The organism is Flavobacterium sp. UM26 (assembly GCF_057922445.1).
Genome location: NZ_JBVHCY010000013.1, coordinates 1 through 57,671, shown reverse-complemented (window position 1 = coordinate 57,671; position 57,671 = coordinate 1). Strand labels below are relative to the sequence as shown.

At 36.7% G+C, this 57,671-nt stretch carries 47 protein-coding genes (1 of these 47 running past the window's edge); 31 read left to right on the top strand and 16 right to left on the bottom strand.

Annotation, left to right across the window (positions count from 1 at the left end; translation table 11 throughout):
* Positions 1 to 631: the 5' portion of a cystathionine gamma-synthase gene (locus ACZ1AQ_RS14100; protein WP_489633504.1), read on the bottom strand. It extends 515 nt beyond the left edge of the window; the window shows 631 of its 1,146 coding nt (coding positions 1-631); it begins with the start codon at positions 629 to 631; its stop codon lies beyond the left edge, outside the window.
* A gap of 110 nt (positions 632 to 741) precedes the next feature.
* Between ACZ1AQ_RS14100 and ACZ1AQ_RS14095 the strand changes: the two genes are divergently transcribed.
* Entirely contained in the window at positions 742 to 1,485 is a 744-nt protein-coding gene (locus ACZ1AQ_RS14095; RefSeq protein ID WP_489633503.1) for a DUF3298 and DUF4163 domain-containing protein, read from the top strand.
* A 59-nt stretch (positions 1,486 to 1,544) separates the two neighbouring features.
* Here the strand turns inward: ACZ1AQ_RS14095 and ACZ1AQ_RS14090 are convergent, their stop codons facing one another.
* On the bottom strand, positions 1,545 to 2,000 hold the full coding sequence (locus ACZ1AQ_RS14090) for a DinB family protein (protein WP_489633502.1): 456 nt from the start codon (positions 1,998 to 2,000) through the stop codon (positions 1,545 to 1,547).
* 76 nt (positions 2,001 to 2,076) lie between these two features.
* Here ACZ1AQ_RS14090 and ACZ1AQ_RS14085 point away from each other — a divergent pair, with 76 nt between their 5' ends.
* The 5 genes from ACZ1AQ_RS14085 to nadD all read left to right on the top strand — a co-directional run bounded on the left by ACZ1AQ_RS14085 (position 2,077) and on the right by nadD (position 5,546).
* Positions 2,077 to 2,433 (top strand): arsenate reductase family protein, encoded by a 357-nt coding sequence (locus tag ACZ1AQ_RS14085; protein ID WP_489633501.1) that lies wholly within the window; start codon positions 2,077 to 2,079, stop codon positions 2,431 to 2,433.
* Positions 2,426 to 3,325 carry a DMT family transporter gene (locus ACZ1AQ_RS14080; protein ID WP_489633500.1) on the top strand — a complete coding sequence of 300 codons (900 nt, stop codon included), beginning with the start codon at positions 2,426 to 2,428 and terminating at the stop codon, positions 3,323 to 3,325. The genes ACZ1AQ_RS14085 and ACZ1AQ_RS14080 overlap by 8 nt, the downstream gene beginning before the upstream one ends.
* 70 nt (positions 3,326 to 3,395) lie before the next feature.
* The gene (locus tag ACZ1AQ_RS14075; protein ID WP_489633499.1) at positions 3,396 to 4,256 is read left to right on the top strand and encodes a YicC/YloC family endoribonuclease; all 861 of its coding nucleotides are present in this window, start codon (positions 3,396 to 3,398) and stop codon (positions 4,254 to 4,256) included.
* 25 nt (positions 4,257 to 4,281) lie between these two features.
* Complete coding sequence (gmk, locus tag ACZ1AQ_RS14070; protein ID WP_438062681.1) at positions 4,282 to 4,851, top strand: guanylate kinase; 570 nt, start codon at positions 4,282 to 4,284, stop codon at positions 4,849 to 4,851.
* Between the two features lie 83 nt (positions 4,852 to 4,934).
* Entirely contained in the window at positions 4,935 to 5,546 is a 612-nt protein-coding gene (nadD, locus tag ACZ1AQ_RS14065) for a nicotinate (nicotinamide) nucleotide adenylyltransferase (protein WP_489633498.1), read from the top strand.
* Here the strand turns inward: nadD and ACZ1AQ_RS14060 are convergent, their stop codons facing one another.
* Positions 5,547 to 6,443, bottom strand: a complete 897-nt coding sequence (locus tag ACZ1AQ_RS14060) for a LysR family transcriptional regulator (protein ID WP_489633497.1) — start codon at positions 6,441 to 6,443, stop codon at positions 5,547 to 5,549.
* A 92-nt stretch (positions 6,444 to 6,535) separates the two neighbouring features.
* Here ACZ1AQ_RS14060 and ACZ1AQ_RS14055 point away from each other — a divergent pair, with 92 nt between their 5' ends.
* The 3 genes from ACZ1AQ_RS14055 (at position 6,536) to ACZ1AQ_RS14045 (ending at position 9,856) form a co-directional block, all read left to right on the top strand.
* Complete coding sequence (locus ACZ1AQ_RS14055; protein ID WP_489633496.1) at positions 6,536 to 7,303, top strand: type 1 glutamine amidotransferase domain-containing protein; 768 nt, start codon at positions 6,536 to 6,538, stop codon at positions 7,301 to 7,303.
* Positions 7,304 to 7,402: 99 nt separating this feature from the next.
* On the top strand, positions 7,403 to 8,566 hold the full coding sequence (locus tag ACZ1AQ_RS14050; protein ID WP_489633495.1) for an iron-containing alcohol dehydrogenase: 1,164 nt from the start codon (positions 7,403 to 7,405) through the stop codon (positions 8,564 to 8,566).
* Positions 8,567 to 8,860: 294 nt separating this feature from the next.
* On the top strand, positions 8,861 to 9,856 hold the full coding sequence (locus ACZ1AQ_RS14045; RefSeq protein ID WP_489633494.1) for an NAD(P)H-dependent glycerol-3-phosphate dehydrogenase: 996 nt from the start codon (positions 8,861 to 8,863) through the stop codon (positions 9,854 to 9,856).
* 302 nt (positions 9,857 to 10,158) lie between these two features.
* Here the strand turns inward: ACZ1AQ_RS14045 and ACZ1AQ_RS14040 are convergent, their stop codons facing one another.
* The 3 genes from ACZ1AQ_RS14040 to ACZ1AQ_RS14030 form a co-directional block, all read right to left on the bottom strand.
* Positions 10,159 to 10,566 (bottom strand): hypothetical protein, encoded by a 408-nt coding sequence (locus tag ACZ1AQ_RS14040; RefSeq protein ID WP_489633493.1) that lies wholly within the window; start codon positions 10,564 to 10,566, stop codon positions 10,159 to 10,161.
* A gap of 46 nt (positions 10,567 to 10,612) precedes the next feature.
* A complete protein-coding gene (gene pheS / locus ACZ1AQ_RS14035) occupies positions 10,613 to 11,632 on the bottom strand; it encodes a phenylalanine--tRNA ligase subunit alpha (RefSeq protein ID WP_489633537.1) in 1,020 nt (339 codons plus the stop codon).
* Between the two features lie 220 nt (positions 11,633 to 11,852).
* Positions 11,853 to 12,209 carry a hypothetical protein gene (locus ACZ1AQ_RS14030; RefSeq protein WP_489633492.1) on the bottom strand — a complete coding sequence of 119 codons (357 nt, stop codon included), beginning with the start codon at positions 12,207 to 12,209 and terminating at the stop codon, positions 11,853 to 11,855.
* A 159-nt stretch (positions 12,210 to 12,368) separates the two neighbouring features.
* On the opposite strand from ACZ1AQ_RS14030, the gene ACZ1AQ_RS14025 reads away from it, so the two are divergent.
* Positions 12,369 to 12,869 carry a CvpA family protein gene (locus ACZ1AQ_RS14025; protein ID WP_489633491.1) on the top strand — a complete coding sequence of 167 codons (501 nt, stop codon included), beginning with the start codon at positions 12,369 to 12,371 and terminating at the stop codon, positions 12,867 to 12,869.
* 76 nt (positions 12,870 to 12,945) lie between these two features.
* Here the strand turns inward: ACZ1AQ_RS14025 and ACZ1AQ_RS14020 are convergent, their stop codons facing one another.
* From ACZ1AQ_RS14020 to ACZ1AQ_RS13985, 8 genes are all read right to left on the bottom strand, one after another.
* Positions 12,946 to 13,692: a tetratricopeptide repeat protein gene (locus ACZ1AQ_RS14020; RefSeq protein ID WP_489633490.1), complete on the bottom strand. Its 747-nt coding sequence runs from the start codon at positions 13,690 to 13,692 to the stop codon at positions 12,946 to 12,948.
* 5 nt (positions 13,693 to 13,697) lie between these two features.
* On the bottom strand, positions 13,698 to 15,452 hold the full coding sequence (locus ACZ1AQ_RS14015; protein ID WP_489633489.1) for a BatD family protein: 1,755 nt from the start codon (positions 15,450 to 15,452) through the stop codon (positions 13,698 to 13,700).
* Between the two features lie 20 nt (positions 15,453 to 15,472).
* Entirely contained in the window at positions 15,473 to 16,234 is a 762-nt protein-coding gene (locus ACZ1AQ_RS14010) for a tetratricopeptide repeat protein (RefSeq protein WP_489633488.1), read from the bottom strand.
* A gap of 65 nt (positions 16,235 to 16,299) precedes the next feature.
* On the bottom strand, positions 16,300 to 17,331 hold the full coding sequence (locus ACZ1AQ_RS14005; RefSeq protein ID WP_489633487.1) for a vWA domain-containing protein: 1,032 nt from the start codon (positions 17,329 to 17,331) through the stop codon (positions 16,300 to 16,302).
* A 142-nt stretch (positions 17,332 to 17,473) separates the two neighbouring features.
* Entirely contained in the window at positions 17,474 to 18,475 is a 1,002-nt protein-coding gene (locus ACZ1AQ_RS14000) for a vWA domain-containing protein (RefSeq protein ID WP_489633486.1), read from the bottom strand.
* A complete protein-coding gene (locus tag ACZ1AQ_RS13995) occupies positions 18,475 to 20,103 on the bottom strand; it encodes a hypothetical protein (RefSeq protein WP_489633485.1) in 1,629 nt (542 codons plus the stop codon). Before ACZ1AQ_RS13995 ends, ACZ1AQ_RS14000 begins: the two co-directional genes overlap by 1 nt.
* 49 nt (positions 20,104 to 20,152) lie before the next feature.
* Positions 20,153 to 21,016, bottom strand: a complete 864-nt coding sequence (locus ACZ1AQ_RS13990; RefSeq protein WP_342692159.1) for a DUF58 domain-containing protein — start codon at positions 21,014 to 21,016, stop codon at positions 20,153 to 20,155.
* Between the two features lie 74 nt (positions 21,017 to 21,090).
* The gene (locus ACZ1AQ_RS13985; protein ID WP_159688622.1) at positions 21,091 to 22,095 is read right to left on the bottom strand and encodes an AAA family ATPase; all 1,005 of its coding nucleotides are present in this window, start codon (positions 22,093 to 22,095) and stop codon (positions 21,091 to 21,093) included.
* 211 nt (positions 22,096 to 22,306) lie between these two features.
* Here ACZ1AQ_RS13985 and ACZ1AQ_RS13980 point away from each other — a divergent pair, with 211 nt between their 5' ends.
* The 21 genes from ACZ1AQ_RS13980 (at position 22,307) to ACZ1AQ_RS13880 (ending at position 54,355) form a co-directional block, all read left to right on the top strand.
* Complete coding sequence (locus ACZ1AQ_RS13980) at positions 22,307 to 23,179, top strand: aldo/keto reductase (protein WP_489633484.1); 873 nt, start codon at positions 22,307 to 22,309, stop codon at positions 23,177 to 23,179.
* 206 nt (positions 23,180 to 23,385) lie between these two features.
* The gene (locus ACZ1AQ_RS13975) at positions 23,386 to 24,138 is read left to right on the top strand and encodes an SDR family NAD(P)-dependent oxidoreductase (protein WP_489633483.1); all 753 of its coding nucleotides are present in this window, start codon (positions 23,386 to 23,388) and stop codon (positions 24,136 to 24,138) included.
* Between the two features lie 131 nt (positions 24,139 to 24,269).
* Complete coding sequence (locus tag ACZ1AQ_RS13970) at positions 24,270 to 25,418, top strand: ATP-binding protein (protein ID WP_489633482.1); 1,149 nt, start codon at positions 24,270 to 24,272, stop codon at positions 25,416 to 25,418.
* A gap of 276 nt (positions 25,419 to 25,694) precedes the next feature.
* Positions 25,695 to 26,300 carry a sigma-70 family RNA polymerase sigma factor gene (locus tag ACZ1AQ_RS13965; RefSeq protein ID WP_489633481.1) on the top strand — a complete coding sequence of 202 codons (606 nt, stop codon included), beginning with the start codon at positions 25,695 to 25,697 and terminating at the stop codon, positions 26,298 to 26,300.
* A 120-nt stretch (positions 26,301 to 26,420) separates the two neighbouring features.
* A complete protein-coding gene (locus ACZ1AQ_RS13960; RefSeq protein WP_489633480.1) occupies positions 26,421 to 27,599 on the top strand; it encodes a FecR family protein in 1,179 nt (392 codons plus the stop codon).
* Between the two features lie 146 nt (positions 27,600 to 27,745).
* On the top strand, positions 27,746 to 31,390 hold the full coding sequence (locus tag ACZ1AQ_RS13955; RefSeq protein WP_489633479.1) for a TonB-dependent receptor: 3,645 nt from the start codon (positions 27,746 to 27,748) through the stop codon (positions 31,388 to 31,390).
* Positions 31,391 to 31,406: 16 nt separating this feature from the next.
* Positions 31,407 to 32,858, top strand: coding sequence for a RagB/SusD family nutrient uptake outer membrane protein (locus ACZ1AQ_RS13950; protein WP_489633478.1), 1,452 nt, complete (start codon positions 31,407 to 31,409; stop codon positions 32,856 to 32,858).
* A gap of 97 nt (positions 32,859 to 32,955) precedes the next feature.
* Positions 32,956 to 33,876 (top strand): dihydrodipicolinate synthase family protein, encoded by a 921-nt coding sequence (locus ACZ1AQ_RS13945; protein WP_489633477.1) that lies wholly within the window; start codon positions 32,956 to 32,958, stop codon positions 33,874 to 33,876.
* Between the two features lie 15 nt (positions 33,877 to 33,891).
* Complete coding sequence (locus tag ACZ1AQ_RS13940; protein ID WP_489633476.1) at positions 33,892 to 35,079, top strand: galactose oxidase; 1,188 nt, start codon at positions 33,892 to 33,894, stop codon at positions 35,077 to 35,079.
* 155 nt (positions 35,080 to 35,234) lie between these two features.
* Positions 35,235 to 36,479: an MFS transporter gene (locus ACZ1AQ_RS13935; RefSeq protein WP_489633475.1), complete on the top strand. Its 1,245-nt coding sequence runs from the start codon at positions 35,235 to 35,237 to the stop codon at positions 36,477 to 36,479.
* Between the two features lie 111 nt (positions 36,480 to 36,590).
* Positions 36,591 to 38,660, top strand: coding sequence for a GDSL-type esterase/lipase family protein (locus ACZ1AQ_RS13930; protein WP_489633474.1), 2,070 nt, complete (start codon positions 36,591 to 36,593; stop codon positions 38,658 to 38,660).
* A gap of 64 nt (positions 38,661 to 38,724) precedes the next feature.
* On the top strand, positions 38,725 to 39,909 hold the full coding sequence (locus tag ACZ1AQ_RS13925; RefSeq protein ID WP_489633473.1) for an AGE family epimerase/isomerase: 1,185 nt from the start codon (positions 38,725 to 38,727) through the stop codon (positions 39,907 to 39,909).
* A gap of 98 nt (positions 39,910 to 40,007) precedes the next feature.
* On the top strand, positions 40,008 to 43,229 hold the full coding sequence (locus ACZ1AQ_RS13920; RefSeq protein WP_489633472.1) for a LamG-like jellyroll fold domain-containing protein: 3,222 nt from the start codon (positions 40,008 to 40,010) through the stop codon (positions 43,227 to 43,229).
* A gap of 75 nt (positions 43,230 to 43,304) precedes the next feature.
* The gene (gene nagA / locus ACZ1AQ_RS13915; protein ID WP_489633471.1) at positions 43,305 to 44,420 is read left to right on the top strand and encodes an N-acetylglucosamine-6-phosphate deacetylase; all 1,116 of its coding nucleotides are present in this window, start codon (positions 43,305 to 43,307) and stop codon (positions 44,418 to 44,420) included.
* A gap of 71 nt (positions 44,421 to 44,491) precedes the next feature.
* The gene (gene nagB, locus ACZ1AQ_RS13910) at positions 44,492 to 46,429 is read left to right on the top strand and encodes a glucosamine-6-phosphate deaminase (protein ID WP_489633470.1); all 1,938 of its coding nucleotides are present in this window, start codon (positions 44,492 to 44,494) and stop codon (positions 46,427 to 46,429) included.
* 385 nt (positions 46,430 to 46,814) lie between these two features.
* Positions 46,815 to 48,179 (top strand): C4-dicarboxylate transporter DcuC, encoded by a 1,365-nt coding sequence (dcuC, locus tag ACZ1AQ_RS13905; protein ID WP_489633469.1) that lies wholly within the window; start codon positions 46,815 to 46,817, stop codon positions 48,177 to 48,179.
* Positions 48,180 to 48,181: 2 nt separating this feature from the next.
* Complete coding sequence (gene iadA / locus ACZ1AQ_RS13900) at positions 48,182 to 49,336, top strand: beta-aspartyl-peptidase (RefSeq protein ID WP_489633468.1); 1,155 nt, start codon at positions 48,182 to 48,184, stop codon at positions 49,334 to 49,336.
* 10 nt (positions 49,337 to 49,346) lie between these two features.
* The gene (locus tag ACZ1AQ_RS13895; RefSeq protein WP_489633467.1) at positions 49,347 to 50,678 is read left to right on the top strand and encodes a porin; all 1,332 of its coding nucleotides are present in this window, start codon (positions 49,347 to 49,349) and stop codon (positions 50,676 to 50,678) included.
* A 97-nt stretch (positions 50,679 to 50,775) separates the two neighbouring features.
* The gene (locus ACZ1AQ_RS13890; protein WP_489633466.1) at positions 50,776 to 52,296 is read left to right on the top strand and encodes a M14 family zinc carboxypeptidase; all 1,521 of its coding nucleotides are present in this window, start codon (positions 50,776 to 50,778) and stop codon (positions 52,294 to 52,296) included.
* A 6-nt stretch (positions 52,297 to 52,302) separates the two neighbouring features.
* Positions 52,303 to 53,586 (top strand): hypothetical protein, encoded by a 1,284-nt coding sequence (locus ACZ1AQ_RS13885; protein ID WP_489633465.1) that lies wholly within the window; start codon positions 52,303 to 52,305, stop codon positions 53,584 to 53,586.
* 10 nt (positions 53,587 to 53,596) lie between these two features.
* Positions 53,597 to 54,355, top strand: a complete 759-nt coding sequence (locus ACZ1AQ_RS13880) for a lamin tail domain-containing protein (RefSeq protein WP_489633464.1) — start codon at positions 53,597 to 53,599, stop codon at positions 54,353 to 54,355.
* Between the two features lie 70 nt (positions 54,356 to 54,425).
* On the opposite strand, the gene ACZ1AQ_RS13875 is transcribed toward ACZ1AQ_RS13880, so the two are convergent.
* Complete coding sequence (locus ACZ1AQ_RS13875) at positions 54,426 to 55,133, bottom strand: heterodisulfide reductase-related iron-sulfur binding cluster (protein WP_489633463.1); 708 nt, start codon at positions 55,131 to 55,133, stop codon at positions 54,426 to 54,428.
* 152 nt (positions 55,134 to 55,285) lie between these two features.
* Complete coding sequence (locus ACZ1AQ_RS13870; protein ID WP_489633462.1) at positions 55,286 to 57,385, bottom strand: FAD-binding and (Fe-S)-binding domain-containing protein; 2,100 nt, start codon at positions 57,383 to 57,385, stop codon at positions 55,286 to 55,288.
* Positions 57,386 to 57,671: the final 286 nt, after the last annotated feature.

Below are 57,671 nucleotides of genomic sequence, written 5' to 3'. Positions count from 1 at the left end.
TTAAAGCCCCAGCAATAACATCAGAGTGTCCTCCTAAATACTTGGTTGCCGAATGCATTACAATATCGGCTCCTAAATCTAAAGGTTTTTGTAAATAAGGCGTGGCAAAAGTATTATCAACCGCAAAAAGAATATTGTTTGCTTTTGTTATTTGAGCAATAGCAGCAATATCAGCTAGTTTCATTAATGGATTCGTAGGTGTTTCAACCCAAACCAACTTTGTATTTTCGTTGATTAAAGATTGGAATTTCTCTAAATCATTCATGTCAACAAAATGAAACTTAATTCCTGAATCTTTGTAGATTCTGGTAAACATGCGATAAGTTCCGCCATACAAATCATCCATAGCAATGATTTCGTCGCCCGCTTTGAATGATCTTAAAATACAATCTGTAGCTGCTAACCCCGATGAAAAAGCCAAACCTCTGGTTCCGTTTTCGATACTTGCTAATGCATTTTCTAATGCTGTTCTGGTAGGATTTGCCGCTCGGCTGTATTCATAATCAGGATGTAAAGGTTTTCCAGGACTCGTTTGCACAAATGTAGATGTTTGATAAACAGGTGGCATTACCGCTCCTGTACTTGCATCATGATGCTGTCCTCCATGAATTACTTTTGTATTGAATTTCATTGGTTTAAATTTTAAAATGACTGTTGCTTACAAATGCAAATTTACCGTTAAATATTGACAAAGCAACTGCACTCTAAGTTACCTTTGTATACAATTAACATATTCGAGTTATGAAACAATACATACAAAGCCTACTATTACTCGTGGTATTAAGTAGTTGTTCGAATGAAATACGCTTTGATAATAAAGAGTTCATCCAAAAAAGCACATTACTGTGTAAAGAAAATTGTCCCGAAATAAAAATAACAATTCCGTACGCCAAGAACAACAGTATTGCAGCTGATAGCCTTAACAAAAAAGTGTTTTCGGTTATAAAAGATTTGGTTTACATCGAAGAAGAACCACTAAAAAATGAAACCTACGAGACATTGATTTCCTCGTTTATCCAATCGTATGAGACCACCAAACAAGAAGCACCAGACGCTACTTTTGGTTGGGAAGCCAACATCGAGGGAACCATAAAATATCAATCTGAACAACTTATCAATATCGAAATTGACCACTATACTTTTACGGGTGGCGCTCACGGATATGAAGGCCTACAATCTTTGCTCTTTGATCCAAAAACTGGAAAAACAATTCCTAATGTCGCTTTGTTCCAGAATCTTTCAGAACTAAAAAATATGGTTGAAAAGAAATTTCGAACCAAATATCAAATACCACTAAAGGGCAGCATCAATCAAACAGGCTATTTATTTGAAGACGATACCTTTCAATTGCCTAAAAATATTTTTTTTACCAATGACGGTCTTTTGTTTCACTACAATCAATATGAAGCCGCAGCTTATGCAGAAGGACCTAAAACCCTTTTTATTCCCTATTCTTCGCTAAAAAACTATCTTGTTTTGAAATAAAAAAGTGCTTCAAAATCAAATCAGATTTCGAAGCACTTTTTCTATTTGTGTCGTGTTCTTTACACGAACTTACGAAGACTCATTAAAATTCCGATATGTAAACCTTCATGAAAAGCATTGAATTGGATTGCTTCTTCAACAGTATGCAAAGTAAAACCTGTAGAAGTAGGGTATTCAGTAAAATTTTGAAAACCCTTGTTATCGTAGTCGCTTCTCATTTGTTCTACGGTTGAAAAAAGTAAACTCTTAATCAAGTCAACTTCTTCTTGAGTAGCATCTTGTTCTGGCTTGGAGCCTTTACGGTATTTCTCTACCAAATCATCTGAAACCAGCATTGGCAAACCTGATAATTTGTATACTAATAGCTGTTGTGTCACCACGATATGAGCAATGTTCCAAAATATAGTATTAGAAAAACCTTCAGGAATTGTATTCAATTGTTCTAGAGTATATTTTTCAAGATAAGGAGCAGCCATTTTTCGGCTTGTTGCTGTGAGTTCAAATATTGCGTTCATTATTTTTATTTTTTGGATAAAAATACTCATTTTCCGTCTAAATGAATTTTCTTTGCAGCACAAAAAAGCAATCCAAATGAACAAAATATATTACTTAGCTTCTTGCGATACCTGCAGAAAAATCATAAAAGGATTACCAGCCAACCATAATTTGGCTTTTCATGATATTAAGCAAAACCCAATAACTCCAGAAGAGTTAGAAGAAATGTACCGTTTATCAGGAAGTTACGAAGCTTTGTTTAGCAAAAAAGCCCAATTGTACAAATCGATGGATTTAAAAAATCAATCCCTTACAGAAGCCGATTTTAAAAAATACATTTTGGAACATTACACCTTTTTGAGCCGACCGGTTTTTATCATTAATGACAAAATATATATCGGTAATAGCCAACAAAACATTCATCAAGTTCATTTAGCATTGGCCCATGTCTAAAAGAAAGCTTGCCTTAATTGGTGCAACCATCGTTTCGATTATTTACGGAGTAACTTTTACCATTGCCAAAGACGTCATGCCTGCTTATATAGATGCCTTTGGGTTTATCTTGCTTCGAGTAGGCGGTTCAGTGCTGCTTTTTTGGCTAACGTGGCTTTTTATGCCCAAAGAAAAAATTGCCTTGGGAGATTTTCCTAGAATTATTGCTGCTGCTTTCTTCGGAGTAGCATTCAATATGCTCACTTTTTTTAAAGGATTAAGCCTAACTTCACCTATTTCTGCTGCAGTAATTATGGTTTCAACACCAATGATTGTACTGGTTTTATCAGCAATAATAATGAAAGAGCGCCTAAAAAAAAGAAAGGTTTTTGGAATTGTCCTAGGCCTGTTCGGTACTGCTTTATTGATTCTTTACGGCAAATCGATTGGTAGTGCTAGCAATGCTGGATTGGGTAATTTCTTAGTATTGGTCAATGCAATTTCTTATGGTTTTTATCTCATCATTGTAAAAAAATTAATGCATACCTATAATGCCTTTACCTTTGTAAAGTGGATTTATCTTTTTGGTTTCTTGATGGTTCTACCATTTGGATGGAGTGAGTTTAATGCTGTCAATTGGTCTTTAGTGCCTACTTCAATCTACTGGAAAATAAGTTTTGTTGTAGTTGTTTCGACTTTCTTAACTTATTTATTAAATTTACTTTCAATGAAAGAATTAAAACCTACTACGGTGGCGGTTTTTATTTATTTACAACCTCTTTTTGCGACGATTTTTGCTATTAGTTTAGGAAAAGACGAACTGAATTGGGTCAAAATAGGAGCGGCTATTTTAATTTTTTCGGGCGTTTATTTGGTAACACAAAAGCCCCCTAACCCTCAAAGGGGGAATTGAGAAGCCATTATTTCCTAACTTTGAGCTTAGGCTTCTTTTTACTTATCTTTACAGCTTTTTATACAAACATATGATACAATCCATGACCGGTTTTGGTAAAGCAACACTTCAATTGCCAACCAAAAAAATAACAATAGAAGTAAAATCCCTAAACAGTAAGGGATTAGATTTGAATGTAAGAATGCCCTCTTTATACCGCGAAATGGAATTGGGATTGCGCAATCTAATTGCTTCAAAATTGGAAAGAGGAAAAATTGATTTCTCTATTTACATTGAAAGTACCGCTGAGCAAACCTCTACTCGAGTGAATGTTCCAATTGTAAAAGCTTATATCAATCAATTACGGGAAGTTTATGCAGATGCTGATGAAACCGAATTGATGAAGATGGCCGTTCGTATGCCGGATACTATGAAAGTCGAACGCGAAGAAATTGACGAAAGTGAATGGGCTACTATACAAACTGTAATCGAAGAAGCACTTCAAAACATTTTGAATTTCCGCAAAGACGAAGGCGAGTCTCTCGAAAAAGAATTCCAATTGCGCATCGGAAATATTCGTCAATTCATGAACGAAGCTTTGGCTTTAGACCCAGAGCGCGTTCAAGCTATCAAAGAACGCTTACAAACCGCTATTGCTGAATTGCAAGTAAATGTTGACGAAAATCGTTTTGAACAAGAGCTCATTTACTATTTGGAAAAACTAGATATCACGGAAGAAAAAGTACGTTTAACCAACCATTTGGATTATTTCCTAGACACCATCAAAGGAACGGAAGCTAATGGTAGAAAACTAGGTTTTATCACTCAAGAAATGGGTAGAGAAATCAACACTATGGGTTCTAAATCCAATCATGCTCAAATGCAAAAGTTAGTCGTTCAAATGAAAGATGAATTGGAGAAAATCAAAGAGCAAGTGTTGAATGTATTGTAGCTCCTAGGAAAATTATAGTATAAAAATGAAAAAAGGAAAATTAATAGTTTTTTCAGCTCCATCTGGTTCGGGAAAAACAACAATCGTTAGACATTTATTAGGAAAAGAAGATTTGAATTTAGAATTTTCTATTTCGGCAGCTACCCGTTTGCCTCGTGGTGAAGAAGTAGATGGTAAAGACTATTACTTTATGTCTTTAGAACAATTCAAAAAACACATCAAAGCAGAAGAGTTTGTTGAATGGGAAGAAGTGTATCGCGATAATTTCTATGGCACTCTAAAAAGCGAAGTGGAACGCATTTGGGCCATGGGCAAAAATGTGATTTTTGATATTGATGTGGCCGGCGGATTGCGAATTAAACATAAATTCCCAGAAGAAACCTTGGCTGTTTTTGTGAAACCTCCTAGTGTTGATGAATTGAAAAGAAGACTCAAAGAACGCTCAACCGAAAGCGAGGATAAAATCAACATGCGCATTGCCAAAGCCTCAGTAGAATTGGCTACCGCTCCACAATTTGATGTGATTATTAAAAATTACGATTTGCCTGTTGCACTTGAAGAAGCGTATCAATTGGTGAAGGATTTTGTAAAATAAGTAATTAGACAAAGGTTCACAAAGAAAAATTAGAGAAGTAAAAAAACTAATGCTTCTTAGTGAACATTTGCATAACTAGAAAAATGAAAATCGGACTATATTTCGGCACTTTTAACCCCATTCATGTGGGCCATTTGATTATTGCCAATCATATGGCAGAACATACTGATTTGGACCAAATCTGGATGGTAGTAACGCCACACAATCCGTTAAAAAAGAAAAGTACGCTGCTTGACGATTATCATCGGTTACATATGGTGCATTTGGCTACAGATACCTATACAAAAATAAAGCCTTCGGATATCGAATTTAAATTACCGCAACCCAATTATACGATTACTACACTGGTACATTTACAAGAGAAATATCCAGAAAACGAGTTTGCTTTAATCATGGGCGAAGACAACTTAAAATCCTTGCACAAATGGAAAAACTATGAAGCCATTTTAGAGCATTATTCCATTTATGTCTACCCTAGAATCGAAGCCATAGAAAACAACCAAAAAGCAATTGATACTGGAGCCGAAAACCCCTCTTTTGCCAACCATCCCAAAATCAAAATCATAGATGCCCCAGTAGTTGAAATTTCGGCTACTTTCATTCGCAATTGCATCAAAAAAGGCAAAAACATTCGCCCTTTATTATCGCATAACGTTTGGGAATATCTAGATCATAATAATTTTTACAAAAAATAATTACTCTAAAACCTCTTTTACAACAATAGCTATTTCTTGAGCAATAGCATTTAAATTATCATTCTTTCCTGATAATAAAAATAACGGTGTAGTAGGCATTTTTGGACTATCCCATACCAATTGTAACTCTTTGTCCCGAATCTTAGATGCAACATTACAATTCCAAACCACACTTACCCCCGTGTTTTGAGTAAGAATTGCAATCATTTCACTTTCTGACGGAATGATATAATTGGCTATAATCGCTGGCCTTTTTTTATTAAAAACATGCAACCAAAACAACTTAATGTGCGGTATACCCGAATCATGACTGTACCAACGCTGATCGTTCATCCAGTGTTCTATAGCCACTAAATCATTGGTAGTAATGTTTTCTTTTACGATTTGAATATCAATATCTGGAGTAGCCACAACGACTTGTTTTATTTCTCCAATTCGCTGCTGTAGGGTATCAAAAGTATCATATTGTTTGGTTACTATCGCAAAATCTATTTTCTTGGAATTTACTAAATCAAATAACTCCTCGTTGTTCCCAAAAGTGAAGTCAATAAAATCAAATTTTGATACTAATGAACTACCAAAACAGCCCAACAAATGCTTAGAAATTCCAATAGACAATAACCGATTAGTATTGAAGGCCTTAGCCCTAAAACCGTTTTCTACATTTTCTAAGCGATCCAAAGCATCAATGATTAAGTTATTGAGTAACTTTGCATATTCCGTTGGCACCACCCCTTTTGATTTACGGTTGAATAATGTATATCCTACATGGGCTTCAAGCATAGCAATTTGCTGACTGACTGCAGGCTGACTAATGAACAACTCCTTAGCGGCTAACGAAAAATTTCCGTTTTTGTATACTGATTTGAACGTGCGATACCATTCTAAATTTACCATTGCTATAAATATATTTATCACAAACATAATTTAAATTATTTTTACTAATACCATATTCGCTATAAATTTGCAGTCTCAAATTAAAACAAGCGATGAAAAAAAGCACCTTATTATCGATTCTAGTAGTAACCTTGAGTTGCTTTGTAGCAACTGCACAAAAACAAAATAAAAAGATGAAAAAAGTATTATTTGTAGTTACCAGCCACGATCAATTAGGTAACACAGGAGAAAAAACAGGATTTTGGACAGAAGAATTTGCTGCTCCCTATTATGCATTGGCCGACAAAGGTGTTCAAATTGATATTGCTTCACCTCTTGGAGGACAACCACCAATTGATCCAAAAAGTGCTGATCCAGCATCAGCGACTGAGGATACTAAACGATTTGATGCAGATGCAGTAGTTTTAGAAAAACTAAAAAACACCAAAAAACTAGCCACTATTAATCCTGCAGATTATGATGCTGTTTTTTACCCTGGAGGTCACGGTCCATTATGGGATTTGGCCGAGGATACAACTTCTTCAGACTTAATTGCTACTTTTTACACACAAAATAAACCAGTAGCATTTGTATGTCATGCACCTGCTGCCTTAAAAAACGTAAAAGTAAATGGCCATTTCTTGGTTAAAGGTAAAAAAGTGACTGGTTTTACGAACTCCGAAGAAGCAGCTATTGGATTGACCAATATCGTACCTTTTTTAGTGGAAGATATGTTGCAAAAAAATGGTGGTTCTTTCAGTAAAGCTGGCGATTGGCAAGCATACGCCATAGAAGATGGTTTATTGATTACAGGACAAAATCCTGCTTCATCAAAATTAGTTGCCGAAAAATTATTGGCTCAATTGCATTCAAAAAAATAGGAGAGAATCTCTAAGAAGGTAACTTACTAAAGTTTATATGTTTTTTTTTAAACTCATAATCTTAGTAACTTAGTAACTCTTTAAAATAAAAAAAACATCATGTTAAACTTCGAATTATACAATCCTACGAATTTAATTTTCGGAAAAGGACAAATAGAAAAAATAGGAACTTTGATTCCTGCTGAAGCTAAAATCTTATTGGCTTACGGAGGTGGAAGCATCTTCAAAAACGGTATTTATGACCAAGTAAAAGCAGCACTTCCTGATAGAAATATTGTTGAATTTGGTGGTATTGAACCCAATCCTCATTACGAAACATTGATGAAAGCGGTAGCGGTAATAAAAGAACAAAATATCGATTTTATTTTGGCAGTAGGTGGCGGTAGCGTCATTGATGGCGTGAAATTCATATCGGCAGCTGTACATTTTGAAGGCAACCCGATGGATATTTTACAGAAACGCTTACTCATCAAAGACCTTAGCAAAGTAGTTCCTTTCGGTACGGTTCTAACAATTCCTGCTACAGGATCAGAAATGAATTCAGGCGCTGTAGTAACCATTGAAGCTACTCAAGAAAAATTGGCTTTTGGCGGAAGTGCTTTGTTTCCTAAATTTTCCATTTGTGACCCAACAGTAATTGTTTCATTACCAAAGCGTCAACTACAAAACGGCGTTGTAGATGCCTACACTCACGTATTAGAGCAATACCTGACCTATCCACATGAAGGTTATTTACAAGACCGTATTTCCGAAAGTATTTTGCAAACTCTAATCGAAATCGGACCAAAAGTAGTAGAGAATCCTACAGATTATGCTTTGGCCTCAAACTTTATGTGGAGTTGTACTATGGCGCTCAACGGACTAATCCAAAAAGGAGTTCCTAGCGACTGGGCTACACATATGATTGGACACGAATTAACGGCTTTGTATGGAATTGATCACGCCAGAACATTAGCGATAATTGGTCCTAACTTATACAAGGTAATGTTTGAAACGAAAAAAGCCAAACTGGCCCAATATGGTCAACGCATTTTTAATCTTACTGGAAGTGAAGACGAAATTGCTAAAGAAGCTATCAACAAAACTGTTGCCTTCTTTCATACAATGGGAATGCAAACCCAACTGTCTGATTACACCAAAGATTTCGAAAAAACAGCCGATTTTATAGCAAAAAGATTTGAAGAAAGAGGTTGGAAGGGCTTGGGAGAAAAACAAAACATTACTCCTGAGAAAGTTAGAGAAATAGTTGCTGCTAGTTATTAATTCAAAAAATAGCATTCATAAAAAAAGGCGTTTTATCAAAAATAAAGCGCCTTTTTCAATTACTAAAAAACAAAACTAACTAAACCAAACATAATTTTAAATCAATAAAAATCTAATTATTAATAACTTACAACGTACAGCTCAACTATTTATTGTGCAAAAAATATTTTTTTTTTAATAATTTAAAAATACCTTTAAAATCAATAGTTGAGTCAGTTTTACTACCTCGGCTATTGAAATTAATTTGTGTAATTACTAGTATTTTGAGTACTTTTGATGAAATTTAATAAAAAAATGGCCGATAAATTAAAATTTGCAGTAATTGGTGGAGGAAGCTGGGCAACTGCTATTGCTAAAATGTTATGTGTGAACCAAAAAGAAATTTGCTGGTACATGCGCAACGAAGTCGCTATCGATCACATTACAACCTACAAACACAATCCCAATTACTTAAGTTCAGTTGAATTTGACACAAACAAGCTCATCCTAACTTCGGATATCAATGAAGCGGTCGCATATGCTGATTACCTAATTTTTGCCATTCCATCGGCTTTTTTAGAGGGAGAATTGTCCAAAATAACTGTTCCCCTAAAAGACAAAATCATCTTTTCAGCCATCAAAGGTATTGTTCCAGAAACCAGCTTGATTGTTGGAGAACATTTTCATATTCAATACGATATCCCTTACTATAACATAGGCGTAATTACAGGTCCTTGCCACGCCGAAGAAGTAGCCTTAGAACGACTTTCCTATCTTACAATTGCCTGTGGTGACCCAGATAAAGCAAAAAAAGTAGCCGAAAATTTATCAGGAAACTATATCAAAGCCAAAATATCAGATGATATTATTGGTACAGAATATGCGGCTATGCTTAAGAACATTTACTCAATAGCAGCAGGTATTGCTCACGGTCTGGGTTATGGTGATAATTTTCAATCGGTGATTATGAGTAATGCGATTCGTGAGATGAAAAAATTCATCAAAAAAGTTCACAAAATGAAACGTAACATCAATGATTCTGCCTATTTAGGCGATTTATTGGTAACAGGATACTCCGTTTTTTCTAGAAATAGAATGTTTGGTAACATGATTGGAAAAGGTTATACTGTAAAATCAGCTATGATGGAAATGAGTATGGTGGCCGAAGGATATTATGCCGTAAAAAGTGCTTACAAACTCAATCAAGGTTATGGGGCAAAAACTCCAATTATAGATGCTGTGTATCAAATTCTATATGAAGGAAAAGAAGCCAAAGCCGTCTTTAAAAAACTAACCGAAGAATTGGACTAACCTTTCACTAAAATATTTGACTGAAAAAATAAAAAATGGCAACTGTAACATCAACAGTTGCCATTTTCACAAAAAACACATAACTAACTAACCTAAATAACAACCACAAACTTTTTCGGAGAATCATTCCTATTTACTTAAAAGCAATTGGCATGCCTAAGTAAAAAACTCTTTATTTTCAAGGGTTTGACTATATTTAGGGTAGTAAAACTGTCCATTTAATGGAATTTTTTTTGAATTTTGGACAAAAAATACCATTGGGAGTTCCAATGGTATTTTTTTTACTATAAATCATCAATAGATTATCTTACAATTACGCCATCAACGAAAAGGATAGGCACTTCTTCCATTTCGGCCTCATTAATGCTATTGGCTTTGAAAATGAATTTTTTATCGTACAAAGTGCCATCAATAAAATAAGTCACCATAAACTCGTTATTGAGTGTAAGTAAACTTTTCTCAATCATTTCTATTTTAACAACAGAAACAGCCGGTATTTCAACAAAAGCGTGACGTAAAAGCGACGTTTTCTTCATTTCCCCATCAATCGTTCCAAACGCTTTAGAAACGACCATAACGCCTTCTAAATTAAAATCACTATCGTTTACCAAGTAGGCGTACCACACTTTTTCCATAAAGTCGTCGCTCCATTCTTGAACGGCAGCTATAAATACATTTTCTACAATCGGTATGATGATGTCTTTTTTCATTTTTAACAGAACCCTTTCAGAGTTTAAAACTCTGAAAGGGTTATTTTTAAATTATAGATTTAAATTGCTCTAAGAAACGTACGTCGTTTTCATAAAACATACGGATATCACCAATTTGATACAACAACATTGCGATACGCTCTACCCCCATTCCGAAAGCAAAACCGTTGTACTCATCTGGATTGATACCACAATTGGTTAAAACATTAGGGTCTACCATTCCACAACCACCAATTTCTAACCAACCTGTACCTTTGGTAATACGATAATCGGTTTCGGTTTTTAAACCCCAGTAAATATCTATTTCGGCACTTGGTTCTGTAAACGGAAAATAAGAAGGTCTGAGACGGATTTTTGACTTTCCGAACATTTCCTTCGTAAAATACAAAAGTGTTTGTTTTAAGTCGGCAAAAGACACGTCCTTGTCAATATACAGCCCTTCTACCTGATGAAAAATACAGTGCGAACGTGATGAAACCGCTTCGTTACGAAATACACGTCCTGGAGAAATCGTACGAATAGGTGGTTTGTTGTTTTCCATATAACGCACTTGAACAGATGACGTATGCGTACGCAACAACACATCAGGATTGGTTTGAATGAAAAAAGTATCTTGCATATCACGAGCCGGATGGTATTCAGGCAAGTTCAAGGCAGTAAAATTATGCCAATCATCCTCGATTTCTGGACCCTCAGAAACATTGAATCCTATGGTCGAGAAAATATCAATAATTTGATTTTTTACTAAGGATATCGGGTGACGTGAACCTATAGTGATAGGCTCTCCAGTACGAGTCAAATCACCATAAATACCTTTGCTTTCTTGCTGATTTTCTAGACCTTCCTGAATCGATTTTACTTTATCTTCAGCAGTAGTTTTCAATAAATTGATAACTTGACCAAATTCTTTTTTCTGCTCATTGGGAACATTTTTGAACTCGGCAAACAACTCTTTCAAAAGTCCTTTACTGCCTAAAAATTTAATTCTGAAAGCTTCCAATTCAGCACCATTTTGAGTAGAAAATGCTTGTGCTTCTGCAATGTATTCTTTTATCTTGTCTATCATTTTCATTCCATAATTGAGGTGCAAATTTAAGCAAAAGTTAGAAGTAGGAAGTTAGAAGTGGGAAGTTTTTTTGAGATTCCTATAACTAGGAGCTGAAACATTGGGTTTTTTAGTGAGCATAATTCCTGCTGTACGCTATATCTGTAGCGCTGAACCCCAGCGCTACAGGATGCCGCTTCCATCAGGGCTATAGAGCAGCCAATTGCTTTTTTGGGTACATTTATTCAATCACCTCGCGTTCTACGAAATAATTCACAATGGCTTCTTTCATCAAAACGGTTTGTTCACCGGCTTTCAAAGGTGGTAATTCTTCTTTTATTTTATAATGTGGCCAACCTTCATCATCAAAAAAATCAAACTCATAAAACCCATAAGGTTCCAGCAATCTGCAAATAGCAATATGCATCAGGTTTACCTTTTCATCTTTCTTAAAATCGCGGTGCACCTGACCCAACTCTTGAACCCCAATCAGGTAAATAATAGCATCTAAATCCAAATCTTCACCTTGCGAAAATCGATCCGACAATAGGGTAACCAAGCGTTCCCAACGTTCTTTTAACTGTATATCTCTAGACATTATTTTAAAATTTAGGAATTAGGATAAAAAATTAGGGGTAAGTTACCAACACTACTTTTCAATACTAACTATTTTCGGCAAAGATAAGCACTTGAAAATTGAGTTACGGTATCGCCTATTTCTTTTATATTTGCCGTTTTAATTTTTTACCCTTAAAATATGACTTTTTTTGATCTTTTAATCGGTGGTTTATTGGCGTATGCCTTGTTCAAAGGCATTCAGAACGGCCTTTTTGCCGAATTGGCTTCTTTGGTTTCTTTGTTAATTGGAATTTACGTAGCGGTAAAATTCTCAGCACTTATGGCGTCCATAATTTCAAACATTGTAAAATGGAATCCGTATACAATACAAATAGTGGCTTTTATACTGACCTTCATTGTGGTGGTCGTAGGTATTTATATGCTAAGTAAATTTTTTACAGGTCTAGCCGATTTTGCTTATTTGGGTTGGATCAACAAAGTTGGCGGTGGTGTGTTTAGAGTGTTGAAATTTGTATTAATTATCAGTGTATTTTTGACCATTTTCGAAAAAATCAATTACCATAATTTCTTAGCTAAAAAGGAAACCTTGGATAAATCACTATTCTTTAATCCGATACAAAAAACATCTGCTTTTATTTTTCCTTCTTTAGAGAAACTATACGATAAAGCTAAAAAATAAGGTTCTTTATTTAAAGTATACAAAGGCGCCCTTGGAATATAGAATTTCAAGGGCGCTTTTGTATATAAATCGTTAATTATTTTACTTCTTTTATTGCACTAGCATTCAACCAACCCTCAGTACCATCGGTAAGTTGCACTTTTCGCCATTGCTCTAAATTTTCCAGTACATAAACCTTAGCGCCTTCGTGTAAGGTTATAACCGCTGGACTGGAATTCTGCGGCTCGCTTTTGACTTCTGTCATAGCTGCGAAAAGGATGGCTGGTCGATCATTTTTAAAATGACTTTGTTCAAAATAACCCGCAAAAACGCTTATCAAAACGAGTAGCAATCCAAAAAACATCCCAAAGAAAAAAACACGTTTCGGTAAAGAAGTTTGAGTAAAGTAATACCCTAAAAAAAGTAATAGCACCACCACAGCAAATCCTATAGCTATCCACGCCCAAGTATCATAATGAAAGAATGCCGTGAAATCGTGTACCAGTTTCTCGAAACCTACTTTGGGAACGACTTTAATCTCGTCTATGGTTCTTTTTTGGGCAAACTTCAGATTGTTTAGAATTTCAGCATCATTGGGTCTTAAAACCAAAGCTTTCTCGTAATTATAAATCGCTGGCGCGACTTGATTGAGTTTGTAATAACAATTGCCCAAATTGAAATACAAATCAGCCGATTCTTTTTTATCCGTTTGCACCACCGATTCATAGGCCTGAATGGCTTGCTCATATTGCCCTTTTTTGTATAAAGCATTACCGGCTTCAAAACTATTTTGAGCAGTTAAAAAACTGGTTATAAACAACAATAAATAAACTATACTTTTCATAGTGGTTACACAATTTGTTTTTCTAATCCCGAAATAATTTCGATGGCTTTATCAAAATCCTGCTGAATGGAAGCACTAGAAGAAGGCGCATAACGCGCAATCTCACAATTCTCGGTCAAAGCAATAAAATCATTTACAGCCTCAGGATTCGCTTTTCTAGACAACAACAATTCTTGAATGTTATCTTTACTCATTTCTGAAGTTTCAATGTGTAATTTGGCTTTTAAGAAATTATGCATCGCTTTTTCGAGTGCCACATAGAACAATTCTTTGTTCGCAATTTGTTTTTTGGCCTCCGATAAATATTTCTTAGCCAATTTATTGTTCATTTTGATTCGGTTACCAAAGACATCGCTATCTATGGCTTCTTTTTTCTTTTTGAAAATCACAATCAAAGGAATAATTCCAAAAGGAAGCAATAACAACGCATAAAAGCTATTTGAGCCTAGGAAATCTTTTCCGTGAACGTCTTCAAGCTCTGTTTTGAGCTTGATGAATTTGAATTGCTCCAGATTACTAATCTTATTTTTAGCCGTGCTCGCCACTGCGGTACTGTCTGTAGCAGTCGGACCATCTAAAACAGTCACTAAAATTTCTGGAGAAGTAATCGTTTTGTAGGTGCCCGAATTCAAATCAAAATAAGTGAATTGCATTGGTTTGATCGGATAGGTTCCTTTGAACTGCGGAATAATAGTATAACTATCCGAAATCTTGCCTGCCATTCCAGAAAGTGGCGTATTTACGGATTCCGTATGAACAGGATCATACATTTCTAGGGCGTTTGGAACTACAGGTTTGGGTAAGGTGAATAATTTAAGATTTCCTTTTCCAGCGGCACTTACTACCAATTCTAAACTTTCTCCATTGTGCAGCGTTGTTTTGCTTGGTGTAACTTTAAAATCAAAACTTCCCACGGCACCAGAAAAATCTGCTGGCTTGCCCGATTCTGGCAATCCTTTCACCGCAATAGTTTTTGCTCCTGTAGTTACATTCTTAGTTACATCTTTTACAATAAATTGCCCAAACATATCTCTTCTATTGGTAGGCAATTGAACAGGTATATCTAATGAAAGTGGCTCTATCACTAACTTCCCTGATTTTTGAGGATACAAAACTGTTTTGCGAAGGACTACATACCTAAAACGTTCCCCTCTAAACATTCCCTCTTCAGGAACCAATTGCTTGATATCAATATTTTGGCTCCAAAAATCATTATATTTTGGTTTACTCTTTTCTTCCCAATTTACCCCAATTCCGATATTGTAGCTGAAATACAATTTATATACAACGGTAATGGGCTCGTTGATATACGGATTGGTTTTAGAAACATCAGCAACTAAATACAAATTATTATCGGCAGAAATTTGGCCGTCATTCTCTTCCTGACTTTGCTGTACAGCATTGGTCACAGTAATCTTTACAGGAGATGTTTTATACACCTGACCATTAAACTCAATCGCAGCTTGCTTAATCACTAAAGCTCCTTTTTTAGCGGGTACCAAAAAATAAGAATATACTTTTTCAAAAGAACTTCTTCCGTTGACCCAAGATTGACTCACTTGTTGGCTAGGTCCGGCAATGATTCGGAAGCCATCAAACGAAGGTTGAATAAAATTATCACCATCTACATTCATAATAAAATCAACACGAAGGCGTTCGTTTAATGCCAAAGTGTTTTTACTCACTCGTGTCTCGAACTGAACTTGAGCCAAGAGTGGGTTAGCAATTATAAAAAGTGCAACTGCAATAAATTTTTTCATTTTAAAATGCGGTTTTTGAATTACCAATCTTTTTCGGTTTGAACTGGTTTTCCTTGGCCTTGTTTGGCTTTTACTTTATCTTGAATTTTCTTTTCTTCGTTGTTTACAGCGTCCAAAAGGTTTTCTAAACGATCTTTAGAAATTCCACCAGGTTTGGGTTTGGGTTGCCCTTGTTGGTCTTGATTTTTGCTGTTTTTCTGCTCATTTTGTTTAGGATCTTGTTTTTTGTCCTGATCGCCTTTATCGTCTTTTTTGTCTTTGTCCTTATCTCCGTCTTTCTTGTCGTCTTTTTTATCTTTATCCTTGTCCTTGTCTTTTTTATTATCCTTATCGTTTTTCGGCGGATTGTCTTTTAGCATTTTTTTGGCCAAAGCATAATTGTAACGCGTTTCCTCGTCTTCTGGATTGCAGCGCAAGGCGTTTTTGTAGGCTTCAACAGCTTCGGCATAATTTTTATCTTTCATAAAAGTATTCCCCAAGTTGTGCAATATTTTATGCTTTTGCGATTTTACTTTGGCTTTGCGTAGTGCTTCAACGTAGGCGTATTGTGCTTCGGCATTTTGGTTTTGCTTGTAAATGGCATTACCTAAATTGTAGGGAGCCACCGTTCGGTTAGGGAATTTAGATTGTGAAATTCTATAATTTGCCTCCGCTTCTACAAACTTTTTTTCTGAAAACTCTTCATTGGCTTTTGGCAAAGCTTTGTCTTTTTGCTGAGCAAATAAGCCCCCTAGCCCCAAAAGGGAAAACAAGAAAAGGAATATGAAATATTTTTTAATCATTTGTAATTTTGTATTTTATCACTTTCAAGTACATTTATCAACTTCACATTGAGAGGTTAAAAAATTTATTTCTCGTTAAACAAATTCAATTTTTTTACCCAACTTGTTTTGCGCTCTAATAGAAAAACATCCACCAAAAGCAACAGAAAACCAATCGCCAAAAACCATTGAAATTGAGATTGATACTCTGCCATTTCAGTTGCTTCAAATTCTGTTTTTTGGATTTTATCCAAAGTGTTTTTTACGAATTCCAACACTTCTTTAGTATTCGCGCCGTGTACATAATTCCCATTCGTTGCTTTTGCAATACTTTTCAAGCTTTCTGGATTCAATTTTGTGATTACAACTTGATTGTCTTTGTCTCTTTTATAGCTTTCAATCACACCATTTCGACGCAAAGGAATCGTACCACCCTTCTCCGTACCAACACCAATCGTGATGATTTTCATACCGATTTTATTGGCTTCTTCTGCGGCGCTTTCGGCTCCTTCTGAATGGTCTTCTCCATCCGAAATCATAATCATCAGCTTGCTTGTTTTGCTTTTTTCGTCAAAATAAGTAGCCGATAATTTAATCGCTTCGTCTAAAGAAGTTCCTTGAGACGAAACAATGTCGGTATTCATACTTTGCAAAAACATCTTCGCCACACCGTAATCTGAGGTGATTGGCAATACTGGAAAAGCACTTCCTGCATAAGCCACAATGCCAATGCGGTCACTCCCGAGTTGATTGATAATTTGCGATACAATTTGCTTGCTCTTTTCTAAACGACTAGGCGCGATATCCTCTGCCAGCATACTTTTAGAAACATCGACCGCAAAAACAATATCAATACCTTCGCGCTTCACCGTTTCCATTTTGGTTCCAATTTTAGGATTTACCAAACCTAAAATCAAGGATGCAAAAGCCAGTATTATAACAATTAGTTTCAATACCGATTTAAAACTAGAGCTATCTGGACTCAACTTTTGCACCATTTCAACCGAACCAAATTCGCGTTGTTTTTTTCTTTTCCAATACAAATTGTACAAGAAAACCACTACCAAAAGAGGCAATAGAATGAGTAGGTATAAATATTTTTTTTCGTCTAATTCCATTTTTTATTTAAATTCCAAAAATTAAATCCCAAATTCCAATTGGGAGTGTAACTACTCCGAAATAAATTCCATCCATTGGAATTTGGAGTTTTAAAAAAAAGATTTTTGTTTTATTTAAAACAATCCTTTTTAAATCAATATTTTAAATAAAACTTCTGTATACTGTATTTCTCAAACCAACTTCAATGAGGAGCAATAGTCCCGCTAACAAAACAAATGGTCTAAACTTTTCGTCATAATCATAGAACTTCAACTCTTCTATTTCTGTCGTTTCGAGTTTATTGATTTCGTTGTAAATCTGTGCTAATTTGTCGTTGCTCGTCGCTCTAAAATATTTACCATCCGTTTTTCGGGCAATATTTTTCATCAATTGCTCGTCAATTTCTACTTTCATCATTTGGAACAAAAAGCCTCCGTTCGGTGCGATAGCATAAGGAAACATTGCCATTCCATTTGTTCCAATACCGATAGTGTAGACTTTGATTCCATATTGTCTAGCAATATCTGATGCGGTTTCTGGCTCAATAAAACCAGCATTATTTACTCCGTCCGTCAATAGAATAATGACTTTACTTTTGGCCTTGCTGTCTTTCAAACGGTTTACAGCGGTCGCCAATCCCATACCTATTCCAGTTCCGTCTTGCAAAACGTTGTCGTATTTTATGCTTTTGATGGCTTCTTGAACAATGGCTTTATCACTAGTTACAGGAGTTTTAGTGTAGGATTCGGCAGCATAGACTACTAGACCAATACGGTCATTGGGTCTTTCGTCAACGAAACTCGCCGCCACACGTTTTAAAGCTTCCATACGGTTGGGCTTTAAATCTTTGGCCAACATACTTCCTGAAACGTCTATTGCCATAACAATATCAATTCCTTTGGTGGTTTTGGTTCTATTGCTTACATCGACTGTTCTTGGTCTAGCCATTGCGATTATCAACGACGCTAATGCCAAAATTCTAAACACGCTCAAATACGGTTTCAACAACACCCAAAATGATTTTTTGCCTTGAAAACCGGCTGTAGAACTCACTTTAAGCGAAGCTACTTGCTGGTTCTTTTTCCAAAACAACCAAGCAATAACCACTGGTAGTAACAAGAACAACCAAAAAAACTCAGGATTTAAAAAAGTGATTTTTTCCATTAATTTCTTGTTAGTTTTAATTCAACAGAATTCAAAATACGTTCTGCTATTTTTATAGCGTACTCATCTCCTTCTTCGTGTAAAATCATAATTTGTTGCAATCCGCCATTTTGACTAAATAATAATATCTCATAATACAATTTCGTACTGCTATTGGATTGATCATCAACTTTCGAGAATGTTCCGTAACCTTTGATTCCTTTTAATCCTTCAGGAGTTTCAAAATCCTCTTGTTTAACGAGCATATTTTGAGCGCCTTGTAATTCCATCATTTTTATAGAACCTTCGAGGGCTTTTGACAAATCGAGGGCATTTTCTTGTTTGAAACTATAAGTAGACACCATCAAATAGAAATCTCCTAAAAAGCTTCCATAACCAAAGGATTGCATATCTTTAATTAATGCCAAACCTTCTTTTGGTAATGCTTTTTTCAAATCGACACGCGTTAATACTTCTGGAGTTTCAATGATTACACCTGGATTTCCGTATTGACTTTTCACCCATTCTCCTTCCAATAATTCTTTGGTTTGATGTCCGATAATAGAATGTACCGTGTACATAAATCCTTTGGTCACCACAAAAAACAAGAATACTCCAACTACAATTCCTACACCCACACCAACATAAGTTCTGATTTTGGCTTTGCGTTCTTTTTCTAATTGCAGTTGTAACTGTTTTTGTTTTTGAGCTTCGTTCAACACATTTTCCTCTTCAGATTCTACTACAACAGGTATTGCATTATCAAGGGTTAAAATCGCTTTTTGAATTTTGTTTCTATCCTCGGTAATTTCGAAATCTAGGGGTTTAGATTTCGCAAATTTTACCAAATCCGCTTGTTTCAAAACACGTTCTAAGTTATCGATTGTTTCTTGTGACAACTTCATTTTCTTTTTCTGAGAAGCCGCTTTTAGTCCTGCAACTAATTCCGCTGTGGTGCTTTCCATTGCTGGAATGGCTATGGCTTCTTCGATATAATTTCTAGCAATATCGGTCAATTCACTATAATATGCTTTCACATCGCCTTTTTGCCAAAGCTCTTTTTGCTCCAAGGTATTCAATAAACTGGTGGCTTTTTCGATAGGCGTTTTGTAAACAACAACTTCTGGTGCAACTGTTTTTTTACGAATTTTGAAGTACCAATAGGCTACTGCCCCAACGATAACAAGAGATATCAAAAGATACAACCACCAATTGCCCCAAGAATTTTGTGCTTTGATGATTCCTTTGATGTCGTACATTTTTTGTTTTAAAGTATCGACAGCAACATCGGCTACTTCGACTTTGATAGAATCCGAGAAAAAGGGCTTTTTGTCGATTAAAATTTTAACCGAAGGAATGGTATATTTTCCAGAATCAAACTGAGTCAAACCGTATTTTTTAATCAACTCTAATTGGTCATTTTTTTTAACCGTATCAATTGGATAGGATTCGATAACTTCTAATGGTCCAATATTTTTTAGGTTAGGAAAAGCAACCTTTGAAGTAGTTTTTACCGTAGTCTTTAGAGTTAGTTTAAACTCCGCGCCAATTTTATTTTTGGTGGTGTCTATAGACGTGAGCACTTGTTTTTGCTGAGCAAAAAGAGAAGTCGATAGCGCTATAAATAATAGGTAAAGTTTAATTTTCATTTGTTTTTAACTTTAACCCTTACAGAGTTTAAACTCTGCAAGAATTAGTTTAACGAGATTTAAAATAACTCAATAGTTTAGTCACGTAACTTTCATCAACTCTAGTGTTCACAACTCCTGAGCCTGACTTACGAAAGGTTTCCTTAAAATAATTCACTTTATCTTGATAGTGCTTTTCATAATTCATTCGAACTGTTTTTGAACCTGTATTGATTAATTGAGTTCGTCCTGTTTCGGCATCGAGCATCGTCACCATTCCTAAATTGGGCATTTTTTCTTCGCGAATATCGTACACTCGTATTCCAGTAATATCGTGCTTTTTGGAAGCAATCTTCAGGGTTTGCTCGTAGTTTTCACACATAAAATCAGAAATCATAAACACAATCGCTTTCTTTTTTTGAGTGCTTGATAGAAATTTCAAGGCTTGAGCAATATCCGTTTTGTGACTTTTAGGCTCAAATTCGATGAGTTCACGTATCAAACGCAAAACGTGAGAACGCCCTTTTTTGGGTGGAATGTACAATTCTATTTCGTCAGAAAACAAAATCAAACCTATTTTGTCATTATTTTGAGTGGCCGAAAAAGCCATAGTAGCGGCAATTTCAATGACAATTTCTTTTTTGAACTGAGTGGTAGAGCCAAAATTTTCAGAACCCGAAATATCGACCATTAACATCATTGTCAATTCGCGCTCTTCTTCAAAAACTTTTACGTGGGCTTCGTTGTAACGGGCAGTTACATTCCAATCGATTGCGCGAATGTCATCACCATATTGGTATTGACGCACTTCGCTAAACGTCATTCCGCGGCCTTTGAAAGAGGTATGATACTCACCAGAGAAGATATGATCACTCAATCGTCTGGTTTTGATTTCTATTTTTCGTACTTTTTTTAAAAGCTCTTTTGTATCCATTTATTAAGTGATTAGTGATTAGTAATTAGTGAATAGTAAAAGCTAATTACTAGTCACTAGTTACTAGTCACTTTTTAGGGTACTTCGATTTCGTTTACGATTTTGTTGATGATGTCTACCGAAGTTACGTTTTCAGCTTCGGCTTCGTAGGTTACACCGATACGGTGACGCAATACATCGTGAACCACTGCGCGAACATCTTCTGGAATTACATAGCCACGACGTTTGATAAACGCATAACATTTAGCAGCATTGGCCAAGTTGATACTTCCACGAGGCGAAGCTCCAAAACCAATCAAAGGTTTTAAGTCAGCTAGTTTATATTTCTCAGGGTAACGCGTTGCAAAAATGATATCCAAGATATATTTTTCTATTTTTTCGTCCATATACACTTCACGAACTGCTTCTTGCGCACGTAAAATTTGTTCTACAGAGACTACTGGATTTACTTTTTCGTAGCTTCCTTTTAAATTTTGACGAATTACATAGCGTTCGTCTTCCATTTTAGGATAGTCAATTACTGTTTTAAGCATAAAACGGTCCACTTGAGCTTCTGGCAACTGATACGTTCCTTCTTGCTCAATTGGGTTTTGTGTGGCCAATACCAAAAAGGGTTTGTCTAATTTGAAGGTAGTATCACCAATGGTTACTTGCTTTTCCTGCATCGCTTCTAGCAAAGCTGATTGTACTTTTGCAGGTGCACGGTTAATCTCATCGGCAAGCACAAAATTGGCAAAAATTGGTCCTTTTTTGATAGAGAATTCATTTTGCTTGATGTTATAAATCATTGTTCCAATAACATCGGCAGGCAATAAATCCGGGGTAAATTGTATTCTGCTAAAAGAACCTTGAACGGCTTGTGATAGGGTATTGATGGCTAATGTTTTGGCTAATCCTGGCACTCCTTCTAACAGAATGTGTCCTTGACCTAAAAGCCCGATTAGCAATCGCTCTACCATGTGTTTTTGTCCCACAATAACTTTGTTCATTTCCATTGTAAGCAAATCTATAAAAGCACTCTCCCTTTCTATTTTCTCATTGATTGCTCTAATGTCTAAAGTTGTTGTATTTTCTTCCATTGTTTAGTTTTTATTCTCTTTGATATTTGTCCCTTGTTTTGATGGTGCAAATTGAATTTTTTTTTACACGTTTGGTGTTAAAAAATGGTTAAAAGTTCGGAAGATTCCAGAATTTTAAGTAAGAATTATGATACTATCTATTAAAATTTAAGAACTTTGAAAAAATTACTTTATTTCCAAAGTTAAATTACATTTTAATCACATTTTAAGCATGACTAAATCTTCATTATCCCCTATTATTGCTGGTGCGATGAATTGGGGCGTTTGGGACAAAAATCTCAAAACAAAAGAGATGGAAAATCTCATTCACATCTGTTTTGAAAACAAAATAACCACTTTTGACCACGCCGATATTTACGGCAGTTATACCACTGAAGCACAGTTTGGAAAAGCCCTTTCGAATTCAAAAATTAAAAGAGAGCAAATTCAATTGATTTCGAAATGTGGGATTCAAATGCTGGCCGAAAAAAGAAACAACACCATCAAACATTATGATTATTCGAAAGACTATATTCTATGGTCTGTAGAAAACTCTTTGAAAAACCTAAAGACGGATTACCTTGATGTCCTTTTATTGCACCGACCAAGTCCGTTGATGCAAGCCGACGAAATTGCTGAAGCGGTTGAAAAGTTAAAATCCGATGGAAAAATTATTGATTTTGGAGTGTCGAATTTCACCAGTTCACAAACGGAATTGATTCGACAAAAAACACCGATTTCGTTTAACCAAATTCAATTTTCGGCGACGGATTATCAGCCGATGCTTGACGGCAGCTTGGATTATATGCAATTGCACCAAATTCGTCCGTTGTGTTGGAATCCGCTAGGAAGTGTTTTTCGTCAAGAAAATATGCAAACTTTCCGCTTGCGTAAATTATTGGCGACGCTGGTTTCTAAATATGAAATTGGTGCCGACACGATTTTATTGGCTTGGATTTTAAAACACCCTGCTCATATTGTTCCAATTGCGGGAACGGTAAATGTGGCTCGTATTCAGGCGTTGATGAAAGCTACTGAATTACAATTGTCGCAAGAAGATTGGTTTGCGATTTGGACAGAAAGTATGGGTAACGAAGTTCCTTAATTGTAACTATTGAAAATGATTCCAAAAAGGTAATTTGTTGCCTTTTAACCCCGATAGGAGCGGCATCCTTTTTTTATAAACCTGACAGGTGTTAAAACCTGTCAGGTTTATAAAAAAAGATATAGCGGATAGCGGGACTTTGTCTCCTGATAATTCCCTTTGTTACTGTTCCTGAAAATTCTAAAACTCTTATCCAATTACATTTTATGATAAAAACTGCCTTAATTACAGGTGCTACCAGCGGTATCGGAAAAGCAACCGCAAAATTACTGGCTCAAAACAATTTTAAAATTGTGCTTTGTGGCCGAAGAAAAGACCGATTGGAAGCTTTGGAAAAAGAACTGAGTGCCTTTACTGCTGTTCATCATTTGTGTTTTGATGTTCGAGATAAAAAAGCGGTTTTTGAAAGCATTGCGTCTTTGCCGGAAGCCTTTGCGGATATTGACATTTTGGTAAATAATGCTGGAAATGCACACGGTCTTGATTCCATACAAAATGGTGACATAGACGATTGGGAGGCTATGATCGATATTAATGTCAAAGGATTGCTGTATGTTTCTAAAGCGATTATTCCAAAAATGATTGCCAAAGAATCTGGGCATATCATCAACATTGGTTCGATTGCGGGGAAGGAAGTGTACCCGAATGGCAATGTGTATTGTGCTTCAAAATATGCGGTAGATGCGCTCAATCAGAGTATGCGAATCGATTTGAATCCTTACGGAATTCGTGTTGGGGGCATTCATCCAGGAATGGTTGAAACGGAGTTTAGCGAAGTGCGTTTTAAAGGTGATACTGAACGCGCTGCCAACGTTTATAAAGGTTTAACACCTTTACGACCTGAAGATATTGCGGATATTATTCACTTTGTGGTGACACGACCTTATCACGTCAACATCGCTGACTTGATTGTGTATCCAACCGCTCAGGCTTCGCCAACAATTGTAAAAAGGAATTAACTATTTTTAATGTAGTAGAACTATCTATCTTTAGTTGCATTCAAAAAAAGCTAGGTAGTTCTTTTTCTTTACTATACCATCAAAAAAGTGTACTTTTAGGAACCCAAAGTCCATAAAAGACAACCTTAGTTATGATTAATAAACGCTTGCTTATTAAGAACCTATTGGCTCATAATGATGAGAGCAGTTTTTATGACAAAAAAAGACAATTGAATCTGCATTCTAGAGAAGGGAAAGCCAAATTTTTGAAACACATTTGCGCTTTATCCAACTCCAATCCTACCAACAATTCATACATAGTCGTCGGCGTTGAAGACCAAGATAATGCCATTGTAGGCGATGATTTTTTTGACGATAGTCGGATTCAGAATTTGGTGAATGCCTTTCTAGAAAATCCTCCTCAGATTCAGTATGAAAATGTGCCTTTCCCCAATTTACCTAAGGACAAAGTAATAGGCCTTGTCACTATTAAACCCAATCCGAAGACCTCTTTCTTCAAAAAAGGAATTCATACCATACTTGCCAATACGGTTTTTATAAGAAGAGGAAGCAACACACTCCCGATAGAAGGCGAAATAGAACGCAACTATCAAAATACAGAAACGGTTATTGGGATTGAAAACAATTCACGCAACAGTATAGCATATACATTAGATGGTGTGATTGATTTTATGAATTTTCGTCATAAAGATATGTCTCCTAAATACAAAGTTTTCAAGGAATTGTTCGTGATTTGCTGGGCGGGAATAACAAAACATTACAAAGGTAAAACCTATTTGTCGAGAGTAGACATAGCCCTTATCAACGAGCAAATTAAGCTGTTTTACTCTGCTCAAGATGTGGTAGAAATTACATTTGACGAGGATACCTTTACGATTATTGAATATGTGCCTTTAGGTTTGAATGACAAAACCAGTTATTATCCTTTGGAAAAACAAACCTTGCGTTTTCACGATAATGGCTATTACAAAATCGATAGGGATTTTCTGTTTGAACCTCCCGAATTCAACACCAAAATGTTGTATCACATCTACAATGCAAACGGCGCCTTACTACATAAACTCGAAAAAGGACAAGTACTTAACGATAGAGAATTAAAAGACTTAGAAAACTTACCTTCAACCTTGATGATTTGCTACCTCAACGGATTTGAGGAAGCCAAACAAAAATTAATTGATGCCAAAGCGGTTCTTAAACCTTTTCCACAAGTGTATTTGTCTTTTAAAGAAGCGCTAAGAATTTTGAGAAAAATGAAGTATGATAAAATTCATTTAGAATAATTAATTTCTCAATATGAACCTTTGTTTTTTTACTTTTTTCCAAGCTTGTAAACTATAAATCTTCTAACTAAAACCGTTTGCTAGCATTTCTTGTTTTTTTAAACAAAAAACATATATTCAAAAAAATAGCTACTTTATATTCAATATTTTATCCTTTTTACATCACAATACCACAAAATATCAACTTTTTATTGACTATATTTTTTTTATCAAAAAAAAGCAATTACTGGTATATTTTTCTATGTTTGCACTTCCTTAACATTATTTTAACCAATTATGAATTCATCTTTTATTGTCTCTGATGAATCTTTGATCCTATCACAAATTGCTCTTGGCAACGAATTGGCTTATACTCAAATGGTGGGAAAATATTGGAAAAAAGTTGTGCTTCACGCCTTAAGTTTTGTTAAATCATATCCTGTTGCCGAAGAATTAGCGCAAGATGTATTTATTATGATTTGGGAAAAAAGAGAGAAATTAAACCACATTCAAAACTTTGACAATTATCTTTTTATTGTAAGTCGAAATTTGATCATATCTCACATCCGAAAAAAATTAATCGAAACCGCTTCTTTAAAAGAAGAAAAATTACAAGAATTATTTCTCAAACCCGACAATCAATACGAACTCGAAGAACTCAATTCGATCATTCTTCAAGGAGCTAATTTATTGACCGATCCCCGAAAAACTATCTTTATTCTAAGCCGATTAGAAGGTAAAGACACAGACTATATTAGCAAAGAATTGGGTCTTGCCAAAAGAACCATTAGATGGCATTTACTAGAAGCACTCAATTTTTTAAGAATCCATATTAACAGTCAATATGGCTGGTGTTTTTGGTTACTTTTTACACTTTCTATATTTTTTTTCACAAAAAAATAAGCTAATAATCAGGCTTTTATAAAATATTTTTATTTTTTTTCACTTTTTCATTGCCACTTATGCTAGTCAATCTCGTCTTTAGGATTAGAAGGGTTGCTATGCGTCCTAAACTATAAAACTATGTATCAAAAAGAAGTCTTCAAAAAACTAATGCGACACTATGTATCAGGAGAAATTACCCCTGAAGGTAAGGCGCGTTTACTTCAAATGATAGAAGATCCGCAATACGCCAAAGATTTGGACACTATCCTTCGAAAAAATTATGATCAAGTCCAAACTAGTGAAGCAGAAACCCTTTCTACGGAAACTTTTATTCACTCTTTAAGAGAAAGAATGAATTCAAACTCAAAACAAGAGGAAGAGCAAGAAGAAGAAATTGTAACACCTTTGTTCAATTGGAGAAGAATTGCTGCTGCAGCAAGTGTCCTCTTGGTGTTAGGAATAGGTTTTTACAAATACACTCAAAAAACTGCAACACCTACAATTGTAGCTACAGAGAAAAACATAATCACACCCGGAACTTCGGGAGCAATACTTACATTGGCCGACGGATCTCAAATTGTACTCGATAGTGTAGCCAATGGTGTTTTGGCTAATCAAAACAGTACTGTAGTATCTAAAAAAGATGGCACTTTAGTTTACTCTGGCGGAAACGCCAATACAGCAGCCAAAAACAGTATGATAACTCCAAGAGGAAGACAATATCAATTGGTGCTTTCTGACGGTACCAAAGTCTGGCTCAATGCTTCGTCATCTATCACATTTCCTACCACTTTTATTCATAAAGAGAGAAGAGTTGCCATTACAGGAGAAGCTTACTTTGAAGTTGCCAAAGATAAAAATCATCCCTTTATAGTTACCGCAAATGACATTGAAGTAAAGGTATTAGGAACTCACTTTAACATCAACAGTTATCACGAAGAAAAAAGTACAAAAACCACACTTTTGGAAGGAAGTGTACTCGTAAGTAACAAAAAAGAAAAGTCACTTTTGGAACCCGGACAACAAGTCACGCAATCAAACACAGGAACTTTAAGTGTAAAAAAACTTGAAAACCTAGACGAAGTAATGGCTTGGAGAAAAGGCTTGTTTTACTTTAGCAATACGAGTCTAGAAAATGTGATGCAACAAATAAGCAGATGGTATGATGTAAACATTGTTTTTGAAAAAGGTGTGCCTGCGCGCAGTTTTGATGGCGAAATCAGTCGAGAGTTAAATTTAGATGAAGTATTAAAGATTTTAGAAACCAATAACATTCATTTTAAAATAGAAGGAAAAACAATAAGGGTTCTACCCTAAAAAAGTTTGATTTGTGATTCAAAAAAAAACCAGCAAATGTTGGAAGCATTGCTGGCCTATTCTTCGCGAAAAGAAAATTAAAATTGGAAAACAAATCAATAACCAAGCACGGAAATTTTATTATTAACCAAATTCATTACAAAAGTATGAAATTATTACCAAAATGCAAGTCAAGAAATTCTTGGCTCACCCCTAAATTCTGGAAAGTTATGAAGTTATCAACTGTTTTGATAATTGCTTTTACCCTTCACCTTTCGGCAGCTGTTTCTTCACAAACTATTACCTTCTCTGGTAAAAAAATGCCTGCTAAAAAAGTATTGAACATTATCAAAGAGCAAACCAATTATGTTTTCTTTTATGATGTTGCTATTTTAAACAAAATTGAACCCGTTTCTTTAGAAGTAAAAAATGCTACTATAGAAAATGTATTACAGAAAGTATTTAAAAATGCGCCCGTAAAATGGATCATTCAAGGCAATATTATTTCATTAGTTCCAAAACCAGAAAATAAAACCATTCCTTCAAAATCCCTTGAGGTCGAAAAAAAGATCAGAGGAAAGGTAGTAAACGAAAAAGGGGAACCATTACCTGGCGTAAACATTCTAGTGAAAGGCACTAAAATCTCTATACAAACTGATTTTGACGGTTCCTTTGTACTTTCCGTTCCAGACACTGCCACTGAATTGCTAGCCACCTATATAGGTCTTCAAGATCAAGTAGTAAAAATTGATGGCGACAAAGATATTTTGATTGTATTAAAAGAAATTGGCCAACAAATGAACGAGGTAATCGTTGTAGGATATGGTTCTCAAAACCGTAGAGCCGTAACTACTTCGGTATCAAAATTAGACAAAAAAGTGTTGGAAAACGTTCCGTATTCCAATGTTACTCAAGCCTTACAAGGAAACGTAAGTGGGGTTATTGTTCGTACCGCATCAGGGCAACCTGGTAAAGCTTCAAACATTTTGGTTCGTGGTGGAACTTCGATAGACAATCCAGCAGGCGCCACTCCTTTGTATATTGTTGATGGGGTAATTCGTTTACAAATAGACGATATTAACCCAGCAGATATTGCCTCATTGCAAGTATTAAAAGATGCTGCTTCTACATCTATTTATGGAGCAAGAGGTTCTAATGGGGTAATTATAATCACTACTGCAAACGGAAAACCTGGAAAAACAAAAATTTCGTATGGGTATTCTACTCAATTCAGCCAAGTGGCTAAAAAATATGATTTTCTTGGAGGTGAAGACTTTATTAGATTGTCAAGATTAGGAGTGAAAAATGCTGCAGATATCTTAGGAGGCAATCGCCCAAATGCAAGAGACAATCAATTGTCTGGCGCGACACCTTATGGAACGGGTAACAACCTAACATCGGGTACACCTTTTGCAAGTTTACTCAAATCGAGTTTAACACCAAATGAAATTACAACTTTACAGGCCAAAGGTTGGCAAGAAATGGTAGACCCGCTTAACACTGCCAACATCATTATGTACAAAAGCACAAATTGGAACGATGTTTTGTTTCAAAATGCTATTACACAAAATCATAACTTAAACTTTAGTGGCGGAAATGACCAAGCCTTGTTCGATTTGAGTTTAGGCTATTTAAAAGGAGATGGAGTTACGATTTTTACAGGCTATGAGCGTTTTACTTCCAAAATGAATGCTTCCTTTACTTTAGCAGACAATTTTACACTTAATGGAAAAATGTTGTATGCTAGATCCAACAACAATCAAGTAGTGAGCAATAGTGTGGTGTTTAATCGTTATTTAGGAAATGCGCCTACTACTAAATTTTTATTAGAAGATGGCTCCTTAGCTCCAGGTCAAAACAACATCAATGGCAATCCATTGTACCAAATGGGTAAAGTAAAAGGAATCAACGAAAACGAAAAATTGCAATTAGCTGTTGATGGTGATTTGAGAATTACCAAAGATTTGAATTTTGTGCCTTCGATGTCCTTGTATAGCGAAAACAACTCTGGTAATTTGTTTCAACAAGCTTTCTTGAGCGGAACTGGTGTATTAGATAATACAAGAAATGCTTCACAGTTTAATAATCGCTATTTTCAGACACAATTTGAAGGTGTTTTCACCTATAAAAAAGAACTTGAAGCCATTGGTAATTTCGAAGCAAAATTAGGGGCATCAAACTACAATAGAACAATAAAAGCTTTCAATGCCGCTGGTAAAGGAGGTGCTTCAGACCTAACCGAAACGCTAGATTCTTCTCCAATTCCTGTATCTGTATTTGCAAACAATACCAAACTTGTTATCAACGGAGCATTTGGACGATTGAATTACGATTATAAAGGCAAATATTTATTTACGGGTTCTTTCCGTTATGATGGTGCTTCAAGTTTAGGTCCAGATAATAAATTTGGATTCTTTCCGGGTGTTTCTGTAGGATGGAATGCTCACGAAGAAGGATTCTGGCAACACGTACCAAAAATTGTTTCTTCACTAAAAGTAAGAGCCAGCTATGGAGTGAATGGTAATCTTGGTACACTAGGCGATTTTCAAGCTGGTGGATTATACTCTGGTTCTACCAACGGTTTAGCGAATAATTACAACGGACAAGCTGCCATTGTAAACTCTCAAATTGCCAATCCTGGATTGAAATGGGAACAATCAAAAACAAATAATATTGGTTTCGATTTAGGTATTCACGAAGACAAAATCCGCGTGATTGGAGATTTCTACAACAAACTTACTACCGATTTGTTAACCAATTTGACCTTGCCTTCTAACAGCGGATTCTCTACCGTTTTGACCAATTTAGGAGCTTTAAGAAGTAAAGGATTCGAAATGGAAATTAACGCCGCTATTTACAATAAAGAAGATCTTAAAATAAATGCTGGTTTCATTATCTCTCACAACGTAAATACCATAGAAAAACTACCCTATAATGGAAACTTGAACAACCGAATTGGAGGAACTCAAGTTTGGGACGAAAAAACCAAATCCTATGTTTATGTGGGAGGATTACAAGAAGGTCAACGAATTGGTGATTTTTATGCGCATAAGCAAATCAAAATCTTATCTACTCAAGCAGAAGCGGATGCGTACAATGCCATCTACAGAGACACCTATGTTACTAAAACGTCTGCAACAGGTGGAAATCCTAATGGTATAAAATTACCAGGTGACGCTATCTTCGAGGATACTGACGGAAACAAAATAATTGATAGCAAAGACCGTAAATTTATGGGGAATATGTTCCCAAAATATGTAGGAGGTTTCAACTTTGATGTTAGTTACAAAGGCTTTTCTTTGAACGTACGAACAGACTACTCTTTGGGCGCAACCATCTATAACGAAGCCAGAGCCCGTTTCGTTGGTCAATTTCAAGGAAACTATGGTTTAATTGCTGAGAGTTTACAATCTTGGCAAAAAGAGGGAGATATTACCAATGTACCTCGTTACCGTTGGGCGGATCAAACCAATCAAAACAACCTTTTCCGTTCTGAAGCAAGTGGAGCTGCTTACAACACCAATATGTTTCAAGGTAACAGCCGTTATTACGAAAGTGGAGACTTCTTGTGTTTAAGGGAAATAACTTTAGGATACAATGTTCCCAAAACATTCATTGAAAAAATCAAACTTTCTTCAGCTAGAGTGTATGTTACAGGAAGCAACTTGTACTATTTTACGAAGTATAGCGGATTAAGCCCAGAAGTACAAGGAATTGATGGAGGATCTAGCCAAGGACTCAATTCTGCAGGAGCAACAGGTACCTATCCAGTTCCAAGAAATATCATTTTTGGAATCAATATTAGTCTGTAATTTTAAAATCAATACCATGAAAAATAAACATATCCTATATATATTTTTAGTTGCAGGACTTACCCTTTTTGGATCTTGCGCTGATGATTTAGACCTTCAATCTGAAAGTAGCATCACCTCAGATGCCTTTTGGAAAACCGAAGACGATGCCAAAGCTGCTGTGAATGGCTTATACTACAGTTTTAGAACTCAAACGCAACAAAATTACTATTTGTTGGGAGGAGCTCGCAGCGCAGAGATTAAAGGTGGTGTTCAATCGCCTTTGAATCTCGCTAATTATTACAACAACAACCTCAATGCTCAAAATATTGATGTAGACTGGAGCGGATTGTACACTGTAGTGCAACAAGCCAATTTGATATTAAAATATGTACCAAATATTACGTTTAGTCCTGCAACGGCTAAAGAACAAAAACGTTATTTGGCTCAAGCCTATACTATGAGAGCTTTGGCTTATTTCATTATGGCACGCTCTTGGGGTGGTGTTCCTATTGTAACAACTCCAACTGAAAATACCAATCAGAACGAGTACATTATTCCTAGAAACACAATTGAAGAAACTTTTGCTTTTATTAAATCGGATTTAGAATTCGCATTGAATAATTTTCCTGATGACACGAACAACAAGGTACAATTATCAAAATCAGCTGCCAATGCTTTAAAAGCCGATGTTTATCTATGGACAGCTAAGCAATTGGGAGGGGGAACAACAGATTTGAATGTAGCACTTACAGCTATAAATGCCATCACTCCACAAACTTTGTTACCCAATTTTAAAGACATCTTTAGCTACACGAATAAAGGAAATGCTGAAATCGTATTTGCCATTCGCTATTCTTTGACTGATGTTACTTCAAATTTACAAGACAATTGGAATTCTTTTATGTATGTGGGTCCAGCGGACTTTTCTGGTGCGACTGCCTCAGCAGCTACTGCTCTGTTCGGGACTTTAGGTTCTGGTTCTGGAAACGCAGGGATTTCTAGAGTACAGCCCGATACTTCTCGCTTTACTTTTTCGGCTACAGACACTAGAAAAGATGCTACTTTCTTAACCTTAAGAAATACTGCCAATACAGCCGATGTAGTGACTGGTTTAATGAAGTATAACGGTACAGTTGATGGATCTTTAAGAAGATTTACTAGTGATATCATCATCTACAGATGGGCAGATATTCTTTTGATGAAGGCCGAAATCAAAAACGCTTTGGGTCAAGATCCAACCACCGAGATGAATCTTGTTATGCAACGAGCAGACGCAACTGCTTCATTCACTAATGGCACTCAAGCCGCAAACGACGATGCCATATTGAATGAACGTTTAAAAGAATTAGCTTTTGAAGGAAAAGCTTGGTGGGATTTGGTACGTTTTAACAAAACATCTTGGGTACCATCAATGGCTGGGAAATCCATCTTATTCCCAATTTCTCAAAACACCATCAACTACAATCCAAAGATTAAACAAAATTAAGGACTGCTAAACCCTTTTTTACTGAAAAATGACTGAGTCGACTATGAATATAGTTCGGCTTGGTCTTTTACACTCCATTATTAAGATTAAAAAAATCATGAAAACAACTCATTTACAAGGGCTTATAGCCGCTCCATTTACTCCTTTTGATGCTAATGGTCAATTAGATTGTAGTCGCATACCCGAATATTATTCTTTTTTAAAACGCAATAAAGTTACCGGTGTTTTTATCAACGGATCTACAGGAGAAGGTGTTTCATTAACACTAGAAGAAAAAAAAGCGGTTGCACAAGCTTGGGCCGATTGTTCTAATCACGATGCTGATTTTAAGGTAATGGTTTTCCTAGGCGGTACCTGCTTAAACGATTGTATTGATTTGGCCAAACATGCTTATGAAATAGGGCTTTATGCTGTTTCGCTGACGGCTCCATTTTACTTCAAACCTGCCAATGTAGAGATGCTGGCACAAGCTTGTATTATGGTAGGTGAAAGTGTGCCAAATATGCCTTTGTATTACTATCATATTCCAGTATTAACTGGAGTAAACATTCCAATGTTTGATTTGGTACAAGCCTTGGATGGTAAACTCGACAATTTTGCAGGAATAAAATACACACACGAAGATTTTATGGACTTTCAAAGCTGTATGAGTTATAAAGAAGGAAAATATGACATGCTTTGGGGACGTGATGAAAATATGCTTTCAGCTTTAGTATTAGGAGCAAAAGGAGCCGTAGGAAGTACCTTTAATTATGCAGCGCCTTTATACCATGATTTAATAGCAGCCTTCGAAACCAACAACCTAATAAAGGCTAGAGAATTGCAGCAAAAATCCATCAATATGATTCGATTGCTAGGAAAATATGGCGGAATTTCTGTTGGAAAATCATATATGAAAGTCACAGGATTAAACCTAGGAGATTTCAGATTACCCGTAAAAAACATGACCTCATCCCAATTTGAAGACTTTCAAAAAGATGTGCAAAGTTTAGATTTTAAAAGCTTTAAATCGAATTAATAGCGTCGATTAAAAATGAAAACGATAAGAAATCAACTCTTTTGTTTCACACTAATCCTAATAATCATGCCAAATAGCGCTTCACTTTTTGCTCAAACAAAACAAAATCCTAACATAGAATGGGAAACAGCAGCACAAATGCAAGACCATGAAGGAAAGCCATTACTAGGTTTTGCAGGTGCCATAAACGGCGTACACAAAGATGCTTTTATTGTGGCGGGTGGTGCAAATTTTCCTGAAAAAATGCCGTGGGAAGGAGGAACCAAAAAGTACTATAACACCATACAACTACTTGAAAAGAAAGGCAAGAATTATGTTTGGAATTCCGAAATTGATTCATATTTGCCCGAACCTATAGCCTATTGTGGTGTTACTTCTACAGACTTAGGAGTGGCTTATGTGGGAGGAGAAAATAAAAATGGTTATTCTAAAAAAGGATATCTTTTAAAATGGGGAAAGGCAAAAAATGAAGTCACTTTCTATCATCTTCCAGATTTGCCCAAAGCACTATCAAACATCGCTTTAAGCAATTACGAAAAAGTACTGTATGCCGTAGGTGGAGATGAAACACAAAATTCCTCCAAAGATTTCTATAGCTTAAACTTGAATGAAACGCATTTGCAATGGAAAAGATTGGCCGATCTTCCTTTGGCATTAGCCAATGCTACTGCGGTAGTCCAAGAGACAAAGGAAGGTCCGTGTCTTTTTGTTTTTGGAGGAAGAACCAAAACAGTTTCAGGAATTAGCGAATTACACAGTACTTCTTTTTCATACAACTTCAACCAGCAACAATGGAAAGAAGTAGCCTCTATAAATGACGGAAAAACAATTATGAATTATTCCGCAGGAGCTGCTGTTCCTCTAGGCAAAAGTAAAATTCTACTTCTAGGTGGTGACAACGGTGAAATTTTTCATCGAATAGAAACCTACTTATCAAAAATAGCTCTTGCCGAAACTACAAAGGAGAAAGAAGTATTAATAGCCAAAAAAAACGAACTCGTTACCCAGCATCAAGGTTTTTATAAAGGAGTTCTAACCTACGACACGATTACTGATTCTTGGGAAAAAATAGCTGAATTACCCTTCCTTACTCCTGTAACTACCAATGCCTGTTTGTGGGAAGAAGCTATTGTTTTATCCAATGGCGAGATAAAACCTGGTGTTCGAACACCTAACATAATGATTGGAAAGATAACAGAATAAAATCAATAGCTCTTCTACAAAGAAGTTTCGTGATTTATAAAATACAGTAATGATTCTTTTATGAAATCGCCATAAACAAAAGGTTTGTTGCAAACAAACTCCTATAAGTAAAAGGCGATACCATATATGACCGCTGACAAATAACTTTTACATATATGAAAAACTCAAAATATTATCCTTGGATAGTGGTAGCCCTTCTCTGGTTTGTGGCATTGCTCAATTATATGGACAGGCAAATGCTCGCCACGATGCGACCCTCTATGGAACAAGACATCCCTGAATTGGTTTCTGGAGAAAATTTTGGTCACTTAATGGCCATCTTTCTTTGGATCTATGCATTGATGAGTCCTATATCGGGCATTATTGCTGATAAAATGAACCGAAAATGGTTAATTGTAGGCAGTTTGTTTGTTTGGTCATTAGTAACATATGCTATGGGATATGCTACAAGTTATCAACAAGTCTATTGGCTAAGAGCCTTAATGGGAGTTAGCGAAGCATTGTACATACCAGCGGGATTGTCCCTTATTGCCGATTATCATCAACAAAAATCCAGATCCTTGGCCATCGGAATTCATATGACAGGTCTTTATGTGGGATCGGCTTTAGGTGGTTTTGGTGCTACCATTGCCGGCGCTTACTCTTGGCACACTACTTTTCACTATTTTGGATTGATTGGCATTGTGTATGCAGTGATTTTAATCTTCTTTTTGGCTGAAATAAAAATTACTACACGTACCAAAACTGAAATAAAAAATGACTCTCCTTCAGAAAAAATAGCCGTTTTAAAAGGATTAGCATTACTCTTTTCTAATCTTTCCTTTTGGATTATTCTCTTCTTTTTTGCTACGATAAGCCTACCGGGCTGGGCCACTAAAAATTGGTTGCCCACTTTACTTTCTGAAAATTTAGGAATCGCCATGGAACAAGCTGGACCATTGGCTACCATAACCATCTCCATTTCCTCATTACTTGGAGTACTCTTTGGAGGAGTACTTTCGGATAGATGGGTACAAAAAAACATTAAAGGAAGAATTTATACCAGTGCCATTGGATTGAGTTTAACCATCCCAGCCTTGTTATTCATTGGATTTGGAAATTCAATCGTGGCTATTGTTTGTGCAGGTCTTTGTTTTGGTGTAGGATATGGTATGTTCGATGCTAATAATATGCCCATCCTCTGTCAGTTTGTATCCTCAAAACACAGAGCTACTGCTTATGGTGTTTTAAATATGACAGGCGTAGGTTGTGGCGCTATAGTAACTTCTGTTTTAGGAAAATATGCTGACGATGGAACTCTAGGTTTTGGCTTTGCAATGATGGCTGCTATAGTCGTTTTGGCTTTGCTTGTACAGCTTAGCTTCTTACAGCCTGAGGTTAATGATTTTTGTGAAGCCTAAATAATATCGTATTTGATTTGAATTGTTAAGTTGAAATTTGGTTGTTGCATCTACTGAGGCGAGATTCACTTTTCGTCTCGGTAGATTATTTTAAAAAAAACTATGCTTTCTATGAAAAAATCATATTGTCTATTTTTCCTACTGCTGTTTTGGTACATTGATGTGAGTTTCGCACAAACCAAAGTGGCTTGTATGGGCGATTCTGTTACGGCAGGGTATTTATTAGGGAATCCAACATCGGAGGCCTATCCGTCTGTCTTACAATCCTTATTGGGAAAAGAGTATGAGGTAAAAAACTTTGGTCATAGTGGTGCAACACTTTTAAAGAAAGGACACAAACCCTATTTTAAAACCAACGAATACAAAGAAGCAATCGCCTATCGTCCAGATATTGCTATTATCCATTTGGGACTCAACGATACCGACCCTCGAAATTGGCCCAATTACAATCAAGATTTTCAAAGCAACTATAGTGAACTAATAACCAATTTAAAGCAACAAAATCCAAAAATAAAAGTATTCATCTGCAGGATGAGTCCAATTTTTAACGAACATCCTCGTTTCAAATCGGGCACAAGAGAATGGTTTTGGGAAATCCAATCACAGATCGAACACGTTGCCCAAGCAAATGAAGTTTCGTTAATTGATTTACACGAAAAGTTATCCTCACGCCCAGACCTTTTCCCAGATGCTTTACATCCTTCCAAAGAAGGCGCTACGATTTTGGCGACTACAGTATATTCCGCCATCAGTGGCAACTTTGGCGATTTGGCTTTGGCGCCTGTTTTTACAGACAATATGGTTTTGCAACGCCAACAACCTATTCCTATTTATGGAAAAGCCAATGCGGGAGATCAAGTTGAAGTGGTGTTTCATTCTCAAAAAAGAACTGTAGTAACCGATGTTAATGGCAAATGGAAGGTTCAATTTCCGGCTATGCCTCATGGAGGACCATTTGAAATACAAGCAAAAACCAAAACTAAAAGTATTACTTTGAAAAACATCCTCTTAGGTGATGTTTGGTTGTGCTCTGGACAATCCAATATGGCGTTCCCACTCAAAAAATCAGAAAACGGAAAAGCCGAAGTTGCATTAGCGAAAGCCAATACACAATTGCGTTTTTTTCATTACCAACCCATACAAGAAACCAATGAATTCGCTTGGGACTCTCTAACCTTGGCCAAAACCAATCAACTGAATTATTTCTCAGGAAATTGGACAGTATGCGACTCTGTTACAGCCAAAGATTTCTCGGCAATTGCCTATTACTTCGGGAAAAAAATTATCCAAGAGGAAACCATCCCTATCGGGTTGATACAAGTAGCCGTGGGTGGCTCTCCCATTGAATCTTGGATAGATCGTTACACTTTGGAACACGACAACAAAGCAGTAGATGTTTTGTACAACTGGCGCAAATCAGATTTTTTGATGCCTTGGGTAAGAGAAAGAGCCGATATAAATTTAAAAAATAGTACAAATCCCAAACAGCGTCATCCCTACGAACCCTGCTACAATTTTGAGGCAGGAATTAAAAACGTTACATCCTTTCCTATCAAAGGGGTACTTTGGTACCAAGGCGAAAGCAATGCACACAATACCAATTGGTACGAACATTTGTTTCCGATAATGGTAGCAAGTTGGCGTAAGGCTTGGAAGGCCAATTTCCCTTTTTATTTTGTACAACTTTCTAGCATCGATCGTCCTTCCTGGCCAGAATTCAGAGCGATGCAAAGTAGCTTGTCTTTAAAAATACCCAATTGTGCTATGGCAGTAAGTATGGATTATGGTGATGAAAAAGACGTACATCCAATACAAAAAAAAGAAATCGGTGACCGACTAGCCAGAATAGCTTTGAAGGAAACCTATAAAAAAGACATCGTCGCTTATGGACCAATACCCGTAAAAGTAACACTAAAAGACGATGCGTTATGGATTTCTTTTGCCTCTGTTAAAAAACTGATGACCAAAGAACAACAACCCCTAAAAGGATTTGAAATCGTATCAAAAACTGGGGAACACATAGCCGTTGAAGCGAAGATTATGGGCAATCAAGTGGTGATATTCCAACCGAAAGGAACAACTATTCAATCAGTATTGTATGCTTGGAAACCTTTTACAAATGCCAATTTAATCAATGAAGAAGGATTGCCTTGTTCCACTTTTTCGCTGGATGTTCTTTAGGCATATCCGAATTACGTAAGTGAATATAATCAAAAAAATAAATGACAATAATTAAATAATAAAAATGAGCTATTCAAAAACAGAACTTCAAAACTTAAAAGAATTTTATCAAAACCAATTATTACACGATACAATCCCTTTTTGGTTTCCTCGCTCGATAGACACCCAATTTGGCGGGTTCTTACTGATGCGTGATCACGATGGAAGTTTGATTGATGACGATAAAGCAGTCTGGATTCAGGGTCGCGCTTCTTGGTTATTGGCCACCCTTTATGCAACGGTTGAACCCAAAAAAGAATGGTTAGAGGCATCAAAATATGGGGTAGATTTTTTGAACAACTATTGCTTTGACAATGATGGACAAATGTTTTTTCACGTCACTCGCGAGGGACAACCGATTCGAAAAAGACGGTATTTCTTTTCGGAAACCTTTGCAGTGATTGCTATGGCAGCTTACGCAAAAGCGAGCGGGGATGAAGCTGTTGCTGAAAAAGCTCGTTTTTTATTTGGAAAATGTATAACATACGCAACAACTCCTGGGTTATTACAACCCAAATATACCTCAACCCGACCATCCAAAGGGATTGGAGTTCCTATGATTATGATCAATACAGCTCAACAATTACGAGAAACGATTGGTGATCCTCGCTGCGATGAATGGATTAGTAAATGGATTGATGAAATTGAACGCGATTTTGTAAAAGATGACATTCGATGTGTAATGGAACAAGTGGCACCCGACGGAAGTATCATCGATCACATTGATGGTCGCACCCTAAATCCCGGTCATGCAATCGAAGGTGCTTGGTTTATCTTGCACGAAGCCAAATACCGCAACAACGATCCCCATTTAATTGACTTAGGCTGCAAGATGCTAGATTATATGTGGGAACGCGGATGGGATAAAGAACATGGAGGCATTCTTTATTACAAAGATGTGTACGATAAACCCGTTCAAGAATATTGGCAGGACATGAAATTCTGGTGGCCTCATAACGAAGTAATTATCGCTACTTTATTAGCTTTCACGATGACAGGAAATGAGAAATATGCACAATGGCACAAAATGGTGCATGAGTATGCCTATGAAAAATTCCATGATGCTCAAAATGGCGAATGGTTTGGTTACTTACATCGCGACGGAACCATTGCTCAAACCGCCAAAGGAAACTTGTACAAAGGGCCATTCCATTTACCCCGACAAGAATGGTATTGCCTTCAGATTTTAGAGGAGTATTTGAAAAGATAGGTCTTTTATCCAGAATCAACATTCGAGATCTACTACAACTAAATTCTTCAAGAAAAGCATATAATTTAATTTTTACTAGTAACTAAATACCACAGATTATGAAAAATGGATTACACAAGTTCTTTTTGTTTTGTTGTTTTGTTTTAGGTTTTAATCTATATGCTCAAAGCGGCAAAGTTTTAAATTTAGATGGGGTCAACACCTATATGTCGGTAGCAGATCATCCGGATCTTGACTTTGGATCAGGCCAAAACAAAACGGTCACTTGCTGGGTAAAAACCACAACCAGCACAGGAACTCCAAGAATTTTTGCCAAAAGAGCAGGAACTTCTGGAAATGGATACGAGTTCTGGACGGGAAACGGATCCAACGCAGGCAAATTTGCAATGAATATGAGCGGAACAGGAACACCTAATAATATCAGTACCGCTGGTTATTCAACCTTAACAATTGCAGACGGAACATGGCATCATGTAGCCTTAGTACTGGATGCAACCAGTACACGAACAGTATATGGTTACTTAGATGGTGTATTGGTTAACACGGGCAAGACATTTACCTCTGTGACTTCCGATTTCTCTAATGCTTTGGACTTTATTGTTGGCGCCACTTCAGACAGTAACAAAAGTTTCAAATGGGCAGGACAAATAGACAATGTACGTATTTGGAATACTGCCATGACTCCTGCTGAATTACAGTCGGACATGACTGCAACAATTACTGGCCCTACAACGAATTTATTGGGAGCATGGGATTTTGAAAACATTACAGGCACCACTGTGCCAGATGTTTCTGGAAATAATCATCCTGGAACTTTATTTGGCAGTCCAACTACCTCAAATGCATTTCCTATGGTTTTAAATTTGGATGGAATAAACGATTATATGTCGGTTGTTAATCATCCTGATTTAAATCTCGCCGCTGGTCAAAGTTTGACGATAACCTGCCGTGTAAAAACAGCTGACTTTTCTAAACGCATCCTGAGTAAAAGACCCGGAGGAAGTGGAGTTGGCTATGAATTTATTAATAATTCCTCTTCAGGAGGTGGTCAGTTTGGCGTCAATCTAACCACCAGTGCAGGTGCAGCTGGTCCTCCTTATGGAACCTCATCTATTTCAGACAATGTATGGCATCATCTTGCTATGGTTGTAGATGTAGCTACTACAAGTTGTAAAATATATGTAGACGGTCTTCTGCAACAAACCAAAACAACTGCTAATATTGGGGGAACCAATACCGTTATTAATACTGGAAATCTATTTTTCGGAACCATAAGCACGCTTTCCTATTTTCTGAATGGACAAATAGACGACATTCGTTTTTGGGGAAAAGCTATGAATGCAACGGATGTTTTGGCTGATAAAACCGCAGTAATCATTGGTAACGAACCCTTACTTTTAGCCGCCTGGGATTTTGAAAATGTGAGTGGAAATACTGTACCCGACATCTCTGGTCGTAATCATCCGGGAACATTAAATGGTGGCGCTTCTGTAATTGCCCAAACGAATACGATGCAAATCAACTCGGTCTCATTAGTACAGACGGTAGTACCAACTGGGATTGGAGATACAGACCAACGCATTATTGCGGTAAAAGTTGCTACCAGTGGCACCATTAATCCACTAACCGTAAATGCCTTAAACTTCACTATGGCGGGAACTACATCTATAGCGGATGTTACCAACATCAAAATCTATTCAAGTGGTAGTTCAGCCAGTTTTAATCCAACAACAGCAATCTTATTTGGAAGCATAACACCCTCTTCTGGAAATTTAATTGTAAATGGTAATCAAACATTGGTTTCTGGCGATAACTATTTTTGGATTGCTTATGATATTGCTACAGGGGCTAGCGAAGGAAATTTACTAGATGCTACTTGCGAATCTATCGTAGCCAATGCAACAATTTATCCTACGACTGCTAGTAGTGTAGCGGGTAATCGAGTTATTTTATTGTCAAATACACTATTATTTACACCCGGTGATGCTGGCGCAGCTAGTTATCGCATTCCTGCCATCATTACAGCTGCCGATGGTTCATTGGTTACAGCCACAGATAAAAGATGGAATGGAGCAGGTGATTTATCAGCTAAAATTGATCCCGTAATACGTCGCAGTACAGATAATGGTAAAACTTGGTCTGCTCCTGTAACTATTGCAAATTTTGGAGCCCCAATAGGAGCAGGAGATTGTGCCTTTGTATTAGACAAACCCACAGGAAATCTACTTTGCTTTTTTGTGGCCGAAAAAGGATTTTTTTCATCCACTGCTGCAAATCCTATAAAAATCAAGTATTGTAAAAGTACAGATAATGGAATCACTTGGGGAGCTCCTATTGATATTACTAATCAAATCTATGGTGCTGGATGTAGCAATCCAATTACTCAAAATTGGAAAGGAGTATTTATTGGTTCCGGTAGACAATTACAAATGCGCGACGGTACTATAGTAATTGCTCTTGTTGTTAGAGACGAAACAAGCACCATAAATAACTACTCAATGTCTAGTTCTGATGGTGGTACTACGTGGACCGTTTCTACTGCCAAAGCAGAAATAGGAGGAGACGAAGCCAAATTGGTAGAATTGAACAATGGTAATTTATTGATGAGCATTCGCAATGCTGGCACCCGAAGATTCAATATTTCTACAGATAAAGGACAAACTTGGGGTACTCCTTACAATCAAACCGATATTACCGATCCAAATTGTGACGGTGACATCATACGTTATACCTCAACACTTGATGGTTATGACAAAAATCGTTTGTTACACACCATACCATTTGCAGGTAACAGAACCAATGTTTCGGTATTGATGAGTACTGACGAAGGAGCTTCTTGGCCGATACGTAAAACCATTTTCTCTGGCGCTTCTGCCTATTCAAGCATCACCGTTTTGCCAGATGGTACTATGGGAATTTATTATGAAAATGGAGAAAGTTCAACCTATCAAATGTATTTTGTACGCTTTAGTTTGAATTGGTTAACCAATGGGACAGACACCTTTGTTCCTAATGCAGCAAAATCTGCAACTTCCGCATCAAAAAAGACTGTAACTACAAATCAAGACAAAGAATTAAACTTTAACATCACCTTCTATCCGAATCCAACCTCGGACCTGTTGCATATAAAAGTTGAAAATGCAATAGCCCCCTTAACTCTTTCCTTATTCAATTCGAATGGCCAAGTAGTAAACACTGTCTCTTTGAAGAATAATGAAAAAGAAACCAGCCTTTCTCTAGCACATTTAAGTAAAGGAGTTTACACCATAAAAATTAATGATGGTCATAAAATTGTTGCTCAAAAAGTAATTAAAAATTAACTCAAAAACCACTGTTAAAAACACTCTTGATTTGACATTGAGAGTGTTTTAAAGATAGAAAAACAAAACACCACTATGAAAAAAGCACTACTAAACGGAATGATTCATACTGGAGATGAAGTACTAAAAGATAGTGTCGTCATTATCGAAAACGGAGTTATCCTTTCCATTCAAAATGAAATTCCGCAACACGCTGAACTGATAGATTTGAAAGGGAATCACCTATCGGCTGGCGCCATTGATATTCAAGTTAATGGTGGTGAAAAATTTTATTTTAGTCAGTATCCAACAGAAGAAACCCTACAAGACATTTATGAAACAAGCTTGAAATATGGCACTACGCATACCCTTCCTTGTTTGATTTCTTCCTCAAAAGAAACCATTTTACAAGGCATTGAAGCCATCCGATCTTATAAAAACAAACATAACAACGGCGTGTTAGGCATGCACTTAGAAGGACCTTTTTTGAATCCTTTAAAACGGGGAGCTCATAGCGTAAATCAGGTTCGAAAACCTACTACTACCGAACTTGAAGAAATCATCAAATACGGGAAAGACATCATAAAAGTAATGACGATTGCCCCAGAGTGTTTTACCGAAGATCAATTAGACTTGCTTTTAGAAAGTGGTATCGTACTCTCGGCCGGACATTCTACCATGACCTATCAAGAAGCGCAATATTATTTTTCAAAAGGCATACAATTAGTGACACATTTATTCAATGCTATGACACAATTTGGACATAGAGAGCCAGGCTTAGTAGGTGCTGTTTTTGAAAACGACACCATTTATGCGCCCATTATTTTGGATGGTGCACATTGCGATTATGCCGCAGCTCGAATAGCTTATGCCTTAAAAAAAAACAAGCTGTTTTTGATTACAGATGCCGCTTTTTTAGGCCGAAAAGTAGAAAATTTTAAATGGGAAAATTTTGATGCGCATCTCGACAATGGTTTCTACCGCAATGATGAAGGCAATTTGGCAGGTGCCAGTATATCTATGGAAGAAGCCATTCGAAATGCCATACAACATTTGAATATTGAAGTAGATGAAGCCATAAAAATGGGCACTTCACGTGTAGCAAAAGCCATAAAAATGGAAAATCAATTAGGTAAAATCAAACCCGGATTTCCCGCAAGTTTTCTTTGTTGTACTCCTGATTTCTCAGAAGTAAGGGCATTAGTATTGTAATGAATAACTCGTTCTAATCCCTCATCAAGTTCATTAACAGAATAGTAAACAGTTAAAAATATATCAGAATTATGGAAATAGTATCCAAACCAAAATCACCCATTAGTTACCAACCTGCAGGTCAGTTTGAAGACACCCGTTTTGAAAAAATTCACAATGTCATCTTTAAAAATGCTTCCGAAGCCTCTATTTTAGTCGCACAAGAAATTGCCGATTTGATTCGCTACAAACAAGAAAAGCATAAAAAATGTGTCCTTGGATTGGCCACGGGTTCCTCGCCTATCAAAGTGTATCAGGAATTAGTACGAATGCACAAAGAAGAAGGCTTAAGTTTTGCCAATGTAATCACCTTCAACTTAGACGAATACTATCCGATGCCCAAGGAAAGTGTTCAAAGTTATCATTACTTTATGCATCAACATCTCTTTAACCATGTAGATATTCTACCTGAAAACATTAACATTCCCGAGGGTACCATTCCTTTAGAATATATTAATCAATACTGCATTGATTACGAGATGAAAATTAAAAAGGCAGGAGGTTTAGATTTTCAATTATTAGGAATTGGAAGAACTGGCCATGTCGGGTTTAATGAACCTGGATCTCACATCAACTCTGGAACTAGAATCATTACGCTGGATTATATTACCAAAGTAGACGCTTCGGGCGATTTTAATGGCATTAATAATGTTCCCAAAAAAGCGATAACGATGGGAGTAGCTACTATTTTGCGATCCAAAAGAATTGTATTATTGGCTTGGGGACAAAACAAAGCCGCTATCGTAAAAAGAACCATTCAAGGTGAAATTAGCACCGAAGTTCCCGCCACGTTTTTACAACATCATTCGAATACAACTTTTGTTTTAGACCAAAGTGCCGCAGCTGAACTAACAAGATTAGAAACACCTTGGCTGGTTGGAGAATGCCTTTGGACAGAAGAGCTAAAAAAGAAAGCCATTGTTTGGCTTTGCCAACACACTCAAAAATCAATTCTCAAACTCACAGATAGAGATTACAATAATAATGGAATGTCTGATCTTTTGGCAGCAGGAAAATCTGCATACGATCTGAATATTAACATGTTCAATGTTTTACAACATACCATCACGGGATGGCCAGGAGGAAAACCTAATACTGAGGACACCTACAGACCCGAACGTTCTGAACCTTCCCAAAAAAGAGTACTCCTCTTTAGCCCACATCCTGATGATGATGTCATTTCTATGGGAGGTACTTTGGCAAAATTAATCCAACAAGGACATGATGTTCACGTAGTCTATCAAACTTCCGGTAATATTGCTGTCACAGATGATGAAGCACTAAAATTTGCTGAAGTGGCTCATGATTTTACAGACAAAAACGCTACAGATATCCATTTTCGATCGGTTATAAATACCATAAAAACAAAATCAAAAGGCGCCATCGATTCGGAAGAAGTTCGCCAGTTAAAAGGACTTATACGTAGAAGAGAATCCTATGCAGCTGTGAGATATATTGGTCTAAAAGATGAAAATGTACATTTTTTGGATTTACCATTTTATGAAACGGGAAAGGTTCAAAAAAATCCATTGGGGACTGAAGACATTGCTATTGTAAAAGAAATCATCACACGCATTCAACCACATCAGGTCTTTGCTGCTGGTGACCTTGCCGACCCACACGGAACGCATGAAGTATGCCTTAATGCTATTTTTGCTGCTATGAAAGCCTTAAAATCAGAGCCTTTTATGAAAGCCTGTTGGTTATGGTTGTACCGAGGTGCGTGGCATGAATGGGAGCTACACGAAATAGACATGGCCGTTCCCTTAAGTCCAGACGAAGTACTACTAAAACGACAGGCCATTTTGTACCATCAATCGCAGAAAGATAGAGTAATGTTTCAAGGGAATGATTCTAGAGAATTCTGGGTACGAGCCGAAGACAGAAATAAAAAAACAGCTCAATTGTATGACCAATTAGGTCTAGCAGAATATGAAGCCATAGAAGCATTTAAGCGCTTTAACTACTAGCTTTTTTAGACATACTTGAACAACTTTTTAACCCAAAATCAAAATTAGGAAACTGCTTTTGACTTTGGGTTTTTTGTTTACAATTTATAACTCACATCCATTTTTTTTAAGCCTTAAAACCAAGGTAAAGCCTTTCACTTAGTCGTTAACCCAAAATTAACAAGACGAGTTAAACCTATCCTAAATTCTCAATACCGTGACATATATCATAAATGTCCCTAGAACTACTATTTAATTTTGTAAAAAACATACATTACCCTGATACATAAACACTTTACAGCAATAAATTTTATTTGTCAGTAGTATTTGCATTTGATTAATTTATACCTTTATGAAAGGTATGTGACACAAAATCAATGCGTTCTAACATTTTAAATCAAATTTTATGATACTAGCAGGTTCTTTAATTGCAATATTCTTTATTGCGGTCGTGGCGAGGTTATTAATCAAAAACTATTATGCACATGCTGTACTTCTCATCAGCGGATTGTTGATGCTGGGCATAGCTTCTGTCTTTGGTTTTGAAATGCCGAAATTAGACAAACCTACTGGTTCTGCATTCTTTGATATTTTTGAATATATAAATATTGCCTTTAGCCAAACCAATGCTAATGTGGGTTTGATGATTATGGCAATTGGTGGATTCGTAGCCTTTATTGATAAAATTGGCGCTTCGGATGCCTTGGTTTATCTGGCTATGAAACCGCTTTCTTTACTCAAAAAATACCCTTACATTATTGCCTCGATGGTGATTCCCATTGGGCAATTTCTTTTTATTTGTATTCCATCAGCTGCTGGTCTAGCCCTTTTATTGATGGCTTCTATTTTTCCTATTATGGTGAATTTAGGAGTAAGTCGGCTTTCTGCAGCTTCGGTGATTACGGCTTGTACGGCTTTTGGGGTTGGTCCTGCCTCGGTAATTACGGCACGCTCCGTTAAAATTATCGAAACCAATTCCGTATCTCACTTTTTTGGCTCTCAAATTCCTTTGATGATACCCTTAACTATAGCCTTAATGATCACCTATTATTTTGTCAACAAGTATTATGACAAAAAAATGAAGGTAGAGGTTACTACTGTTGAAACTAAAGAAATAGAATTGAAAGTACCTGTTTTTTATGCTATCATTCCTGTTTTACCCCTTATTATTTTATTGGTATTTTCAGATTTGTTCCAATTCTTCGAAACTCCAATACACGTGAATACGACAATGGTTATGATTTTTTGTGTGTTCGTCGGACTCGTGTTTGAAGCGGTAAGAACCAGAGATGTCAAAGTAGTTTTTAATTCCTTGAAGCTTTTCTTTAACGGAATGGGAGACATTTTTAAATCGGTGGTGACCCTAATCATTGCTGCCGAAATTTTTTCCAAAGGATTAATAAGTTTAATGTTCATTGATGGATTAATTAGCAGTTCACAAAGTCTTGGTTTGGGCGCTGATGGGATTAGTATTGTGATGGCGCTGATGATTTTCTTAGCTTCAATTTTAATGGGAAGTGGTAATGCTGCCTTTTTTGCCTTTGGCCCTTTGGTTCCAAAACTTACCGGAGAATTGGCTGTTTCTACCACACATATGATTTTACCAATGGAATTCGCAGCATCGATGGGTAGAACGGTTTCTCCCATTTCGGGGGTGCTGTTATCAACCTCAGAAATCGCCAAAGTTTCCCCTTTTGATATTGCCAAACGCAATGCCATTCCGTTTGTTGTTGCTTTACTAGTAATGCTTATTCACCACTTTATATTATAGCTATGTTAAAACTTATTCAAAACGCTACCGTTTATGCCCCAGAATTTTTAGGCAAAAAAGACATTCTAATTGCTGGAGAAAAAATAGTTGCCATCGAGGATACTATTGACGTTTCGACGCTGTTCTCCGAGGTGATTGATTTGAAAGGCAAAATCCTAACCCCAGGTTTAATCGACCAACATGTGCACATTACTGGCGCAGGTGGTAAACATGGCTTTGGTTCTATGACGCCAGAAATTATGTTAAGCGAATTTATTGCTTGTGGTACGACAACTGTGGTAGGGTTACTAGGTACCGATGGAAGCGCTAGAAGTATCAAAACCTTATATGCGAAAGCCAAATCTTTAGAATCCGAAGGCATTTCGTCGTATATCTTGACCAGTTATTTTGGTTTGGATGCGGTTACCTTTACTCAATCTATTCAAGACGATATGATTTTTATCGACAAAGTCGTGGGTTGTAAAGTAGCGATAAGTGATGAAAGGTCTTCGTATCCTGAAGCTATTGATTTACTTCGTGAATTGAAACAAGTACGCGTAGGAGGCTTAATCGCTGGAAAAAAAGGGATTCTTCATATCCATCTGGGCGCACTTAGTTCTAGAATGGATGTTTTGTTAGAACTAGTTCAAAAATACGAATTCCCAATCGAACATATTTCTCCAACGCACGTGGGTCGTACCCTTCCATTGTTTGAACAAGCCATTGAGTTTGCCAAATTAGGTGGTATGATAGACATTACTTCAGGCGGAACAAAATATACAGACCCTTACAAATCGGTGCTATATGCTCTAGAAAAAGGGGTATCGATAGACAAGATGACCTTTAGTAGTGATGGCAATGCTGGTATCGGAATTGTCAACGAACAAGGCGTTACTATCGGATTCAAAAAAGCACCTATTCATTTGAATTTAAAACAAGTCGTGTTATTAGTGCAAGAAGGAAAATTACCCATCGAACAAGCCTTTAAACTAATCACTAGTAATCCCGCCAAAAATTTAGCTTTAAAACATAAAGGAAGTATAAAAGTAGGTTTCGACGCCGATTTTTGTGCTTTCACTCAAGATTTACAACTAACAGATGTAATTGCAAGAGGTAAACAAATGATGAAAGATGGAGACATCCTTGTTTATGGAAATTTTGAAACAAAAAACAATTAAAATCTGCACTATGAAGGTAACAAAACTAAATCATTACCTCTTGGTCTTGTTATGTTTTGTCTTTGGAACTACTGCTTATGCCCAAGATGATGACAAAGATAATTATGACAATGATGAGGAAATCAACTTAGACGCAACCTCCAGTATTGTTCGTTTAAAAAGGAATTATACGCTTGGAGACGGAATCAATCTCATTTCTGAAAATGGCTCAACTATGAATATTACGCAGAGTGTTCAGTCCTTGTTTTTAATGAACACCTCCGATGATTTCGAGACCCTGAATTCCCAATTTAGAATCCGAAGAGCTCGTTTGAAAGTGAGCGGCAATCTTTTCGACAAAAAATTGTACTACAGAATTCGTTTAAACTTTGCTTCAGATTACCAAAGTACGACCTCGGGAAATCGTTCTTTTAACAATCTACTTCAAGATGCTTATATCGAATACCGACCCATCAAAGGACATCGCATCAATTTTGGACTAAGAGCCGATTACTTGGATTCTAGAGAAACTAGAATTGAGGGCGAGGTATTAGGCTTTATAGAACGCAGTGAGCTTTCTAGTGCCTTCGATGCTATTTTTGATTATGGGATTCGCTACCAAGGAGAATTTAGAGTAGCGGGACAATTATTCAAACCTTATCTATCTATTACCACTGGAGAAGGACAATCTGGTTTGTCTAAAAATTACGGTGGGTTTAAATATGGTGCTCGCTTAGATTATCTACCGTTTGGCGCGTTTTCCAAACTAGGCGAGTTTTATATGGAAGATTTAGCAAGAGAAAAAAAACCTAAATTGGTAATTGGAGCCGTGTACAGCTATAATGATGGACAAACTTCGGCAAAAGGTACCAACGGAGGTAGATACTTATACGGAGATGCCAATCAAAACATTGTCTTGCCCGATTATCAAAAATTTGGTGTGGATTATATGTTCAAATACAAGGGATTTTATTCCTTAGGCAGTTATTTTATGACCCAAGCTAGTGTACCCAACAACATTGCAGGAGAATTCTCTTTATCTGGAAACTTCACACCATTTACTGGAACTCCAGAAGAAAACAAAAATAGAGTACTATCTAGATTAAACTTAGGTTCGGGATTCAATATTCAAGCCGGCTATTTATTGCCTTCTAATTGGTCATTTGGAGTAAGATACACACAGTTGTATCAAGACCAAGTATCTAATTCATTCGATACCTTCGATAAAAACTATTCGCTTGTAACCACCAAGTATCTCTCTGGTCACGATTTAAAAATTCAAGCAGAAATAGGAAAATCGAACATTAAAGGAGGCTCCAATGATTATTTATATGGACAAATAATGGTAACCATACAATTGTAACTATGAAATCGCCTCTTACAACAGGTTTGTTGCAAACAAACACCAATACGTAAAAGACGTTACCATATAGGACCTTCAAAAAATAAATTTTACATATATGAAAAAGATATGCATCATATTCGTTGGTTTTCTTTTTACCATACACCTCAACGCTCAGGAAAACGATATCTATTCGAAATTTTTTCCTGACCCTCAAAAAGAACTACCTGTGCCCATTACTAACGGCAGCGATTACTATACCAGCTATGCAAATGTGCTTAAGTTTCTAGACAATTTAGCTTTAAAATACCCTGAAGTGATGACGGTTACTAACATCGGTAAATCGCAAAGAGGCAACACGATTCCATTGGTTACATTAAATAAAAAAGGGAAGATAAGTGATGCTCAAAAAATTCGCGTAACCTTTTTAGGAAGTATGCACGGAGATGAACCCATCAGCACCGATGCGATGTTAAACACTATTTATGAAATTCTTGAAAATCCTAGTTATCGTTCCTATTTAGACAAAGCCATCGTAGAAATCGTACCTATAGTAAATGTAGATGGCCATAAAGATGAAACCCGATTTTCGAATGACGAAACCGATTTGAATCGAAATTTGGGAATACTCAATGTTCCTGAATCTGTTAATGTCAAAAATGCTATCAACGCTTTTGACCCCCATATAGTAATAGATTTTCACGAGTATAACCCACAACGAAAAGATTTCTTAGACATTGATGATTGTTTGACCTCTTCCTACGATGCGATGTTTTTGTATTCAGGCAATCTCAATGTAGATGAAAACATTAGAAAAATGATTGAAAATGATTTTGTTAAACCAACACAAACTGTATTGGAAAAAAACAATAGAGTCGTTCGCAATTATTGTACTTCTCAACGTATGGACAATCAAGTCATCTTAAATATTGGAGGAATAACCTCTCGTTCTAGTGCAACAAATTATGCTTTGCAAAACAGAATTTCTATTTTGATGGAAATTCGAGGAGTGACCGAGAAAGAAAAAGCCGTAAAAAGAAGAATCGAAACATCCACTTTGGCCGCTTTGTCTTATTTGGAAATTGCCAATAAAGAGTCCGAAAACATAAAATCAACTGTAGAACAGGCCAATCAAAAAGCGATTCAAGGCAAAACAGCTATTGTCATTGCCTCAAAACCAACTATGATTGAATCTAATTTTCAATTCATAAATACCTGTACCAATGAGTACTCTATTTATAAATTCTTAGCCAAAGACAACATCAATCATATTGCAGAAGAAACTAGAAAACGACCTGAGGGCTATGTCATTATTACCAAAAGTAAGCCCTTATTCAATGTATTAGGAACTTCTGGAATTGAATTTTCGGTTACTGAAAAACCATTTGAAATGGAAGTAGAAACCTATGTACCATCGGCCAACGACAAATTTGAGTTGAAAAAAGAAACCTTATCCATTCCCAAAGGTTCTATTTTAATCAAAGCACATCAAAAAATGGGGAATACAGTGGTCGATTTGTTGGAACCGGAAGGCGCTAATTCGTTATACCAAAACAAGATTTTAAAATCATTACCCAATTCCGATACATTACGACTATTACGCGTGAATTTGAGTCAAATCGTTCAACTACAAAATTAATTTATCATGCAAAAAAAACTTATATATACCATCGCTGCATTATTACTTATCGGTACTTATAGTAAGGCACAAGAAGTAAAGCAAGTCCAAAAAACAGATTCAACCTTCATTTATAAAAACGGAGAAGGTACCTTTATCTCTTTGGGTAAAAAAAATAAATCTGTAATAAATGTATCGGGAACCATTCAATCTGGTGCGGCATTCAACAAGGCCGATGATGGCACTGATACCGAAAATACCAGCAGAATGTCAATCAATATGGCGCGAATCTATTTGAACGGTTCTTTTTTGAATGACAAAGCACGAATTGGTTTGGTTACTGATTTTACAGGAACCAAAGGACTATTGGAAGCTTGGGTAGGCTTGAATTTGTATAAAAATAACGCCTATTTGTACTTTGGAGAAAAACGAACCAATACCAACAATAGATTGGCACTTGAAGACGAACGATTTGCACAAAATATTGCACAAACCATCGCAGGACAATCCAATGACGGTATAGCCTATGGTGGACTGATGCAAAACTTTGTGGGGGCAACACGTGAAGGAGGTTTATTCATCGAAACGAATTTCACAATTGGAGGCGTTAGATTGTATCCTTCAGTATCGATTACTACAGGAGATGGTCAAATCGCTTTTGGAGAACAAACCAATGCAGGATTAAAGTATGGCGGTCGTTTAGACATTATGCCTCTCGGTGATTTTATCAAAAATAATGCGTTTATCAGCCATGATTTGTATTACGAACCATCCTTAAAAATAGCCTTTGGTGTGGCTGGTAGCTATAATGTAAAAGCCAGCGAAGCTCGAGGAAGTGGTAGTAACATCATCACAGGAATCTTTGATAAAGACGGTAAAGCCACCTATGCAGACTATCGTAAAATTGTAACCGATTTTATCGTGAAATACAAAGGATTTTCTTTCATAGGTGAATACACCAATGCCTCCGTAAATGGTAAAAACTTGTACAGCAACAGCTCCGCTTCTACTCTATTGAATGCTGAAACATCGGCTACAAAATACAATATGGGATATGGTGTCAACTTACAATCGTCTTATGTAACCCGCAGCGGATGGGCTTTTGATACTCGCGTTTCTTTCATTGAACCAGAAGTAGATTCGGCAACTTCTTTGATTCAAAAAGAAAATTGGTACACTATCGGCATCAACAAATACCTAAAAAACAATGCGTTGAAAATTGGAATAAACACCACTTATGTGGATAGAAAAGTAGAACCTACAAATACCTCTAACTGGAATACCAATTTAGGAATACAATTAACCTTCTAAAATTATGATCATGAAAAAATATCTATATACCAGCTTACTAAGCATCGTTTTCTTCACCGGATGCTCCTCTGATTTTACCGAAGAAAAAGTAGACATTCCGACCAATGACTTTCAAGAACTATTGATTTCAGAAATTGCAACGTTTGTAAACACAGATAATTCTAAAAGAAATCATTATATCGAATTGTATAACGGAACGGATAATGCTATCGATTTATCGAACTATGCTATTGGTTACCAAGCCACCTCTGACGAGTCAACTTTAGCAGAATGGACCTTTACTGACCCTAACAATTACTTGCTCCTAACAGGTTCCTTACCCAGTGTGAAAGCCTATGTAATCGCCTCTGTACAAGCCGATGCTACTGTGGTAAAAAGCGATATTACTTGGGGTACTACAAGTTCAGCAAATGCAAACGCAAGTCTACCCCTACAACTAAGTGGCAATAGCGCCATTGCTTTATTGAAAAAAGACGCCGCTGGTACACATACCTTAAACGGAGCAAAATATAAAATTATTGATGTGTTCGGAAGTCCAAAAGTGGCCAGAGTTACGGCAGCAACTTCTTCTTCTAGAAACAATTTTATGTGGGTTATTTCAGGTGAAGCAACAGAAACCCGAAATAATACCTTTTGGAGAAAGAAAACCGTCACTAAACCTAATACAGATTGGGCTGTTTCTAAAGGAACAACAGCCTTAGATTCTGAATGGAATATTTCTCCAGCTAGAGCTTGGGATTATTCAAATATCGGGTCGTATACCAATTAATTAAAAAAGATAATAACAAAGAAGCCAGCATAATTGCTGGCTTCTTTACTTTATAAACTTTCGTTTCTGCTTATCGCGTCACTTCTTCAATCAAATAAAAAATAGAGGTAAACGACATTGCGCTGGCTTTTTCTAAACCAATTTCACAGGTTCTACTGGTGGAATATCCATGGGTGCAGTGGATTGGAATTTGCTGTTTCAAGTCTTTAAGTCCGTGTTCGTTCAATGCTGGAACCAAAAAACCGCGGTCGCCCGCGAAGCCACAACAATTACTGTCAATCATCGTCACTTGCTCTGCACACTGCTGCGCCAAAGCCAATAATTGGTCCATTTTCCCAATTTTTTTAACCGAACAAACGGGAAAAATAGCCACGGCTTCCTTTTTCTTTTTTACGGTTAATTTGGGTAGGACAAAGTCCAACATAAAGGCAATTGGGTCAACAATTTTCAAATTGCTGGTGAATTCTTCTTTGGAATGGTAAAAACAAGGACTCATATCATACAAAATAGGATACTTGCCATTCTCTGAAACATGAAGCAAGTCAGCTTCTAAAAGCTGGGATTGCTTATGATTCACCTCGGTAAAACCTTTGCTCGAAAAAGGCATTCCACAACAATGCGCATCCAATTCTTTTGGATAAATAATGGTGTAGCCCGCCCGCACTAACAACTGATGCGTCAATGCTGTGAGTTGAAGGTCTTCTTCTTTTTGAAATTCGTTTTTTCCCATCGCACGGTTGATGCAGGAAGGGAAATACACTACTTTTAAATCAGCCATCTTTCTTTATTTTTGCCACGAATGCACGAATTAATATTCAATCTATTTTACCGCTAATTCGCAGATTATTTTTTATTCTTACATAAATTAAAATCTGCGAATCAGTGACTCTTTTTTTAAACCAATTTGTGAATTCGCGGTCAATATTTCGTTTACTTAATTTTATCCGCTCCTTTCGGAATTTGAGGAATCCATTTTGGAATAGTACCTCTTGAAATCCAATGCATTCCACTAAAAATCGAAGACATAATTCTGGTCCCAAAAACTGAGTGAAAAAACGACACTCCTTTTAATCCCAATCGCATTATAGCGGTGGTACTTCTGATATTTGAACCAATGTAATTCGCCACTTTCTTTTGCGTATCGGTAATCGCATCGGCTCGCCAATGTTTGACAAACTTGCCCGTATCAATATGAACCGGACACGCCAAAGCACACAAACCATCCGTTGCACAAGTTTCATCCAATTGATAGCTAACATCTTTTCTAATATCGGCCAATCGTTGCGAATCTTCATTCGTTGCTTCTAATCGGCTGATTTCTCTGGCAATAACAATACGTTGTCTGGGTGAAAGCGTCAATCCTTCGGAGACACAATGCGGTTCACAGAATCCACATTCCATACATTTATCGATGATATCGTGAGATTCTGGTAAAGGTTTTAAGTGTTTCAAATGCGCTTTTGGATCGGGATTGATCAAAACATCGGGATTGATTTGATTCTTAGGATCGAAGATCTTCTTTATTCGCTTCATAATATCATAAGCCGCCGCTCCCCATTCTTTTTCCACAAAAGGTGCCATATTACGTCCCGTTCCGTGTTCCGCCTTCAGAGAGCCTCCAAATTGATCCACAACAATTATAGCCAATTCGGCCATTAAATCTTCGTAGCGCTGCACTTCCTTAGGACTCGAGAAATCTTGCGAAAACACAAAATGCAAATTCCCTTCTAGCGCATGTCCAAACAAAACCGCGTCATCGTATTCGTATTTTTTAAATAAGGCTTTTAGTGCCACACAAGCTTCGGCCAATTGCGGTAACGGAAAAGCTACGTCTTCAATAATAACAGTGGTTCCTGTTTTTCGCAAACCGCCTACCGTGGGCAACAAACCTTTTCTGGCCTTCCAATTAAAATAATATTGTTTGGGATCTGATGTGAATTCATAATCCGTGTAAGTTGGAATCGAACTAATTTGCTCACGAACCTGTTGTTGCTTGATTTTCAAAACATCAAGATTATTATCTCTACATTCTACCAATAAAGCACAAGCATCTTCGTGTAAGGTTTTAAAATAATCAGGTGCTTCAGGGTCATTTTCTACCGAGCGAATGGAATCTCTGTCTAGCAATTCTACTGCGGCAACGGGACTTGATTTCAATAAAATCGTCGCGTTGCAAGCGTCCTGAATCGAATTGAAAATCAACAACGAGCAAGATTTATGCTTTTCGTCCACAACCGTCTTGAAAGTCACATTAGAGATAAATGCTAAAGTCCCTTCAGAGCCCACCATCAAATGCTTGATAATCTCAATAGGGTCTTCGTAATCCACCAAAGCATTGATGCTATAGCCCGTAGTATTCTTGATTTTAAATTTCTGACGAATGCGATCCTCCAAAGCTCGATTCGCTACAATTGTTTTTCTTAAGTCCTTAATTTCCTCAATTAAATGCGCCTGAGTTTCATAAAACGAAGCCACACTTTCCGCATCGGCTGTGTCAAGGACTGTCCCGTCGTGCAAAACAATTCGAATATCTGCAATGGTTTTATAGGAATTTTGAGCCGTTCCGCAGCACATTCCACTGGCATTGTTGGCTACAATTCCGCCAATCATGGCCGCACCAATAGAAGCTGGGTCGGGACCAATTTTTAGTCCGTGTGGTGCCAAAAAAGTATTCGCTCTAGCGCCTACAATTCCGGGTTCTAGTTTTATCTTTTGCATGTCATCTAGTAATTCGTAATGCTTCCAGCCGTGTGTCGCCACGACCAAAACCGAATCCGTTATCGCTTGTCCCGACAAACTCGTTCCTGCAGCTCGAAACGTCAAGGCAATATTCAAGGCATTTGCCGCTTTGATAATCGCCACCACTTCGGCTTCAGCATGTACCAAAAGCACCATCTTCGGAATCAACCGATAAAAACTTGCATCCGTTCCATACGCCAAGGTTTGCAAAGGATTTGTTATTATGCGCCCCGAGTCGAGCACTGCTACAATTTGGTCTTTAAACTTTTGATAAGAAGGAGATAATGACATCGTTTTGTGTAATAAAATGTAAATTTAAGCATTAGCGACCATTAATTTCACCCCAAGACGCACCATTGTTTTTAGGAGCAGCAAAAAATGGGCATATCAGCCAGCAAAGTCCCGCTGTCCTTCCAATCTTTTTATCCCGAAAAAGGGATAAAAAGGATTTTCCCTCCCATCCTTTAGATTTGCTAAATAAATTTAGAGTACTTTTAATCAACAACCAAACTGACAAAGTGAACCTTATCTTCCATCAAAGTTAGCTACTTATGCCCCGATTAGGACTTTGTCAGTT

What these genes read in the sequence shown, in the direction of transcription:
- ACZ1AQ_RS14045 (WP_489633494.1), top strand. Translation starts at nt 8,861, where the DNA reads ATGGCCGATAAATTAAAATTTGCAGTAATTGGTGGAGGAAGCTGGGCA.
- nagA (WP_489633471.1), top strand. Translation starts at nt 43,305, where the DNA reads ATGAAAAAAGCACTACTAAACGGAATGATTCATACTGGAGATGAAGTA.
- ACZ1AQ_RS13990 (WP_342692159.1), bottom strand. Translation starts at nt 21,016, where the DNA reads ATGGATACAAAAGAGCTTTTAAAAAAAGTACGAAAAATAGAAATCAAA.
- ACZ1AQ_RS13995 (WP_489633485.1), bottom strand. Translation starts at nt 20,103, where the DNA reads ATGAAAATTAAACTTTACCTATTATTTATAGCGCTATCGACTTCTCTT.
- ACZ1AQ_RS14055 (WP_489633496.1), top strand. Translation starts at nt 6,536, where the DNA reads ATGAAAAAAAGCACCTTATTATCGATTCTAGTAGTAACCTTGAGTTGC.
- ACZ1AQ_RS13945 (WP_489633477.1), top strand. Translation starts at nt 32,956, where the DNA reads ATGAAAACAACTCATTTACAAGGGCTTATAGCCGCTCCATTTACTCCT.
- ACZ1AQ_RS14090 (WP_489633502.1), bottom strand. Translation starts at nt 2,000, where the DNA reads ATGAACGCAATATTTGAACTCACAGCAACAAGCCGAAAAATGGCTGCT.
- ACZ1AQ_RS14080 (WP_489633500.1), top strand. Translation starts at nt 2,426, where the DNA reads ATGTCTAAAAGAAAGCTTGCCTTAATTGGTGCAACCATCGTTTCGATT.
- nagB (WP_489633470.1), top strand. Translation starts at nt 44,492, where the DNA reads ATGGAAATAGTATCCAAACCAAAATCACCCATTAGTTACCAACCTGCA.
- gmk (WP_438062681.1), top strand. Translation starts at nt 4,282, where the DNA reads ATGAAAAAAGGAAAATTAATAGTTTTTTCAGCTCCATCTGGTTCGGGA.
- ACZ1AQ_RS14025 (WP_489633491.1), top strand. Translation starts at nt 12,369, where the DNA reads ATGACTTTTTTTGATCTTTTAATCGGTGGTTTATTGGCGTATGCCTTG.
- ACZ1AQ_RS13985 (WP_159688622.1), bottom strand. Translation starts at nt 22,095, where the DNA reads ATGGAAGAAAATACAACAACTTTAGACATTAGAGCAATCAATGAGAAA.
- dcuC (WP_489633469.1), top strand. Translation starts at nt 46,815, where the DNA reads ATGATACTAGCAGGTTCTTTAATTGCAATATTCTTTATTGCGGTCGTG.
- ACZ1AQ_RS14020 (WP_489633490.1), bottom strand. Translation starts at nt 13,692, where the DNA reads ATGAAAAGTATAGTTTATTTATTGTTGTTTATAACCAGTTTTTTAACT.
- pheS (WP_489633537.1), bottom strand. Translation starts at nt 11,632, where the DNA reads ATGATAGACAAGATAAAAGAATACATTGCAGAAGCACAAGCATTTTCT.
- ACZ1AQ_RS13955 (WP_489633479.1), top strand. Translation starts at nt 27,746, where the DNA reads ATGAAATTATTACCAAAATGCAAGTCAAGAAATTCTTGGCTCACCCCT.
- ACZ1AQ_RS13940 (WP_489633476.1), top strand. Translation starts at nt 33,892, where the DNA reads ATGAAAACGATAAGAAATCAACTCTTTTGTTTCACACTAATCCTAATA.
- nadD (WP_489633498.1), top strand. Translation starts at nt 4,935, where the DNA reads ATGAAAATCGGACTATATTTCGGCACTTTTAACCCCATTCATGTGGGC.
- ACZ1AQ_RS13975 (WP_489633483.1), top strand. Translation starts at nt 23,386, where the DNA reads ATGATAAAAACTGCCTTAATTACAGGTGCTACCAGCGGTATCGGAAAA.
- ACZ1AQ_RS14040 (WP_489633493.1), bottom strand. Translation starts at nt 10,566, where the DNA reads ATGAAAAAAGACATCATCATACCGATTGTAGAAAATGTATTTATAGCT.
- ACZ1AQ_RS14095 (WP_489633503.1), top strand. Translation starts at nt 742, where the DNA reads ATGAAACAATACATACAAAGCCTACTATTACTCGTGGTATTAAGTAGT.
- ACZ1AQ_RS14075 (WP_489633499.1), top strand. Translation starts at nt 3,396, where the DNA reads ATGATACAATCCATGACCGGTTTTGGTAAAGCAACACTTCAATTGCCA.
- ACZ1AQ_RS13920 (WP_489633472.1), top strand. Translation starts at nt 40,008, where the DNA reads ATGAAAAATGGATTACACAAGTTCTTTTTGTTTTGTTGTTTTGTTTTA.
- ACZ1AQ_RS14010 (WP_489633488.1), bottom strand. Translation starts at nt 16,234, where the DNA reads ATGATTAAAAAATATTTCATATTCCTTTTCTTGTTTTCCCTTTTGGGG.
- ACZ1AQ_RS13880 (WP_489633464.1), top strand. Translation starts at nt 53,597, where the DNA reads ATGAAAAAATATCTATATACCAGCTTACTAAGCATCGTTTTCTTCACC.
- ACZ1AQ_RS13930 (WP_489633474.1), top strand. Translation starts at nt 36,591, where the DNA reads ATGAAAAAATCATATTGTCTATTTTTCCTACTGCTGTTTTGGTACATT.
- ACZ1AQ_RS13970 (WP_489633482.1), top strand. Translation starts at nt 24,270, where the DNA reads ATGATTAATAAACGCTTGCTTATTAAGAACCTATTGGCTCATAATGAT.
- ACZ1AQ_RS13935 (WP_489633475.1), top strand. Translation starts at nt 35,235, where the DNA reads ATGAAAAACTCAAAATATTATCCTTGGATAGTGGTAGCCCTTCTCTGG.
- ACZ1AQ_RS13885 (WP_489633465.1), top strand. Translation starts at nt 52,303, where the DNA reads ATGCAAAAAAAACTTATATATACCATCGCTGCATTATTACTTATCGGT.
- ACZ1AQ_RS13960 (WP_489633480.1), top strand. Translation starts at nt 26,421, where the DNA reads ATGTATCAAAAAGAAGTCTTCAAAAAACTAATGCGACACTATGTATCA.
- ACZ1AQ_RS13870 (WP_489633462.1), bottom strand. Translation starts at nt 57,385, where the DNA reads ATGTCATTATCTCCTTCTTATCAAAAGTTTAAAGACCAAATTGTAGCA.
- ACZ1AQ_RS13980 (WP_489633484.1), top strand. Translation starts at nt 22,307, where the DNA reads ATGACTAAATCTTCATTATCCCCTATTATTGCTGGTGCGATGAATTGG.
- ACZ1AQ_RS13950 (WP_489633478.1), top strand. Translation starts at nt 31,407, where the DNA reads ATGAAAAATAAACATATCCTATATATATTTTTAGTTGCAGGACTTACC.
- ACZ1AQ_RS14015 (WP_489633489.1), bottom strand. Translation starts at nt 15,452, where the DNA reads ATGAAAAAATTTATTGCAGTTGCACTTTTTATAATTGCTAACCCACTC.
- ACZ1AQ_RS13875 (WP_489633463.1), bottom strand. Translation starts at nt 55,133, where the DNA reads ATGGCTGATTTAAAAGTAGTGTATTTCCCTTCCTGCATCAACCGTGCG.
- ACZ1AQ_RS14060 (WP_489633497.1), bottom strand. Translation starts at nt 6,443, where the DNA reads ATGGTAAATTTAGAATGGTATCGCACGTTCAAATCAGTATACAAAAAC.
- ACZ1AQ_RS13895 (WP_489633467.1), top strand. Translation starts at nt 49,347, where the DNA reads ATGAAGGTAACAAAACTAAATCATTACCTCTTGGTCTTGTTATGTTTT.
- ACZ1AQ_RS14050 (WP_489633495.1), top strand. Translation starts at nt 7,403, where the DNA reads ATGTTAAACTTCGAATTATACAATCCTACGAATTTAATTTTCGGAAAA.
- iadA (WP_489633468.1), top strand. Translation starts at nt 48,182, where the DNA reads ATGTTAAAACTTATTCAAAACGCTACCGTTTATGCCCCAGAATTTTTA.
- ACZ1AQ_RS13890 (WP_489633466.1), top strand. Translation starts at nt 50,776, where the DNA reads ATGAAAAAGATATGCATCATATTCGTTGGTTTTCTTTTTACCATACAC.
- ACZ1AQ_RS14005 (WP_489633487.1), bottom strand. Translation starts at nt 17,331, where the DNA reads ATGGAATTAGACGAAAAAAAATATTTATACCTACTCATTCTATTGCCT.
- ACZ1AQ_RS14030 (WP_489633492.1), bottom strand. Translation starts at nt 12,209, where the DNA reads ATGTCTAGAGATATACAGTTAAAAGAACGTTGGGAACGCTTGGTTACC.
- ACZ1AQ_RS14085 (WP_489633501.1), top strand. Translation starts at nt 2,077, where the DNA reads ATGAACAAAATATATTACTTAGCTTCTTGCGATACCTGCAGAAAAATC.
- ACZ1AQ_RS13925 (WP_489633473.1), top strand. Translation starts at nt 38,725, where the DNA reads ATGAGCTATTCAAAAACAGAACTTCAAAACTTAAAAGAATTTTATCAA.
- ACZ1AQ_RS14000 (WP_489633486.1), bottom strand. Translation starts at nt 18,475, where the DNA reads ATGGAAAAAATCACTTTTTTAAATCCTGAGTTTTTTTGGTTGTTCTTG.
- ACZ1AQ_RS13965 (WP_489633481.1), top strand. Translation starts at nt 25,695, where the DNA reads ATGAATTCATCTTTTATTGTCTCTGATGAATCTTTGATCCTATCACAA.